Here is a 57,671-nt window from a genome sequence, read left to right as displayed (position 1 = left end):
AAATATCAAAAAATATCATCCCATTGCTCTATATAAGTCAATATATTTGATTTATAATGATAATTTGTCTCTAATTTATATTATATTATATTAGAACCTTAAATACCTCTAGATTTCCTTATTCCAAATCTCTCTCATTTTAAAAGAATAAAAACCATCAGCTTGCATATTAGAAGCAGAGAGATCTCTGTGGAGTAAAACTTTATAATAAAAATACTTTTTATGAATAGTCTTAAGTGAAGAAGGTTTAGCGCACATTGGAAACTGAAAAAGTATGCAATGATATGGTTATGCTCTTTCATAAGTATAAAGATTGGAAGCCCATAGTTTTTATTGATGGCTCCTTATCGTTATACCATTCACGGAAACCATTATGGAATAGGCTTGGAAAAGCTTGAAAGATATCTTTTTTAAAACAAGAGCATAAATTAACAACCCAGTGGCGTTCTATTCTGCCGTTCTATTCTTCGCAAGAGGCATACCCTTATTTTAAAAGGGCTTATTTAAAATCATTATATTTTTATCATGCCGAATAATTATCTTATTTTCAGTCATATTTATAAATGATTTTTCTAAAAATAAAGAGTAAAAAATGAAAAAAGAAAGGATATTAAATTATGTTTAAAGTTGCATTGTTCTTTCTTTTTCTTTTCCCTTTTATATCATACGCTCAAGAAACAAAGCAAAAAATAGATGATCCTTCTCTTACATTACCTTTTGTTGCCAATTATCTCTTAACAGAAGATCTTCTTTTAAAGCTGGAGAAAGTTGCAAAAGAATGTAAAAACTTATCTCCAGAGCCAGAAACAGCTAAAATCAAAAATGATCCTACTACTCATGATGATCATATTGAAGAATATATAGCTTACATTTCTAGTAAACCTAGACTTGTAAATATTTTGAGAAAAAATAATCTCACACCTAGAGATTTTATTATTGCTCACTTAGCACTTCAAGAAACATTAAATGTGCTTATAAATGAAAAAACTTTTCCTCATAAACAAAATGTTATATCTTCAAGCAATATTGAATTTGCTAAAAAACATATGTACAGAATGATCAAAATTTTAAGAGGCGGTTGTTAAAAACTCTTTTTAAACGAATTGATTAATTTTGTAAACGACGACAAATTTCATCTAATTGCTCTAATGAAGAGTAATGTATTTTTAAATCACCACCTTTTTTACCATGCCTAATCATAACTTTCATTCCGATTACATCTGCAAGTAATTTTTCTAAAGATTTTGTTTCTGCATCCTTTTCAACAGTGGTACGTTTTTTAGTCTTAGGATTAGCTTGCTCATAAGCAAGTATTTCTGTTTGACGTACAGAAAGCCCTTCACGGATAATTTTTTCAGCTAACTCTTGTGGATTATCAACGGTTATAAGACATCGTGCATGTCCCGCAGAAAGTTGTCCATCTGTTAAAAATTGTTGTACTTTTTCTGGAAGTTTTAACAAACGAAGCGTATTTGCAACATGACTACGACTTTTTCCGATAACTTGCGCTAAATCTACTTGTGTATAATCATGTTCATTTAAGAGCATCTCATATCCCTTTGCTTCTTCTATAGGATTAAGATCAGCCCGTTGAACATTTTCAATAATAGCCAATTCCAAAGCGGTTTTATCATCTACATCACGAACAATAACGGGTAATTGGGTTAAATTTGCACGTTGTGCTGCACGCCAACGCCGCTCACCTGCGATCAACTCAAACCGATGAGAATGATCTCTTAAAGGTCTTACAATAACGGGTTGAACCACCCCATGCTGACGAATTGATTGTGCCAAATTATCAAGTTCTGTTTCAGTAAAATGACGCCGTGGATTATGAGGATTACATGAAATAGACTCAAGAGGAACAAATCTTTCAGAAATGCTACCGGATTCTGTTGATTTATCAAAATTTGATGAACGCGCAAGATTGTTATTTAAATTCATATCTCCAATCAATGCTGCTAATCCACGTCCTAGTCTTTTTTTTGAAAGATCATCACTCATAATTTTTCTCTTTGAATATTTTTTATATTTCTAAGCAGCAGCGCGTGCTTTTTTTTCACGTTGAATCACCTCTGATGCTAAACGCAAATAAGCTTGGCTCCCAGCACATTTAAGATCATAAAGCAATACAGGTTTACCAAAAGAGGGCGCTTCTGATACTCTTACATTTCGTGGAATAATAGTGCGATAAACTTTATCTCCCATAAAAGAGCGTACATCTTCAACAACTTGATTTGAAAGATTATTACGTCCATCATACATTGTTAAAACGATACCTTGGATTTCTAAAGATGGATTAAGAACAGATCGCACTTGTTTTACTGTTTCAAGCAATTGACTTAAACCTTCAAGCGCTAAAAATTCACATTGCATAGGTACCAAAATAGAGTCTGCAGCCCCCATAGCATTCAATGTCAGAAGATTAAGTGATGGTGGACAATCAATTAAAATATAATTGAATTTTTTTTCCATCTCCGGATCATCATAAAGAGCTTTACGTAAGCGTCGTATACGATCTTGAGATGATGAAATTTCCATTTCTACACCTAAGAGATCAAGTGTAGAAGGAACAATATGAAGATTGGGGACAGCTGTTTTTAAAGCTGCTTGTGTAATTGAAACTCCTGAAACCAGAACATCATAAGACGATAAAGGACGGCTGTTACGATCAATTCCTAAGCCTGTACTTGCATTACCTTGTGGATCAACATCCATAATAAGAACATTTTCACCAATGGCAGCTAAAGCTGTTGCAAGATTAATTGCTGTGGTTGTTTTTCCGACTCCACCTTTTTGGTTTGCAATAGCGATAATTCTTGTTTCGCTCATTTTGCTTTACCCTCTAATATGATCGAATATGAGAAATTTCTAAAATAACAGAATTTTCATCAACTTTACTTTTATGTTTTAACAGATCAAAGTGCCAATTGGCAGAGGCATTTTTTATTTCTGTAGCGTAATCCCGACCTTTTTGCAAAAGAGCGACTGTTTTTTCTGTTAATAAAGGAAAAATAAGCTCTAATAGAGTATCAAGTGGCGCTAATCCCCGTGCTGTTATGATATCAGATATAGGGATTTTTTGATATACATCTTCAATTCTAGCGTGATAAACTGTTGCTGGAAGATTAAGTTGAGCAATAACTGTTCTCAAAAAAGCTATTTTTTTTCCATTACTTTCAACAAGATTAATATGTCCTGCTTTTTTTTCTTTCAGAAAGATAGCAATCACTATCGCAGGAAAACCTCCTCCTGATCCTAAATCACACCACTGCAAAGAATGACTATACAAAGGAAAAACTTGTGCTGAATCTAAGATATGACGTACCCATAGATCTGGTATTGTTGCAGCAGATATCAAATTAATGTGCGCATTCCACTGAAGGATTAAAGACTCAAACTGAATTAAATTTTCCATCGTTTCACGTGAAACAGAAGGAACAATATCTAATAGTTGCTGATATTTTTGTTCTGTAGAAAAATCCATTAAGCTGTTTTAGCCTTTTCACGTCGCTGACGTTGAATATATGTAATAATAAGTGATAACGCGGCGGGTGTCATACCATCAATTTTTTGTGCATCAGCAATTGAACGCGGCGACACTTCTTTAATTTTTGATTTAAGCTCATTTGAAAGACCTGAAATTGCCTGAACATCAAGAGATGAAGGGATTTCTAAACGTTCATCTCTCTGAAGAGAGGCAATATCTTGTGCCTGTTTATCCAAATAAACCGCATATTGTGCTTCAATTTCTAAAGATTCTACAGTTTTAGAATCAATTGTTTTTAATTGTGGCCAAAAATGTGAAAGACGCTCTAAAGTTACATGCGGATAAGCAAGAAAGTCATAAGCTGAACGACGAATTCCATCATGATTAACGTGTAATCCATGAGCAGAAGCTTCATTAGGTGTTAAAAAGAGATCTTTGCACATTGAGCGCGCTTGATCAAGCCGTTGTTGCTTTTTCTGATAATACTCCCAACGGATTTTACTGACAATACCCCATTCTTGTGCCAAAGGCGTTAAACGCGTATCAGCATTATCAGATCGTAAAGATAAACGAAATTCAGCACGTGAAGTAAACATTCTATAAGGTTCATAAACACCACGTGAAACCAAATCATCAACCATAACACCAATATAAGCGGTAGAACGACTTATGAGTATTTCATCTAATTTACCCACTTTTCGTGCCGCATTTAATCCAGCTAAAAGTCCCTGTGCTGCAGCTTCTTCATATCCTGTTGTACCATTAATTTGTCCTGCTAAAAACAATCCTGGTAAAGAGCGCAATTCTAAACTTCTTGTTAATTGCTGCGGATTAACAAAATCATACTCAATAGCATAACCGGGTTGCAAAACTGTAGCATTTTCCAACCCTTCAATGGTTTTCAATAGGGAAATTTGTACATCTTCTGGAAGAGAAGTGGAAAGACCATTTGGATAAACTGTATCATCATTTAAACCTTCTGGTTCTAGAAAAATCTGATGCCCATCACGTTCCCCAAATTTTATAATTTTATCTTCAACTGAGGGACAATAACGAGGTCCTAATCCTTCAATATTTCCAGAATATAAAGCAGAACGATGAATATTATCACGAATAATTTTATGTGTTTGTGTATTTGTACGTGTTATAGCACATTCAATTTGTGGTTGTTCAATTTTTTCTGTTAAAAGAGAAAAAGGCACAGGATCTTCATCGGCTTGTTGTTTTGGAAGACGATCCCAATCAATTGTTTTTTTACTCAAACGAGCAGGGGTACCCGTTTTTAATCGCCCAAGTTTTATAGCATATTTTTTCAAACGTTCAGCAAGTTGCACACTTGCTGGATCTCCCATACGGCCAGCAGCCCACGTTTTATCACCAATATGAATAAAGCCATTTAAAAATGTCCCTGTTGTTAAAACAACAGCACCGGAAAAAAATGTTCCTTGTTCTTTTAAAACAACACCTGATATACAATGGTCTTTAATAACCAAATCAATAACTTCATCTTCAATGAGCGTCAGATTTTCTTGTTCTTTTAAAAGTCTTTGAATAGCTTCTTTATAGAGTTGTCTATCTGCTTGTGTTCGTGGACCTCTTACTGCTGGTCCCTTGCGTCGATTAAGGAGTCTAAACTGAATTCCTGCAGCATCTGCTGCGCGTCCCATGAGGCCATCTAAAGCATCTATCTCACGAACCAAATGCCCTTTTCCAAGACCACCAATAGCAGGATTACAAGACATTGTTCCCAGTGCTGATATTTTATGTGTCACAAGCGCTGTTTTTGCTCCTACACGCGCTGAAGCCGAAGCTGCTTCACAGCCAGCATGACCACCACCAACAATAACAACGTCATACGATTGCATTTAATTCATTCCATAAAGAATAATAATAATTCCAAAGTTTCACGTGAAACAGGATATAAATTACATAATCTTTTAGATATGTCTATGAAATAATCAATGTTTCACGTGAATCATTATTTACCGACACAAAACTCTGAAAAAATAATATCAAGTAAATCTTCAACATCAATATCTCCCGTAATTCTTCCAAGAAAATCACTTGCACGACGAAGATGTTCTGCACGTAAACTAAGATCAAGAAAATGATAATTGAGAGAATTTTCAATCTCTCCAACAGCTTCCTTTAAGAGTTGAAGTTGCCTTTTACGCGCCGGGACAAGGTTCCCAACTTCAGAAGCACGATGATGACAAAATGATTCAAGTTCTTTGATAAAACAATCAAAATTTAACCCCGTTAATGCAGAAAATTGGATAGACAAACGTTGATCATTTTGTTCATAAAGATCAAGCTTATTGCCAACACGCCATATTTCAGCCGATGTTTCTGGTAAATTAACTTGCCTAGGATTTCCTATATCATAAACTAAAATAACCAAATCAGCTTCTCTAACATGTTGTTTAGCAACTTCTATTCCTAATTGTTCTATTTTATTTTCTGTTTTTCTAAAACCAGCAGTATCCGTTAAAAAAACAGGTAAACCACCAAGAATAAGCCTCATCTCTAAAGCATCACGCGTTGTGCCTGCTTCTTCCGTCACAATAGCAACAGATCTTCCAGCCAAACGATTCATAATGCTTGATTTTCCAGAATTTGGAGCCCCCGCAATAACAATTTTTAATCCATCACGTAAAATACTTGCACGTTCTCCTTCAGCAATATGTTCTCGAAGAGAAGTACAAAGATTTTCCACATCTTTCCAAATTTTATCAGATATTGCGTTGGGAATATCTGCTTCATCAACAAAATCAAGTTCTGCTTCAATAAAAGCACGCGCCTTCATAAGTTTATGGCGCCAATCACGATAGAGTTTTGTTAAATGCCCACTTGTCCCCATCACCGCTAAACGCCGTTGACTTTCCGTTTCTGCCTCTATTAAATCAGCAAGACCTTCTGCTTGAACAAGATCTAATTTTCCCTCCCTAAATGCACGACGTGAAAATTCACCGGCCTCTGCAATACGACATCCAGAAAATGTTGATAATTCATCAAGAAAACGATTAACAACCGCTTTTCCCCCATGTAAATGGAATTCTGCACAATCTTCTCCTGTAAAACTATGAGGAGCAGGAAAAAAAACAGTTAAAGCAGAATCTAAAAAGCTACCATCATGAGCAGTAAGATTTCCATAATGCATAAAGCGCGCTTTAGGTAAACAACCACAAAGCGTTTTAACTACATGCACAACATGGGGACCAGAAAGCCTAATGACTGCAACCCCTGAAGGTAACAATCCACTCGAAACAGCAAAGATTGTATCCACAGGTTCTATCCTAATAAAAACTTTAACGATTCTACGTATTCATTGAATCAAAAAATTCGCTATTGTTTTTTGTTTGCTTTAATTTATCAATCAAAAATTCAATCGCATCTGTTACATTCATAGGCGCTAAAATACGACGAAGAACAAAAATTTTATGCAAATCTTGTCGTGCAACCAAAAGCTCTTCTTTACGTGTTCCTGATTTTAAAATGTCCATAGCAGGGAAAATTCTCTTATCAGCAACTTTTCGATCAAGAACGATTTCCGAGTTACCAGTTCCTTTAAATTCTTCAAAAATAACCTCATCCATACGGCTTCCTGTATCAATCAAAGCCGTTGCAATAATGGTTAAAGATCCACCTTCCTCAATATTACGTGCAGCACCAAAAAAACGTTTTGGACGTTGTAAAGCATTTGCATCGACACCACCTGTCAAAACCTTACCGGAAGAAGGAACAACCGTATTATATGCACGCCCAAGACGCGTAATAGAATCCAGAAGAATAACAACATCACGTCCAGATTCAACGAGACGTTTAGCTTTTTCAATAACCATCTCTGCTACTTGTACGTGACGTATTGCTGGTTCATCAAAAGTAGAAGAAACAACCTCTCCCTTTACTGAACGCTGCATATCCGTAACTTCTTCTGGTCTCTCATCAATTAAAAGAACAATAAGATAACATTCAGGATGATTAGTGGTTATAGAATGAGCAATATTTTGAAGGAGAACTGTTTTTCCAGTCCGTGGCGGTGCAACAATTAACCCTCTTTGTCCTTTTCCTAATGGAGATATCAAATCAATCACCCGCGATGACATATCCTTTTCAGTAGGATCTTGTATTTCCATCTGGAAACGTTCATTTGAATAAAGAGGTGTAAGATTATCAAAGTGAATTTTATAACGAATTTTCTCAGGCTTTTCAAAATTAATTGTATTAATTTTAAGAAGAGCAAAATAACGCTCCCCTTCTTTTGGACTCCGTATAGGACCTTCAATGGTATCGCCTGTTTTTAAAGAAAATGACTGAATTTGTGATGGTGAAAGATAGATATCATCAGGTCCAGGAAGATAGTTAGCATCAGCAGATCGTAAAAATCCAAATCCGTCTTGCAAAACCTCAACAACACCTTCTCCTATAATTTCGACATCTTGTAGAGCAAGTTTTTTCAAAATCGCAAACATTAATTCTTGTTTGCGCATAAGTGAAGCATTTTCGACTTCTAACGTTTCAGCAAAAGAAACAAGTTCAACGGGATTTTTGCTTTTAAGTTCTTGTAGTTTCATTTTTTGCATGAAATATGCTCTTTTAACTAAGGAGAGAATTACCCTAAACAATTCATGGAAATTTTATAGAATGAAATATTCCTAAGAAAATAACGTTTTACACTCAATTTTTAAAATCCGCAAGTGTCATTTATATGAAATTTATTTGTGTAATATTAATAAATTATATGAAAAGTTCTAAAATTATAAAAATCCAAATAGTATTTTAATTATTATAATAGAGGTATGATTAAAACTGTAACATTTATGAAATATTATTCAAAGATATTTTTTAAAATTTATTAATAAATTTATATTTAAAGAGAGGATTCTTTTTATTTAAAGCTGTGTTTAGTGTGGATTATTATTTATCCTTCATTTATCCTCAATTTTATCCACAAAAGAGAAAAAAAAAGAATAAAAATAACACTGCCTTAAAGACATTATCCTTTCTTTTTTTTCATAAGAGATATTTGATTATCACAAGGGATTAATTTGTGCATAATAATGGAAGATTTTTCCTAAGTTTTGGTTTTATCAAAATTACTGAAGATATATACACATGTCTTAACAAGGAGTTAAAATTTTTGTGACAAAAGAAAAAAAATCCTTTCATTTACACATGCTTTCTGATGCAACAGGAGAAACATTAATTTCTGTTGGAAGAGCTGTGGCATCACAATATACAATGAGTGAAGCAACAGAGCATATCTATCCTATGATTCGTAACAAATTACAGTTACAAAAAGCTCTTGATGAAATACAACAAGAGCCAGGTATTGTTCTCTACACAATGATTGATGAAGAACTTAAGCTTCTTCTTCAAAAAAGATGCAAAAAAATAAAAGTTCCCTGTATTGATATATTGCATCCTGTTTTAAATGTTTTTCAGTCTTACCTTGGAATGCCGACCCATTTACGTGCGAGTGCACAACATGATCTTAATGCAGATTATTTTCGCCGTATTGAGGCATTGGATTTTACAATAGAACATGATGATGGACAATCTTCCAGTAGTTTATCTGAAGCGGATGTAATTCTTGTTGGAATATCAAGGACTTCTAAAACGCCAACAAGTATTTATTTAGCAAATCGCGGAATAAAAACGGCCAATGTTCCCCTTATTCCTAACATTGATTTGCCAGAATCCCTTTTAGAGGCAAAAAATTCTTTGATTGTTGGTCTAATTGCTTCAGCTGAAAGAATCTCACATATTCGCCAAAATAGAGATTTAGGGGAAGGTTTTGCTCTTGAGAGTTATACGAATCGTATTAATATAGGTGAAGAATTAATCTATGCAAAACGCATTTGCGAACGTTTTGGGTGGCCTATCATTGATGTCACAAGGCGCTCTATTGAAGAAACTGCTGCTGCAATATTTGAACTTTTATCACGATTTCGTGAAGGAAAATAAGAGAAAATTTTCATGAACGCAGATACGTTAATATTAGCATCTCTTAGTTCTTATCGTGCACAATTATTGAAAAAAGCAGGTTTAAATTTTTTTGTTGAAGGAGCTTCTTTTGATGAAAGAGAAGTAGAAAAAAAAGCAAAAGAAAAAACACCTAAAGAACTTAGCTGTTTTCTTGCGGGTGAAAAAGCAAAAAATGTTTCAGATCATTTTCCTGAGGCTTTCGTTATTGGTTGTGATCAAGTGCTTGATTTGGAGGGAAAAGTTTTTCATAAAGCAAAAAATATTAAGGAAGCTCATCAACGTTTGTGTGAATTATCAGGAAAAAAACATTCTCTTCATAGTGCGGTAGCTTTATTTAAAAATGGTCAAAAAATTTGGGTGGAAGCTTTTAGCGCACATATGTTCGTACGTCCATTATCATCAGAATTCATTGAACGTTATTTAGCGCGTGTCGGAAAAGATGTTTTAAATAGTGTAGGAGTCTATCAAATTGAAGGAGAAGGGATCCATCTCTTTGAAAAAATTGATGGAGATTTTTTTACCATTGTTGGTTTACCCTTACTGCCTCTGCTCGTAAAATTACGTCATTTGGGAATTATTGATGGTTGACTTAATAACAAGACAAACAAATTATCTCCGTGCTTTTGTTGTTGGTTTTCCAATTCATCATTCAAAATCGCCAAAAATTCACAATTTTTGGTTGGAACAATATGGTTTACAAGGAGAATATCTTGCACAAGAAGTAAGCTCTGAAGAATTCAGTCATTTTATGACTTCTTTACAAAAAATGGGATTTTGTGGAGGAAATGTTACTCTTCCTCATAAACAGGAAGCCTTTCGTTTAGCAGATTATAAAGATGAGAGAGCAACAATAATTGGTGCTGCCAATACACTTTGGTATGAAGGAGATAAACTTTGTGCCACAAATAGTGATGCTTATGGTTTTAGCGCTAATCTTGATGATTTTGCACCTGATTGGGGAGGGGAAACTGCTCTTGTCTTTGGAGCAGGTGGTGCAGCACGCGCTATTCTATATGCTTTAAAAAAACGCGGATTTGAACAGATTTATCTCGTTAACCGTACAAAAAAACGCGCTGATAACTTAGCAGATCATTTTGGAAAACCCATTAAAGTTTATGATTGGCATAAAATTCATGAAATACTTTATCAAGCTGATTTGATTGTTAATACAACTTCTATAGGTATAAAAAATCCAGAAGAAGAAAGTACTTCTTTTTTTTGTGATTTTCATAAAGCAAAAAAAACAGCATTGGTAACAGATATTGTTTACACACCATTGATAACCCCTTTTTTACAACAAGCAAAAGCTTGTGGTCTAAAGACTATTGATGGATTTGGGATGCTTTTACATCAGGCTGTTATAGGTTTTGAACGGTGGTTTGGAATAAGACCACAGGTAACCAAAGCGTTACGGACAGCTATTTTAGAGGATATGAGTAAAGAAAGAGAATGAAGGTCATAGGATTAACGGGATCAATTGCTATGGGAAAATCGACAGTTGCCGATTTTTTCAAGCAAGCGGGTATTTCTGTTTTTAGTGCTGATGAGGCGGTACAACAACTTTATAGAAGTGAGTCAGTTTTATCGCGCATAGAACGTATTTTTCCTAGTGTTATTGAAAACGGTGAAGTTAATCGTTTGAAACTTTCTGAAATTTTGATTGATGATAAGGAAAAATTACAAACACTAGAAGAAATAATTCATCCTTTGGTACAAGAAAAGGAAAGAGAATTTATTGATACAGCACGCAAAAAAGGGGAAAAATTAGTTGTTCTTGATATTCCTCTTCTGTTTGAAAAAAATGGTGAAAATCGTGTAGATAGCGTTATTGTTGTTTCTGCTCCACCAGAAATACAAAAAGAACGTGTAATGATTCGCCAAGGTATGAATGAGAAAAAATTTTCCTTTATCAATGCGAGACAAATGCCGGATGAAAAAAAAGAGAACGTGCTGACTTTATTATTGATACAGGGAAAGATTTAGAAAATACACGCCAACAAGTTTTTGATGTGATAAGAAAATTGCTAAAGAATTGAAATCATGCGGGAAATTATTTTTGATACAGAAACAACAGGTTTAGATAAAGAGAAAGATCGCATCATTGAAATTGGTTGTGTAGAAATGATTGATCGTTATCTTACGGGGCGCCAGTTTCACGTTTATTTAAATCCTGAAGGCGTTATTATTCCTGATGAAGTTGTGGCAATTCACGGATTAACCAATGAGCGCCTAAAAAACGAGAAAAGTTTTAGTGATATTGTTGATGAATTTTTAGAATTTATCAAAGGCGCAACGATGATCGCGCATAATGCAAGCTTTGATATCGGTTTTATTAATGCAGAATTAAAACGCGTCAATAAGCCTCTTATCAGTGTTGATAATATTCTTGATACATTGGCTATGGCACGGCGTAAATTCCCTATGGGACCTAATTCTCTTGATATTTTATGCAAACGCTTTGGAATTGATAACAGCCATCGTGTTCTTCATGGTGCTTTGCTTGATGCAGAGATTTTGGCCGATGTTTATATTGAACTGATTGGTGGAAAGCAGGGCGTATTGGGTTTTGATAATAGAAGGGGTGCTGATGAACATACCCAAAATGATAAAGATGCCCCTTATACAGTTAAATTACGTCCACAGATTCTGCCTTCAAGATTGAGTACACAAGAAAAAAAGTTGCACGCTGATTTTATCAATAAAATGGGTGAAAAAGCTTTGTGGAATAATTTCAAAGTTTATGAATAACACCCTTACCCTTTCTCTAAAAAAGTTACTTAAGATTAAAAATGAAAAATATAGATGTCAAAAAAAACGGTCGTTGTGGGGAGGGGAACACCACAACGACCCTGTCGCTACATCGTACCTCAGCTATCATAGGAGGAGCAAAATGAAAGCTATTAATCCTGTAACAGCAAAGAAAAGCTCTAGGTACGTAATATAATGTGTAACGACTTCACGTCTTATGGAAAGAAAAAATGGCTTTTTAGAGGCAAAATGAAAAAAATTAAAATAAAAGTGAAAAAAATATATAAGGGTAATGTGTTTTTTTAGCTGAAATGGAGAAATAAAATTGTCATGAAAGCAACAGATCATCTTTTGTTGGTTGACGGATCGGGCTATATTTTTCGTGCTTACTATGCTTTGCCGCCTTTAAAACGTAAAAAGGATGGCCTTCCTATAGGAGCCGTAGCTGGTTTTTGTAATATGTTATGGAAATTACTCTGTGATGCCCGCAATAAAGCAACAGGTATTATTCCAACACATTTTGCTGTTATTTTTGATTATTCTTCTGATACTTTTCGAAAACAAATTTATCCTCAATATAAAGCGAATCGCTCTGAACCTCCCGAAGATTTAATTCCTCAATTTGCGTTAATACGCCAAGCAACAAAGGCTTTTAATTTGCCTTGTATTGAAAAGGAAGGCTTTGAAGCAGATGATTTGATAGCAACCTATGCACAATTAGCAACAAAAGTTGGTGCAAAAACAACCATTATCTCTTCTGATAAAGATCTTATGCAACTCGTCAATCAGCATGTATCCTTGTATGATGGAATGAAAGACAAGCATATAGGTATTTCAGAAGTTATAGAAAAATGGGGTGTTCCCCCTGAAAAGATGATTGATTTACAAGCATTAATTGGAGATTCGACGGATAATATACCAGGCATTCCAGGCATTGGACCAAAAACTGCCGCTCAGTTGTTAAATCAGTTCGGTTCTCTTGATCTTTTATTACAACGTGTGACTGAAATTAAACAAACAAAACGGCGTGAAAACATACAAGCTTATAGTGAACAGGTTAAAATTTCTCGTGAACTTGTTAGGCTTAAAACAGATGTTCCTATAGATAGTGATTTAGATGATTTTATTTTGGAACCACAAGATGGACCACGCTTAATTGCTTTTTTAAAAGCAATGGAATTTTCAACATTAACGCGTCGCGTTGCAGAGGAAACATTATGCGATGCAGCTGTTATTGATGCACTTGATGTAAATGTTGAATGGGAAAAGCCTAATAACCAAGATGATTCTAATACCAAGCATATAGAGCAGAAATCTCATCATAATTTTTCTGAAAATTCTCCTCAAGTTTTTGCACAAAAACGTAAAGATCAAGCACTAACCCAAAAAATTACAAGAGAGACTTATACAACGATTCTTGATGAGGATATTTTAAAAGAGTGGTTATCACAAGCACAAGAGCAGGGTTTTTTCGCTTTTGATACTGAAACAACTTCTCTTGATCCGATGCAAGCAAAGCTTGTTGGTTTTTCACTCGCATTACAACCAGGAAAAGCAGCCTATATACCTCTTGAACATTTTGATGAAGGAGAAGAGGACCTTTTGAGCAGCGGGCGTATTGCCTCGCAGATTGAGACTCAAAAAGCTTTAGAACTTTTAAAGCCGCTATTAGAAGATTCAGCAGTGTTAAAAATTGGTCAGAATATAAAATATGATTGGTTGGTGATGAAGCAATACGACATTGTGATACGTTCTTTTGATGACACCATGCTTTTGTCTTATGCTTTGGATGCAGGAACTTTAACCCATAACATGGATGATCTATCTGAACGTTGGCTTGGGCATAAACCAATTGCCTATAAGGATTTAACGCATAACGGTAAAAAGATAACCTCTTTTGCACAAGTAGATTTAAAACAAGCAACCCTTTATGCGGCGGAAGATGCCGATATAACGCTACGCCTTTGGCAAGTTTTGAAACCACAACTTGTCGCTCGGGGAATGACAAAAATTTATGAGCGCCTTGATCGTCCACTTGTAGAAGTTCTTGCAAGAATGGAAGAACGTGGGATTCTTATTGATCGGCAGATTTTATTGCGACTTTCAGGAGAATTGGCACAAGCTGCTTTGATTTTAGAAGAAGAAATTTATCAATTAGCAGATGAAAAATTTAATATTGCTTCGCCAAAGCAATTAGGGGATATCCTTTTTGGCAAAATGGGATTGCCTGGAGGCGCTAAAACCAAGGGTGGACAATGGTCAACTTCTGCACAGACCTTAGAAGAGTTGTCAGCTGAAGGTCATGTTTTACCGCGTAAAATTATTGAGTGGCGTCAACTTGCAAAGCTAAAATCGACCTATGCTGATGCTTTGCCTTCTTATATTTTACCAAAAACAGGACGTGTTCATACGAATTATTCTTTGGCAATAACATCAACAGGGCGCCTATCATCATCAGAGCCAAATTTGCAAAATATTCCAGTAAGGACTGCTGAAGGACGTAAAATTCGAACAGCTTTTATTGCTCCCAAAGGACATGTTTTACTTTCTGCTGATTATAGTCAGATTGAATTACGCATTCTTGCACATATTGCGGATATAAAAGCATTAAAAGAAGCTTTTGCTAAAGGACATGACATTCACGCTATAACGGCGTCACAAATGTTTGGTGTTGCGATAGAGGGGATGCACTCAGATATACGACGGCGTGCAAAAGCAATTAATTTTGGTATTATTTATGGCATTTCAGCGTTTGGATTAGCCAATCAATTGGGAATTTCACGCCAAGAAGCAAGTCGTTATATTCAACTTTATTTTGAAAGATTTCCAGGCATTAAAGATTATATGGAAAAGACAAAAATTTTTGCGCGTGAGAATGGTTATGTAGAAACAATTTTTGGACGTCGTATCCATTATCCAGAAATAAGCGCAAAGAATGTAAAAATTCGTTCTCTTAATGAGAGGGCGGCTATTAATGCTCCAATTCAAGGTTCTGCAGCCGATATTATTCGCCGTGCTATGATACAGATGGAAGATGCTTTAAAAGAAGAAAATCTATCAGCAAAAATGTTGCTGCAAGTGCATGATGAACTTATTTTTGAAGTACCAGAAGAAGAAAACAAAAAAACCATGGCTGTTGTTAAAAATATCATGGAAAATGCTACAATGCCTGTTTTATCTTTATCTGTGCCTCTTGAAGTGAAAGTTATGGCGGCTCAAAATTGGGATGAGGCACATTAACTTTTTTCATTTATTTTTAAGGATGTTCATTGCATTGGCAAGATTAAGATAGGCTTTGATCGGCAAATGATCGGAGGCAATGCGTGCAAGTGGTGAATGGTGGTTTTCAAGATTTGTTACTAATTGGTGTGGAAAGGCAAAAACGCGATCAAGAGCTAAAAAAGGAAAGCGAGAGGGAAAGCTTGGTACAACTTCAAGTGTGTTACCAAAATAAGGATAAAAATGGTTTAAAGATGAGCCTTTTCCCATTCGCCATTCATTGAAATCTCCCATGAGAAGTGTAGGCATAAGGGAGCGTTTTTGCAAAATTGCAAGGAGCACTTTTGTTTGTTGTTTACGAGAATAACGTAATAAGCCAAAATGAGCCGCAATAATACGAAGAGGGCCTGCTTCCATTTCTAATTCTACGATAATAGCTCCACGTGGTTCAATACCAGGAAGAGTCACTTGCAAGGTGTCACGCACATATCCCTTTCGCAAAAAAAGAGCATTGCCATGCCAACCATGACCATGGGGTGACATAGTATCGAGAGGCACAGGGATCAAGCCAGTTTCAGCTTTTAGCAGCTGAAGATTAATCAAACCAATACGTTCTCCAAAACGTTTATCTGCTTCTTGAACGGCAAGGATATCAACTTGTAATTCAGTAATAACCCGGACAATTCGTTTAGGATTAAAAACTTTATCAACACCTATACATTTATGCACATTATAAGAAGCAACGGTCAGATCATAATGATGATTTGGGTTAAGGATATTTGATTGATGATGAGAACGGTTATAGACTGCCTTTAAAAAAGAGCTATGGAGCTTTTGTTGGACAAAGCCGGTAACCCGAGGGAATTTTTGTTTATAAGATATTTTTGTCATTTTGCGAAAAGAATAGTGCTTAAGAGACAAAGGATAAAAACTTATACTAAAAACAAAAGAACCTTGTCTCTCTTAGAAACAAGGTTCTCTCATTAAGTTATTATTTTTGTAATCAGTCACGGTTTGAGCCGAGAAACTGTAGTAAGAAGACAAACATATTAATGAAATCAAGATAAAGATTTAAAGCACCCATAATAACTTTACGCCCTTTGGTGTCGCTTGCATCTCCTTCATAATACATCAACTTAATGCTCTGAGTATCGTAAGCTGTTAAACCAGCAAAGATAAAAACACCAATCACGGAGATAGCAAATTGCAAAGCACTTGATCCAAGAAAAATGTTTACAATCATAGAAAGCAACAAACCAATCAATCCGATGAATAGGAATGAACCAATTGCTGTAAGATCACGCTTTGTTGTGTATCCATAAAGCGAAAGGGCTCCAAAAGTTGCAGCGGAAATAACAAAGGTTTGAACAACACTTTCTGTTGTATAACGCAAAACGATCGAAGACAGTGAAAGCCCAATGAGCGCAGCATAACCAAAAAAGAGGCTACGAGCAGCATTTGTGCTCAATGTATTAATCTTAAAACTGAGGAATAAAACCGCAACAAGAGGTGCAAACATAACAATATAAGCAAATGGCGATGTATAAAATGTTACGCCAAATGGTGTTAGATAAACACTGCTATTGATTTGAGCGGCTGCTTGGCTCATATCTGTTGTTGTTGCTAATGACACAATTACATAGGCAGCAGCAGCTGTAATAAGCAAACCAATGGCCATTGTATTGTAGACACCCAACATATAGTCGCGCAATCCCTGATCAATTGATGCATCGGCATGAGAAGCAGGCGCCGAACGTAAATCTTTAAAATTAGCCATAATATAAAATCCTTTAGCATATGTTCCGTCAGATATTGGTTTTTAAAAGTGTCTCTCTCCTTACAGAGAAAAGCTTTGTATAGGCCTTCATTTGGCAAATACAAAAAACCTTCAGAATCACTGGCGGAATTCCAGCATACTTTCCTTTATTATGGAGATTTATTAAAAAATTACAAGAGATTTATCGAAGCAAGAAGCTTACAAATTAGTAAGGAAATGGTTCATTTTAATGAAAAATATTTACGTTTTTTTGCCATATTTTTGCACAATAAAAAGATGAAACTGAAGTTTTTTATTATTCACAGGAATCTTAGTAATTCACACCCATAAAATATCTATCTTTACGGTGATGAGGGGAGCATCACGTAACATCACGCTATCTTCAACTTTCCAGATTATATCTGATCTGCCCAGCCAGAAGGCTTAATTGAATAATTTATATAACATATTGATATATAATAATATATTATTTTTTTATAAGGATAATAAATTTTTTGTCCTAAATACTCCGTCAAAAATATTGTGAGATTCTTTGATGACAAATCTATTTATATTAAATCAATCAAGATCATTTTCTTGCATGACACAAGCAGGATTTGGCATGTGGAAAAAGAAGTAAAAATATCCTTCAATATTCTTAAACCCATTTTGCGATGATGTTTGTGAATGATATGGCGTAAGAGGACCTTCCTCTTTATCCTTATGAAAGAGCAAGCTGCGCGCCTCCACCGTTATATTTATCAGCTTCCAATGTTACGGAACAATCCTTGGCACTTTAGACAATTCATAAGAGATAATTTTATAATATTGTTTTTATCCACACATAAACTTCACTTGTATCGTACAAGAGACATGGTTTTAATGGATTCAACATGAAAAACGGTAAACTACATTTATAATCGATAGGTTTATTTTAAAATACCTCGATTAAACAATATATAAAACAAATAAAGAAAATTTTGAAACACTTAAGAAAAGCACCGTAAAAAACGATATCTGTAAAAACTAAAAGAATATATGAAGGGCAATTGTTCCAAGCAAATAAATAGAACTTAAATGCTGTAAAATATTTTCATCTTAGGAGAGGAGAGAGGGTATATGGATAAAAAATATTGATTTCTATCCGAATTTATTTCTTTTACCGTGATCAAAGATGGAAATGTAAAGCTGAAAAGAAAAGTATGTAAACACAATGAGCCACAAGAACGATCTAAGAGAAATCAATTTGTAATTAAGCTTATGATGGTTAAAGATCTCTGTTTTTTTTAAAAAGGCGATTATCTCATTAATGAGAAGATGTATGGTTAGAATGACTTTTTTCTTTCATCCAAGTACGCAATTCTTCAATAAGGATGGCAATAACACCTAGTGTGATAAAACTATCTGCAAGATTGAAGATAGCAAAATAAAAAATATCATCGATATGAAAAAGTATATAATCAGTGACATGATGAAAGCGAATACGATCAATAAGATTACCTATTGCTCCCCCAATAATGAGAACAAGACCAAAGCGCGTTAAAGGTTTATGGTACTCAGTATTTTTCCATAACCATAGAAGAAAGATAATTACAATAACCGTGATGGCAATAATTCCCCAGTGAGGAAAGGAAGAAAGAAACGAAAATGCAATACCAGAATTGCGCACATGATAGAGGGAAAGGAAAGGAATAAGCGGGATTTCTGTTCCTAAAGGCATATTGTGCATAACCCAGTATTTGACCGCTTGATCAAGCCCTGTTGTAATTGCTAGGCCCAAGAAAAGAAAAGAAAGTGATTTACGGATCATATTTTTTCCTCGCATGGTTCCAAGGTTAAATAAGGGCGACGGATTTCATAGAGCATAACAGCTGTTGCGACTGCTAGATTAAGCGAATCAGCACGCCCGCTTTGTGGAATACGTGCAAGTTTATCACAGCGATTTGTGAGAATATCGGATAATCCCTGTTTTTCATTTCCCATTAAAAGGATAATAGGACTATTTTTCAAATCAAGTGCACGATAATCCAGAGATCCTTTGAGATGCGTGCCAACGATCGTGCCTTTAAAGTGAGCAGACCAGTTTAAAAAGGCACTTTCATCAAAACGATAAAGGGGGATAGAAAAAATAGATCCCATGGTTGCGCGAACTGTTTCAGGTGAGAAAGGGTCTGTTGTTTCTCCAATTAAAATAACACCTTTAGCACCTACGGCATCAGCCGTGCGAATAATGGTCCCAAGATTTCCAGGATCACGCACACGATCAAGCGCGATGTAGACATCTTTAGCCTGTCCTTTTATCATTTCAAGAGGTTGCCATTTTTGTTTAAAAATACCAATAACTGTTTGTGGATTATCGCGTCGAGTCAGTGATTCCATAACCTTGTGTGAGGCTTTGATAACAAAACCACCATTGGCTACAGCGCGTGCAGCAGTATTTTCGATAGTGGCATTACCAATTTCGCTTTTAGAAAAAATAAGCGTTTGTATTGTCCAACCGAGATTGAGAGCATCAATAACCAGTTTCAATCCCTCTGCCATGAAAAGGCCTTCACGATTACGGTTTTTCTTTTGGCTAAGTGCTTTGAGATCTTTTATGATGGGGTTGCTAAGAGAAGTAATTTCTTTCACTCTACCAGTTTTGGGTGTACACATATTCAAGCAATCCAACGGCTAAAAAGAGAAGTAGAAAGGGCACGCCCTGCAACTTCTTCACGCAAAATGAGTTCTCCTGATTCGACTGTACCCCCAAGGTTTACAAATGCATCGCGCATTAAAGCATGAAGTGCAAAAAAGGAAGCACGAATAGAATAAGCTGTAAGGACAACACAGATCGGTTTATCAGAGAGAAGTTTACGACAATTTGTAATCATGTCTGGTAAATGATCAAAAAGTTGCCAAACTTCGCCATGGGGGCCACGTCCATAAGCAGGGGGATCAAGAAGAATCATGTCATAGCTTTTCTTACGACGCAGTTCTCGCTCGACAAATTTTACAGCATCATCGCAAATCCAACGAATAGAATGATCTGGCAATCCTGCTCTTTTTTGATTAGCTTTTGCCCACACAATGGCTTTTTTAGAAGCATCAACGTGAGTAACGTTTGCACCCGCTCGTGCTCCAATCAAAGAGGCAACACCTGTATAGCCAAAAAGATTTAATAATTTGATAGGACGTGCGGCTTTAACAATTTGCTCTTCCATAGAGCGCCAATGGGCATCTTGTTCAGGAAAAACCCCCACATGACGAAAGGAAGTAAAGCGGCCTAGAAAAGACAGTCCATTCCAAGAAAGTGGCCATGTTTCATCAAGTGGCGCTTTAGGAAAATGCCAACGTCCCACGCCTTCTTCATCAAGGTTACCTGTGAAAATAGCATCAACATCAGCCCATTGTTTTTTTGATAAAGCAGGTTTCCATAATGCTTGACCTTCTGGTCGAACAATTCGATAATCTCCATAACGCTCTAATTTTTTTCCACACCCAGAATCAATGAGAGCATAACTTTCACTCGTACTCGTTTCTAAAATAAGAGGCAACTTTTCCTGCGGATATCTATTATTGTGGGAGGATTGAAAGAATTGAGCAGGCATATTTTGTATCACGATACATAAGGTATAAAGATTGCATTATAAAGCTCTTAAATGTTTCGTAAAAGTGAAAAAGAGCTAAAGTTCATTAGAGCACGTATAGAAAAAAATAAAAAGAGTACCTTTAACGCTATATTTGATATAAAATACTAAAGAGAAAAGGGGGCTGAAAAATACCATTACACCAGATTTGCGATAGACGTTTTCAATTTCTCTATCTCAGCTTTGCTTTTTTTGAGAGCTCTTTTGCATTTGTAATAGGACAACCAATTGATTAAACTTCCTAATGCAATACCAATAGCAAAGAAAATTAAGAGCCATACAAAGAGGGGAGCATGATAAGTAAAATTTCCAGAATCTGTTCGAAAAGGGTTAAGCGTTAACGAAACCATTTGACGATTAGCTACGATAAAGACAATTAAAAACGCTGTGAGAAACACACAGATACTTGTTAAAATAATACGTTTAATGATCATAAGTTTCTCACTGATTAAGACGGTCGCGTAAATCCTTGCCAGTTTTAAAAAAAGGAATCCATTTTTCTTCAACAGCAACAGCTTCCCCTGTTCGTGGATTCCGTCCATTTCGGGCTGAACGACTTTTTACGGAAAAAGCCCCAAATCCACGGAGCTCAACACGATTGCCATTTGCAAGTGCTGTCGAAATTTCTTCAAAAATAGCGTTTACAATATTCTCCACATCTCGTTGAAAAAGATGCGGGTTATGACGAGCAATAATTTGCACAAGCTCTGATTTAACCACAATAGCCTCACTTTCACACAAAAAACTTTTTTATAATTGTACACTTCATGCATATTACAATATATAAACGGATAAAAGCAAAATAAAACCAAGAAAAAACAAATTGCAAGAAACAAAATTTGAAAATATCTCTCATAAAGGTTATACAGACTAAAAATACGGAATATTTAAGAGATTAGGAGAGTATGTCCGTTAACAATCATTCTGAAGTCTTTTCAACGCCATCGTCTTTGAGAGATGTTTTTAAAAAAGCATCCCGTCATTCGCGTCGGATTAGCCTATTAAAAGTTTTTTTACCTCTCCTAGCGTTGGTTTCAGCGCTGGTTTTTTGCTGGTTTACGTTTTTTTTGGTTCCCATTACTTCTGATTCTATGCCTTTAAATAGTGAAGAGAATGAAGTGATGAATTTGACAATACTCAATCCAAAATTAGAAGGGTATACGCGTGCTCATGAACCTTATTGGCTTAAAGCAGAAAAGGCATTTCAAGATCGTACGCACTCTGGAATAATTGGGCTGCAAAATATTACAGCGAAAGCATCTATGGGGCAACAAAGACAAGTTTTTCTCGCAGCACAAGGGGGTGTTTATGATAACATTAACGGCTCTTTACAGTTAGATAAGCCTTTCACCATTACGACGGATGATGGGATGATGGCACAATTTATGTCGGCTAGTATTAATTTATCTGAGGGACTGTTAGAAACAGATCAACGTGTTAATATCCAGCAAACCGGTTTGCATCTTGCTGCCAACGCCTTACAAATTCGAGACAAAGGAAAAAACATTTATTTTCATGGTGGTGTGCATTTAGTACTTCAAAAGCAATGACGCAATATCAATACGAATCTTTAAGGGATATTTAAAAGAGAATTCATGTGTATACACAAACAGAAGAATTGAAATAATGAGACCACACAAAAGATGGATAGGTATAACGTTTGCTTTTAGCATAGGAATGTTAGGAGGAGGAAGCTTTTTAGGACATGCTGAAGGGGCCCACTTTGGAATAAGTCTATCAAACGACAAAGAACCGGTAGAACTTCACGCAGATTCTTTAGAAATACGTGATAAAGAAGGGATAGCACTTTTTAAGGGTGATGTTTCAGTGGTGCAAGGTCAACGTCTTTTACGGGCGGCAAAATTAGTTGTTTATTACGATAAAGCCTATAAGGAAAAGGATAGAAACAAGAAAGATACGAAGGCATCATCGGTTGCTTTGTTGGGTTCGTCGGGCATACAAAAAATGGAAGCTTTAGGAAAAGTCTATATAAAAATAGCGACGCAAGTTGCTACGGGGGATAAAGGCGTTTTTGATGGAAAATCAAACATGATGATCTTAACGGGGAATCATGTTGTGTTAACGGATGGTGACAATGTGGCAACGGGGTGCAAACTAACGGCAAATATGGAAAGTGGAAAGGCTTTTTTAGAAGGTTGTGAGACGTCTAAAAAAAAGGGACGTGTTTCTATTATTTTTAAACAAAATCAAAAGAATGGCCATTAAGATTTCATGTTTGGAATCAAAAGAAAAAAACAGACTGATCGTTATGATTTTGCAAGTGAAGCTTCAAAAAAGCGCTTAAAAGGAACTTTGATTGCTAGTCATTTGATTAAAGTTTATCGAGGAAGACCAACAGTTAATGGCGTTTCTTTTGGCATTCGTACGGGAGAAGCCGTTGGTATTTTAGGGCCCAATGGGGCAGGTAAAACAACTTGTTTTTATATGGTTACAGGCCTTATAAAATCTGATGGAGGATCTATTAAAATCGATGGATTTGATATTACGCATCTTCCGATGTATCGACGTGCGCGTTTAGGTATTGGGTATCTTCCCCAAGAAGCTTCAATTTTTCGTGGTCTTTCAGTAGAAAATAATATTAAAGCTGTTTTAGAGGTGGTTGAAAAAGATCGCCTTAAACAACGTGAAGAGTTAGATAGCCTTTTACATGAATTTAAAATTGATCATTTACGTAAAATGTCTGCACTTTCTCTATCGGGGGGTGAACGTCGACGACTTGAAATTGCACGCGCTTTAGCCTCTCGTCCCAATTTTATGTTACTTGATGAACCATTTGCAGGAATTGATCCTATTGCTGTTTTTGACATTCAACAACTTATTCGTCATTTAACACGACGTGGTATTGGTGTTTTAATAACGGATCATAATGTGCGCGAGACATTAGGGCTTGTCGACCGCGCTTATATCATCCACACAGGGAAAGTGTTGGTTCACGGTTCTCCTAATGATATTATAAACAACGTTGATGTTCGCAGAATTTATTTAGGAGATCAGTTTTCTCTTTGATTTTACAGCTTTCAAGAGTTTCTATTTAAATTTAACGGAACATTCTTACTGAAAATCTCCTTATTTATGCCAAAACTTGCTTTATGATTATGGTTTTTAAATATTTTATTGAGTGGTAAAAAATGCTTTATCACGATAGATAAGAATTTCTTATTTTATTGGTTTAGCTTACTTTATAATTGTATCATAGAAAAGATATCACTAGATTAACTTGATAATGAGTGATAAGCGGGGCTGTAAATAAATTGCGTGTATTATTGAAAGGTAAGAGATATTCATCATATTTTGCTCTGTCGAATCAAGTAACATATCAATGATACTGTTTCGAATATTTTGATAAAAGCACCAGTTATATATTGTATTGATTCAATAGCGATTGTCGTGTTTTATTGGTTTGTATGGCATATTTTAAAATAGGAGCGCGGTTATAGATATCAGGTTAAATCTATAAATCTTATTAAAATAATCATTAAACGTCTAAAAGCCTTTAGATTCTTGTTATAAGGCCGTGTTCGGGCTATACAATAATTATCAAAGTAAAGGTCACTTTTCCCTGCATGTTTCTCATTTTATTAAGAGTTCATTTTTAAATGAAAAAGATTGGTGGGGAATATAAATTAACTTTTGTGATAAGTTTAATAAATTTATGAATAATGACCTTTTCTAGTATCGTAAGGAAATTAATTTTATGAACAATTTCATTTCTTTGTTTTCTCATGCTGTTAATGAGGCGCTAAATACTATCTATTATTGTTTTAAAAGTGATATGAGATGTATTGAGCCATCACCCATTATAGCTTGAAAAGTATAACACATACAATGATGCACGGAAGTGAAAGAACGTTAAATATCTATACCGAATTTATTGGTAAGCGTTTGAGCTTGTAAAAGGGAAATTAAAGGATGAATTTGAGTGAGTTAATAGCACCGGAAGCAATTATTCCGGCTCTTAAGGCTAATTCGAAAAAACAAGTTCTGCAAATTTTAGCCGAAAAAGCTTCTCAGCTGACAGGTCTTAGTGAGCATGTAATTTTTGATATTGTTTTGCAACGGGAGAAGCTTGGTTCAACGGGGCTGGGTGGTGGTATTGCGATTCCTCACGGAAAATTACCTGATATTAATCGGATTATTGGTATATTTGCACGTCTTGAAAGTCCTGTTGATTTTGAAGCTCTCGATGACGAACCTATAGATCTCGTTTTTCTCCTTTTAGCACCTGAAAATGCTGGTGCAGATCACTTAAAAGCTTTATCACAGATTGCACGTGTTTTGCGTCACGCTGATGTTGTGCAAAAATTGCGCAATACACAAAATGCTAATGCTCTTTATACCTTATTGATTCAAACTTCAGAATCAAACGCAGCTTAAAAAAACTGTTAGTGTGTAAACAATAAAGGGTACACGTATAGAGTGTAAATCAATATAACTTATATCTTAAGGGGCTGATAAAAAGGTTATGTCATACAATTTTGAGAAATCGTTTCTAAGCGAACTTCTTTTTAGAGAGAAATAAATAACAATGAAGTCAGTGTCTTTTCTTATTGCCATATAGCATTCAAACATTATGTTCTTACATGTGTTTATTCTGTTATGCTGTAAAACAATGCCATGTGAGGTGTCGTGAGATAAGGTATGTAAATTTTCTTAATACATTAAGTGTTTTTAGAATATCTCGTAAATATTTTACAAGCAGGATTTGTTTGTTAGAGCTTTTAATTTAAGTAAATTCCCTGAGTGAGAAGAAAAGAGGAGAGCGCTCGACAAGATTCGAACTGTTTACAGGTCTAGATTGGGTTAAGAATCTTCGTCCTTTGAGGGCGAAGAAGAAATTAACAGAAAAATTTATTCGTAAGTTGAGTTTGAATGTTTAGAAATAATAATAAGGCTCAAGCAGAAATGCAGAAATAAAGAGATATACTATGTCTTTTTATGAGAGGGGGGAGATCGATCCTTTTTATTAAAGGTCGTTTAAATGTTGGTCGTTGTATAGGGCTCACACTAAAAAATAATTTTATACGGTACGAATGAAAATGATAGTTTTAGACTGGGTAAAAGCGTTTTATAGGAAGATTTATTCAACGACGTTTTAATTGAGTAAAATGCTGTTTAAAAAACGATAAGATGAAAATTATAGAGCTGCTGTAAGAAAAAGTTTTATATTTTTATTTATAAATTACCTAAAAATAAGCTGAAGAAATTAAACAAAAGAACGCTTGAGAAGATTTTGGTAACAGCAAGAAAGGTATTATCTTGTACACTAAAATAATATGGCTAAGCCCGTATAAGCAGCTAAAATCATTTTAGAAACTAATCATTGAAAATGAAATATATAAGGAAATGGAATCATAAAGAAACAAAATTGCACATTATTATTGAGGCAGAATCTGAACTCTTTATGTTTCATGATTAATATATTGATAATACTTGACTATTTTTTGCAAGATCATTTTAAAACTGTGGAAATGTGATGTCGAGACGATATTGAATACGAAGTATGAATGCACTATAATCAATAAAAGGTGGATTATTTTACGAAAATACATGTATTGAATGTGTAACATCGAGAAGTGATAGTGTGTGGGGCTGTGAAATTTTTTGAGGGAGTACGGGGTGTATTTTCGGTATTTTTCAGCAGATTGCTTGTGAGATGCTTGTGGTATAAAGAGCGTGGTTTATTTCTTAACAGAGTAGTGGTATATTTCCGTCTTGTTTTGAAGTTCTATTGCTTAAGGAGATCGTTTTTTATACAAAAACGAAATGGGTAGTGTGAAATCAAACACATGCTATTTTTTAATGTAATGATTGAATAAAAAGTTCATATTTTTGTAACGACTAAAAGGTCACAATGAAACGTAAAAATCTATTCTGATTGGTGTAAAAATATTTCGCTTATTGAAGGAATTAGGATAATTACACATGAATATTGAGGAGTTTTTATTAAACTTTTCTGATGAAGAGAATATTGTTATAAACTAAAGAAGTGAGCTAAATGAATATGTTTGAAAAAACTGTTATTGCTGCGTCTGTAATGGTTCTAATTACAGCAGGAGCAGCATGTGCACAAACGCCAAGCCGTTTAAATCAATTTGAAGCGTGGGGAGCCTATTCTTATAAATCGCCAAAAAATACGATTTGTTATGTGTTATCGGTTCCTTTGAAATCTCTTCCAACAACAGTTAATCATGGTGATAATTTTTTCTTAGTTACCAAACGTTCTCAATCACCTATTTCGTTTGAACCGCAGTTTATGGCTGGTTATACGCTTCAAGAAGGGTCAAGAGTAACGGTGACCATTGGAGGTAAGGACTTTGATTTTTTCACGAAAGATTCCTCAGCTTGGTTAGCGTCATCAGAGCTAGAAAAGCAGCTTGTTTCTGCTATGCGTGCTGGAAACAATATGACGGTAAAAGCGATATCAAAACGGGGAACGCATACCACCTATACTTATTCCTTAAAAGGGGTTACTGCTGCCTTAAATGCAGCTCAAAAGTGCCATTAAGGTTTTGATAATTTCTAAAATAGTGATGTGAATTGGAAAGCAATGGCCATTTCTTATGACCTTAGACCAGTTGGTTCATGTTTTGCGCAAAAAACAGATAATGTGGTGATAAAGGAGAGTTCTAAGCTCTCTTTAATTGGCTTATCGCAAGATGAAATGGTGCAAGCTTTAAAGACAGTTGGTATACCAGAACGTCAAACGCGTATGCGTGTACGTCAGCTTTGGCATTGGCTTTATGTACGCGGCGTTTCAAATTTTGATGAAATGCTGAATATTTCTAAAGTAATGCGGGAAACACTTGAACGTCATTTTTCCATTGCTCGTCCGGAAATTGTTGGAGAACAAATATCAAAAGATGGTACACGTAAATGGCTCTTGCGTTTTCCAGCACGTGGGGCTGGCAGGCCTGTTGAAGTTGAAACGGTTTATATTCCTGAAGAAGGACGTGGTACTTTATGCCTTTCATCGCAAGTTGGGTGTACGTTAACCTGCTCTTTTTGCCATACAGGAACGCAGATGCTTGTTCGCAATCTGACGGCAGAAGAAATTTTGGCACAATTATTGGTTGCACGTGATTGTTTAGGTGATTTTCCTGATAAAGATACTCCTGACGGGGCAATTGTTCCCGTTGAAGGGCGTAAAATTACCAATATTGTTATGATGGGAATGGGAGAGCCTCTTTATAATTTTGAAGCAGTCAAAAAAGCTTTATTGATTGCTTCTGATGGCGATGGTCTTTCTCTATCAAAACGCCGAATTACGCTTTCAACCAGTGGAGTTGTTCCTGGAATTATCCGAACCGGGGAAGAAATTGGTGTTATGTTAGCAATTTCACTCCACGCTGTAAATGATACACTGAGGGATATGCTTGTTCCCATCAATAAAAAATATCCGTTGGCTTTGTTAATGGATGCTTGCCGTAATTATCCCGGTTTGTCGAATGCAAAACGAATCACGTTTGAATATGTTATGCTGAAAGATATCAATGATAGTTTAGATGATGCGAAGCGATTGATTCAGTTATTGAAAGGGATTCCTGCTAAGATCAATTTAATCCCTTTTAATCCGTGGCCAGGGAGTAATTATCAATGTTCTGACTGGGAGCAAATCGAACGTTTTGCTGATGTTGTTAATCAAGCAGGCTATGCCTCTCCTATCCGGGTACCGCGTGGACGCGATATTTTAGCGGCATGTGGACAGCTTAAATCGGCTTCAGAGCGTTTACGGAAATCTGAACGTTTGAAACTTGAGAATGCCATTGATCATTCGTTAACGTAATTTTCAGCGTTATAATGATATAAAGCTTGTGCTTTTTTCTATGAATCAATTCAAAATCTCATGCGATAGTATATGTGAAATAAAACTGGATCAGTACGAGACGAATGTTCTAGCTTTTATAGGTTCAATAGGGAAAAAGATATTACATAGAGTCTTTTTGCGTAATTTCTGAAATGAGGAACGAGCCTAATTTAGAGGAAGGTCTCACGGGCCATATATTTCCACCTCGCTTCTACACTCTTTGACTTTGGCTTTATGACTTTTAAAAGCATTGACAATAATATATTCCAAAGAGTGGAAATGTACATTGCCTCGTGTTTTTGTTTATTACGTTCTTTAATAAGATTACGACACACTTACAAAATAGGGTGTCTAAAACACAAATATTATTGTGTTGTCTAATGACATATTTTTTTAAGTATTTCTGAAGATACTTATCTCATGACAATGCCTGTAAGGTGTAAAAAGCTTCTGTGAAACGTAGGGGGCTTCCACATCTTTACGTTCAATAGAGGTTTAAGTGGTTAAGTCTGTTTTATTTTTCATACCCTAATGTTGTAAAAGCTTTTGGTTTTTAAGACGCTTTATAAGAGATACTCTTTTTTAGTTGTTTTTATCCATATGACAATTTCATCTTTTCTTGTTAAGTCCATCTCTTGTGAAGTCCAAGAAAAAGCGATTATTTAATTCAACATAAACAGCTTTAAAATGAGAGAGTTTCACTATATTTAGAGTTTTTATTTAAATTAAAAACGATAAATTACACCTTATAAATCAATTTTTTGTAATGATAAGAAGATGAAGGGCAAAGCTGGTGAAAATACCTGCAATAAGCCAGTCGAGAAAGCGAAGATAAAGAGGGTTTTGTTTAAGGGTTTTGGTAAGTTTGTGTGCTGTAAAAACAACTGAAATTGTAATGGGAAAAGAAATAGGAATATAAGAAAGTCCTAAAAAGAGTAACTTTTGTGTTGCCATAGGATCATTCGCATCAATAAATTGTGGTAAGAATGTTGCGTTAAAGAGTATGACTTTAGGATTGAGAAGATTAATTCCAATACCAGCAAAATAGTTACGTTTAAAACTGTGAGATTTAGAAGATGTTGGTTCAAAAGAAAATGTCGGTTTTCTTCGTAATGCTTGGAAGGAAAACCATAAGAGATAAAAGGCGCCCGCAATTTTCAGAAGAACAAAAGTGTGTGGTGCAGCAAAGATAAGCGCTGATAAGCCAAGTGCTACAGCGGTAACTTGAATGGCAAACCCTGTTGCACTTCCCAAGGCACATATAATTCCCGCTTTTTTGCTTTGTGTAATGGTTCTCCCTACAGAAAGCATCATATCAGGTCCTGGAATAAGTGCTAAAATCAACGAAGCTAAAGCGAATTGTACAAGAATAGACCACTCCGGTAGAAATGACACGTAAATCTCCTATTATTTTAAGCAGTGTTCACTCTGTTATAATTTGAGGGCTCCTTATTTACGCTTTTTGAGTCTTTTTAATGTTGTTTAAAGAGTATTTTTATACTTTCTACATTGTTTTTATTTCTTGATAAAAAGCAGTTCGTATAGAACTTTAGAGTGAAAAAAGTGACAAAATATTAGAAAATTTGTTTTAGCTTTAAAAAAGGCGATGTGGTTTTAATCAATGGAAAAAATTTATCTCCTGCAACTTTACTTGCAGAATTAAGTCATTATGGACACAATAATGGTATTGGTCGATTAGATTTGGTAGAAAATCGCTTTGAGGGTATGAAATCGTGGGGTATTTATGAAATACTAAGAGGGATCGTCCTTTTAACGGCTGATAGAGCGATAGAATCTTTAACGCTAAATCGTATTCCAGCACATTTAAAAGATGAATTGATACCACGTTATGCAGAACGCATTTATTATGTATTATGGTTTTTGGTTTTCACCTGAACGTAAGATGTTGCAGGCAGAAATTAATTTATCCCAAGAATATATTAAAGATGAAGTCACATTAAAACTCTATAAAGGGAATGTGATTGTTGAAGGGAGTCAAAAGTCAACTTTATTCGAGTGAGTTGGCAACTTATCGAGGATAATCAAGGCGCTTGTGATCAAAAAGATGCGACGGGTTTTATTAAATTAAATGCTCTGCGTTTGTATGTACATTTGGCCATGCGTCATCAAGGTTATTAAATAAAAGAAATAAAAAATTTCACTGTGGCAAGTTTAATGTAGATTAGTGCTTTTGTATGAAATGCTTCATTTAAGCATTTTTATCTATTTTTCTGCAGTTTTTTCGTTCAGTATTAAAGACTTCGTTTTTATGCTTTATCCTATTGGTTTATAATGATCATTTAGCGTTATTTCTATTGAATAAAAACCTTCAATAGCGTATAATGCTCTTATTTCAAATATCTCTCATTTTGAATAAAAAAAATTTATTTGCTTACACGTTATAGGCGTGAGCTGATGTGAAGGTGAAACTGTATACATCTCAAGTGTCAAGGGGGGAAACAATATTTAGAGCTGGCAAAGTGCGGGATAATGCTGGCTTGCTGATCAACATAACATAATCAGCGATTCTCATGATAAAAGCAATGAAGGCTTTGATAATCAAAATGAGATAATTTTTGCTTTATAATATTGAATATTTTTTATTTTTATCAGAACGAAATATGTTTACAGCAAGGGAAGTTTTTGTGTTGTGGCTTAAGAATATAAAGAAATTTTCATCTTTTTGCTTGCTATTATTGACGAATAAATTCAAGAACCATACACCCTATTTTTAAAGAGTATAATTTTTAGGATAAATAATAATGCGTGATCCGTTTGATGCCCTTAACCTTACGCCTGAATTAAAAGATGCGGCTGCTCAATCGAGAGCTTGGCCATTTGAAGAAGCACGTAAGATTATCAAACGGTATGAAAAGGTGGGTTATCCAGAAAGTGTAATATTTGAAACGGGTTATGGACCTTCTGGTTTACCACATATTGGGACTTTTGGAGAGGTTGCACGTACAACCATGGTGCGTCATGCATTTCATATTCTCACAGAAAATAAAGTAAAAACAAAATTGCTTTGTTTTTCTGATGATATGGATGGTTTGCGCAAAGTTCCTGAGAATGTACCTGATCGTGAGAAGATGGAGCGTTATCTTGGTCAACCGTTAAGCCGTGTCCCTGATCCTTTTGGAGATGATTATCCTTCTTTTGGAGCAGCGAATAATGCGCGTTTACGAACTTTTCTTGATCGTTTTGGTTTTGATTATGAATTTGCAAGTGCTACGGATTATTACAGTTCTGGTCGTTTTGATGAAACACTTTTAAAAATTCTTGCCTGTTATGACAAAGTGATGGCGATTATTTTACCAACATTGGGTGAAGAACGACAAGCAACCTATTCACTCTTTTTGCCGATTTCTCCTTTTTCTGGAAAAGTATTACAGGTTCCGATGATTGCGCGGAATGTTGAAAAAGGAACAGTCACGTATATCGAGCCTGAAACAGGCGAAACCATAGAAACAGAGATCACAGGGGGCAAGGTTAAGTGCCAGTGGAAGGTTGATTGGGCTATGCGTTGGACAGCGCTTGGCATTGATTATGAAATGGCAGGAAAAGACCTTATCGATTCCACAAATCTTTCTTCTAAAATTTGTAAAGTATTGGGTGGAAAACCTCCAGAAGGATTTAACTATGAACTCTTTTTAGATGAAAAGGGTCAGAAAATTTCCAAATCCAAGGGAAATGGTTTAACCATTGATGAATGGCTTAATTATGCCCCGACAGAGAGTTTAGGGCTTTATATGTTTTCAAAGCCTAAAACAGCCAAACGGCTTTATTTTGATGTTATTCCCAAAGCCGTGGATGAATATTATGCACATCTTTCAGCCTATGGTCGTCAAAGTTGGCAAGAGCGTCTTAATAATCCTGTATGGCATATTCATAATGGCTCTCCACCAAAGGTTGATTTGCCGGTATCTTTTGCCATGCTTTTAAATTTGGTCAGTGCTTCAAATGCAGAGAATGCAGAGGTTCTATGGGGTTTTATTTCTCGTTATGCTCAAGGAGCCAATGCACAAACTTATCCAGAACTGGATCAATTGGTGCAATTTGCCATTAAATATTTTGATGTCTTTGTTAAACCCAATAAAAAATTTCGTCTACCAGATGACAGCGAACGTGCAACATTAGCACAAATTGATGAAAAGTTAGCCAATTTGCCTGAAACTTTTGATGGCAACATATTGCAAAATACGCTTCTTGATGTTGCACGGTTAACGGAACGCTACCAAGATCATAGCAAAAAAAGTCCCGAAGGGGGACCTGGTGTTTCCAATGTCTTTTTCCAAATGTTGTATGAAGTTCTTTTAGGACAAGAGCGAGGTCCTCGATGGGGATCATTTATAGCGCTTTATGGAATTGATGAAATGCGTGCATTGATTGCTGAAGCGCTTGCACGGCGGCATATGGAGGAATAATGGAACGAAGAGTGCAAGAAGTAAAGCGACGCCGTACATTTGCAATTATTGCTCACCCAGATGCTGGAAAAACAACATTGACAGAAAAGCTGTTATTGTTTGGTGGCGCTATTCAACTTGCAGGAGAGGTAAAAGCCAAAAAAGATCGTATTCAAACCCGTTCTGATTGGATGAATATTGAGCGTGATCGTGGTATTTCTGTTGTGACTTCGGTGATGACATTTGAATATGAAAATCATATTTTTAATCTCCTAGATACTCCAGGCCATGAAGATTTTGCAGATGATACCTATCGCACACTCACTGCGGTTGATAGTGCTGTCATGGTATTGGATGGGGCCCGCGGGATTGAGCCTAGAACACTAAAATTATTTGAAGTATGTCGGATGCGGGATATTCCTATTGTTACTTTTATCAATAAAATGGATCGTGAGGCACGTGATCCATTAGAGCTTTTAGACGAAATTGAAGAAAAGTTAGCGCTTGATACCGCACCCATAACTTGGCCGATTGGGACGGGTAAAGATTTTGTTGGCACTTATGATCTTCATCATAATCGCTTTCGTCAAAAAGACGATGAAATAACACAGCGGATCGTTTCAGACCCCAGTGAAATTGTCCATTTACTTCCAGAGTATCAACGTTCAACTTTTATTGAAGGGGTAGAAATCGCTCGAAGTGCTTGCAAAAACTTTGATCTTCAAGCTTTCCATGAAGGTCATATGACGCCAGTTTATTTTGGTTCGGCTTTACGAAATTTTGGTGTTCGTGATTTGATCAATGCACTCATTGATTTTGGTCAAAGTCCTCGTGATCAAAGTGCAGATCAACGCGAGATCATAGCAATAGAACCTAAAATGACGGGATTTGTTTTTAAAATTCAAGCGAATATGGATCCTAATCATCGTGATCGTATTGCATTTTTTCGGGTATGTTCGGGAACACTTGAACGTGGTATGAAAACAAAGTTGGTTCGAACAGGAAAACCAATAACACTTTCGGCCCCACAATTTTTCTTTGCACGTTCACGCCAAATTGCTGATCAAGCTTATGCGGGTGATATCGTGGGAATTCCTAATCATGGAACATTACGGATTGGTGATACTTTGACAGAAGGAGAAGATGTCCTCTTTAAGGGTGTACCTAATTTTGCACCAGAAATTTTGCGTCGTGTTTGTTTGGGTGATCCAATGAAAGCAAAAAAACTCAAAGAAGCTTTGCAACAAATGGCTGAAGAAGGGGTTGTGCAATTATTTATTCCTGATGATGGGTCTCCTTCTCTTATTGGGGTTATTGGTGCTTTGCAAATTGATGTTTTAAAAGAACGATTAAAAATAGAGTATTCTTTACCGGTGAATTTTGAGTCAGCGCGCTTTAATTTGTGCCGTTGGATTTCTGCGCAGAGCAAAGATGAGTTGCAAAAATTTCTCAGCAATCACCGTTCTGCTATTGCGTATGATTTAGAAGGTGATCCAGTTTTTTTAGCAGAGAACCACTTTTCATTGAATTATGAGGCAGAAAGAGCCCCTAAAATAAAATTTTCTGCTGTTAAAGATTATCAAGTGCGCTCTTAAAATAAAGAAAAAAATTTTATACAACGACTTGATTTATAATGATCATTTATCGCCTTTACCAGGGATGTAAGAATCTAAATATTATGAAGTTCTTTCATTTGGAAGCCTCTATTAAAACAATAACAACCATTTACTGGCAATACCGATGAATAGGATTGGTGTGTGTGTAAAAAAATTTGAAAAAAGAAATAAAATACCTCTTCTCCATACCCAAGAACTGTCCAAATATTGGATGAGAGGAAAAATAATGTTGCCGGTTTGCTGCTTTCTAAAGTAAAAATTGGTGGGGTGCGATGAATTTTGTCTCATACATGAAAGATTTTACGGTATGCTATGTATTATATTATTTACGATGTAGCATTCATTTATGCGGTAGGCTTGCGTGCGTAAGAGATGCTTCTTTTAAAAAACGTGTAACTTTGCAACAGGATGATGTGTTGTTTTGAACACCTATTTAAATAATGAAGTTTGCTTATTGTCTCATGTTTTGGTTTCTCATATTCTTTAAGGGGATTCCGCTTTTCACATAGAGCAAAGCACTATCGTATTGCACATTCACGGGCTTTAAAAAAAATTTCTCAATGTCTTCAAGTTCATTTTGCGATGGCGCTTGTGAAGGGTATAGCGATAAATCTATTGCGCAATCCCGTCTTAAGAGCAAGCCAACACCATCACACATTTGTGCTAGCTCTAATGTGCTAGCTCTAAAATGTTGCGAATTAACTTTTAGAACTTCTCAATGATTCATGAAAAGCCACGCCTTTCTTGTACCGTTTTACTCCACACGCTGATCTTACTTGATAATGTGCAAGGGGATGGTTTTGATTGTTTCAACATACACAGATTTAAAATAAAAGAATCTTAGGGTATTCAAGGTTATAATTCAAATTGAATATCGATAGATTATCATTATAAATCAATATATTAGCTAAAATACAACTCATTCTTCGTTGAAAAATATCAGGAAAATTTTGATATATTTTTTCATGATGGTTTAAGACATAGAATGTCTTTCGATGTTTTGTAAAAATCTAAGCTAAAAATATCCTGTATAAGGATAGTTTTTCAGTTTTTCCTTGTAATGAAAATTGTATACAGTCAAAATGATTCAAATAATCAATAAGATGCAATTTGTTATCTCAAATATGAGCTCGTATGACCTATAAACCGCGTGTTTTTTCTATTTCTTCTGGAACAGCTTTTTTGCCTCACTTTGTTGATGCGCTGCTCTCTGGTACTCTTATTGATAATTTTGCGCCCAATGGGGATATTCAAACCGCTCTTGCTGATAGCCTTATTTATGTTCCAACACGTCGTGCGGCTCGTGCTTTGCGTTTAGCTTTTGTTGAAAGAAGCGATACACAGTCAACCTTTTTGCCAACCATTCGTGCTTTAGGAGATGTTGACGAAGATAGTTTCCTGTTTGTTGAAAATCATACCAGCGCTCTCAATCCGCCTATTGGAGAAAGTGAACGCTTGCTGCTTTTAGCGCGCCTTATTCGTCCATGGCGTGAAAAATTGCCGGCGCATCTGCGTGCTATGTTTGGGACAGAAGATGTGCTGATTCCGGCGCATAGTGCCGATGCCATTTGGCTTGCGCAAGATTTAGCGCATTTGATGGATGAAATTGAAACAGAAGCAGCAGACTGGTCAAAACTTAAAGATATTGCGCCTGATACGGTTGCTGAATGGTGGCAAATAACGCTCGATTTTCTGACGATTGTTACACAAAATTGGCCACAAATCTTAACAGAAAGGCAACGAAATAATCCCGCTGAGTGGCGTAATAAAGCACTCACCATGCATGCAGAAACATTACAACGCGCCCAATCTGATAAACCGATTATTGCGGCTGGTGTATCGGGTTCTATTCCCGCCGTTTCTCGTCTTTTAAAGGTTATAGCCTCTCTACCAAAAGGGGCAGTTGTTCTTCCTGGCCTTGATTTCCATATGGATGAAGAACAATGGAATGCACTCAGCACAATGAATAAAGAAAAAACAGATTCTGATTTTTTTGATCATGCAGAAAATGTTTTTAGTCATCCTCAATATCATTTAAAAAAACTTCTCACTCTCATGGAGTGTCCACGTGACCATGTTTGCGAAATTGGTCAACAAAGTACAGTAAAGAAAAGACGAATGGCGCTTTTATCAGAAGCATTACGTCCCGCTTCTACAACCGATAAATGGATACAAATTGTCCGTGATGATTATGAGGAGATTTGCGCAGACTGGTCGTTTATTGAAGCTATCAATGAACGTGAAGAAGCTCTCGCTATCGCGGTTGCCTTACGCAAAGCTATTGAAGAACCCCAAAAAACTGCTGCTCTTATTACCAATGACCGTAATTTGGCACGCCGTGTTGCTGCGGAATTGCAGCGATTTGGTATTGAAGCAAATGATTCAGGGGGAATACCCCTTGCACAAACATTGCCTGTAACGCTCTTACGGCTTATTTTAGAAAATATATTACAACCTGATGATCCTATTGCTTTTCTTTCCCTTCTTAAACATCCATTAACAACACTCCAACAAAACCGTCATCGCTTACGCGAAATGGCGGAAAATTTTGAATTTTTTGTTCTTCGAGGGAATACAGGACGCATCAATCTTTGCGAATGTGATCAATTTCTTGAAAAATGGATTGAAACATATTTCCATGATTGTTCTGAAATCAATGCCCTTGATCAGCAGAAATGTGAAGAAGCACGTCTCCTTTGTCAGCTTTTAAAGAAAGCTTTTGAACCTTTAGCCTCTCTTCTGAAACAAGAGAAAGAATGCACCATCAATGAAGCTGCGATAGCAACGGTTGAGGTTTTTGAAAATTTTGGTCGCAATGAGGATAATTCTCTTGCTCATCTTTATCAACACGAAGCAGGACATGCTCTATCAAATTTTTTGCGTGAATTGGTCAGTGATCAATCAGGATTAACATTTCATCTTAGCGAATGGCCTGCTATGTTTTCTGCATTGATCGCAACGCGTTCCGTTACACCTTCACCTGGAGGACATCCACGTTTATTCATCTGGGGTACTTTGGAATCACGTTTGCAAACGGTTGATACCGTGGTTATTGGTGGTCTTAATGAAGGATCATGGCCGATATCAGCCAAAAATGATGCTTTTTTATCACGACCGATGAAAATGATGTTAACGCTGGAACCACCAGAGCAGCGTATTGGTCTTTCGGCGCATGATTTTCAATGGGCTATGGGAATGGATAAAGTGGTGATGACTCGCGCATTGCGCGTTAATCATACGCCTTCTATTCCTTCACGCTGGCTACAACGCATAGAAACCGTTGTAGGAAAACAGGTTTGGAAACAAATTCGTGCACGCGGTGAAATACTACGTCACTGGACTAAGATGCTTGATCATACAAGCATGATTTCTGATGTAGAACGTCCTTGCCCTATTCCTCCCCTTGAGATGCGACCGCGTCATTTTTCAGTTACTGAAATAGAAACATTGCGATATGATCCTTATGCTATTTATGCAAAAAAAATTCTACGGCTCAAACCCCTTAAAGCACTGATTCATGATCCTAGTGCTAGTGAGCGTGGAATACTTTATCACGCTATTCTTGCAAATTTTTGCACACAAATAGAAAATCCGAATGCTAAAAATGCATTAGATGTCCTGCTTTCTATTGGACGTAAAGAATTTGATAAATTCAATTTTCCACCCGATATTGAAACAGTTTGGTGGAACAGTTTTGAAAATCTTGCTCCATTTCTTATTCAATGGGAACAAAGTTTAGGACCGCGAAAGCGCTATGCTGAAGTGGTCTCACAAAAAATTCCTATAGGCACAACAGGGGTAACCCTTTCAGGACGGGCTGATCGACTTGATGTGTTGCCAGACAAAACGGTTGAAATTCTAGATTTTAAAACCGGAACTCCCCCTTCATCAAAAAAGGTTCGTGAATTATTATTTCCGCAATTGGCTTTAGAAACAGCTTTGCTGATGGAAGGGGCATTTCCAGATTTTCAAGATCTTGTCCCTTCAAATTTATTTTACATTCCCTTGAACGGAAAAGGTGAAATTAAATCCCAATCTATTCTTGTAACGGAAAAAGACAAAAAAACATATCTTAGTGCCGTTAATCTTGGTGAAATTGCCTGGAAAAATCTTATTGCGCTGATAACGTATTATCAAAATCCACAACAAGGCTATCTCTCACATGCTGTTCCCATGGAAAAACGGTATGAAGGTGACTACGACCATTTAGCACGGTTGTGGGAATGGTCAATTGGTTTTCATGAAGAAGAGTAATCATGACTTTTTTTTCTATTCCTCAAGCCGCTCTTGATGCACAAGCAACGGCAACACATCCCCAGAAAAACGTGTGGGTTTCTGCAAATGCAGGATCTGGAAAAACGCACGTTTTAAGTGAACGTGTTATTCGTTTGCTTTTAAACGGTACGCCTCCAGCACGTATTTTATGCCTTACTTATACAAGAGCTGCTGCTGCTGTTATGCAATCACGAATTTTTCGCACGCTTTCCAGTTGGAATGAACTGGATGATGCACAGCTGCAAGAAACCTTGACACGGTTTGAAAATAAACCCGTCAATGCGCAAAAATTAACGTATGCGCGACAACTCTTCGCGCGTGCGCTTGAAACACCTGGTGGCTTAAAAATTCAAACGATTCATGCTTTTTGTGAATCTCTTTTGCATCAATTTATGTTGGAAGCCAATATTGCACAGCATTTTGAAATTCCCGATGATGTCAGTCACAAAAAATTACGACAAGAATCCCGTCGCCAACTTTTGGCACGTCGTGATGTACAGCCTGCTTTACAACAGTTACTTAAAGTTATTAGCGAACATACTTTTAACAAACTTCTCTATGAAGCAGCTGAAAAGCAACATAAAATTTCTAACTTTTTATCTTCTCTTTTATCTGAAAATGGAGAAGAAAAGTTTCGTGCGCTTTTTAACTTAGCGCCCGGTGAAACAAACCAATTTTTGCTGGAACAAATTCAACAAATTGCGCGTCTTCCTCTTTATGCGCTTAAGCATTGTGAAACCAACGGCAGCCAAAATCTGAAAGATATAGTGGAAAAATTTTTCCAATTAGAAAAAGCGCGTGATGAGACCAATATTCTCAATATTATCTCTGATATTTATTTGACCACAGAGGGTAAACCACGTAATTTTCCACATTTATTTCGTAAAAAGTCAGATGAAATTTTTCCTTTTATTCAACAAATGCTTGAAGATAAACAAAGCAAAATTTCTGTTCTTTTAGAAAAATACCAATGCGCAAAAGTTGCTACCCTCAACATGGCTGCTTTTCAGCTGTGTGCCGTTTATCTCGAAATCTATGCGAATCTAAAAAAAGCCAATGGCTTCTTAGATTTTGACGACATTATCGAGCGTACACTTCATTTGTTACAGCGCAAAGGTGCAAGCCAATGGGTACATTATAAACTTGATCAAGGGCTTGATCATATTCTGCTTGATGAAGCACAAGATACAAACCCAGAGCAATGGCAAATTATTCAACTTTTGGCACAAGAATTTTTTTCAGGGTATAGCCAACGAACAAATATACGAACTCTTTTTGCTGTTGGAGATGAAAAGCAATCTATTTATTCTTTTCAAGGAGCTGCTCCAGAAAATTTTGCTGCAAATGGACGAATCATTCAAAAAAAAGTGCAGCAAACAAAACAGCAATTTGAAAAAATACAATTGCATTATTCTTTTCGTTCTACAGCAGATGTTCTTAAAAGCGTTGATCTGGTTTTTGAAACACCAGAAAATTATAAAGGACTTTCGGCAGAAAATACAAAGACGGTGCATGAAGCCATTCGTGTGCACAGTCCGGGTGAAGTTGTTATATGGGATGCCATTTCCAAAGAAACAAGCGAATTTCCGCATGATTGGTATGCTGCTGTTGATCATTTAGATACTCCTGAAGTCCGTTTAGCAGAAAAAATTGCTGAAACGATTGCCGATTGGCTACAAAAAGGCGAAATGCTTCCAGCAAAGGGACGCTTAATACGGGCAAGTGATATTATGATCTTGGTCCGTAAACGTGGTAAATTTGTCTCAGCTCTTTCCCGTGCTCTTAAACAGCTTAATATTCCTGTAGCAGGGGTTGATCGTTTAGAACTCACCAAACATATTAGTATTCGTGATTTAATGGCGCTTGCGCGTTTTGTTTTGCAGCCACAAGATGATCTTTCTCTTGCTTGCGTATTAAAAAGCCCCCTTTTTGCTTTGAGTGAAGAGGAACTCTATCAGCTTGCCGTACACCGAACCGGCTCTCTTTGGCAAAGTTTATGTGAGCATGCATCATCGAAAGCGTCTTTTAAAGATGCTTTTGAAAAGTTAAGCCATTATCGCACTTTAGTGGATCAAATACCGGTTTTTGAGTTTTATAGCCATATTTTAAATAATGATAAGGGAAGACAAAAAATTCTGTCTCGTTTAGGATCTGAAGCCAATGATGTGCTCGATGCTTTTATGGATTATACGCTTAACATTCAAAAAACAAGCTTACCAGGATTACAAGCTTTTTTAGAAACATTAAGTGTAAGCGAACCAGAAATTAAACGTGAATTTGAACAAAACAATGAAGAAATTCGCATCATGACTGTTCATGCCGCAAAAGGACTAGAGGCTGCTGTTGTGTTTTTAGTTGATCCTGGTAGTGCGATTTGGCATCCTCAGCATGCGCCTCATTTGCTTAACGTTCCTTTAAACAAGGCACAAGAGGACGAACAACAAGCTTTTATTTGGCGCCCCAATGAAAAGTTTGATACAAAACTCTCTAAACGAGCAATTTCACATTTAAAAGAACGTGCAGAAGAAGAATATAGACGCCTTCTTTACGTAGGAATGACACGCGCTGAAGATCGTTTATTTGTTTGTGGATATAATAAAAGTCAGAAAAGTCCCTCTGATACATGGCTCCAATTGGTAAAAAAAGCCCTTGAACCCCATGCGGTTGCTATAAAAGGCCCTGCGGAAGATATTGCAGCTTGGCGTTATTGCATTACGTCTTCTTCTGCTGCTTCTATAAACCAAGAAGTTCCTTTTGCTGAAAGTCAAGCTTTACCCCCTTTGCCTACTTTTTTCTCTCATAAAGCACCAGCAGAACCAGCACTCCCAAAACCGTTAAAACCCTCTGTTGCAAGCCTTTCCATTGAAGCTGATGCAGAACTTTCCTCAAACCCAAAACAGCTTTTCACTTCACCTGTTTTAGGGGAAATAAACAGCAACAGAGCTTTTTTTATTGAATATGGTTATCTCATTCACCGATTATTACAATATTTACCTGACTGCCCTCCAGAAAAGCGTCAAGAGTATGCTCAAAACTATCTCAATATCAAAGCCTCTCATTGGGAGGAGAGCCAAAGAAAAGATGCTCTTCGTCATATTTGGAAAATGTTAGATCATGTTGATCTCAAGCCTCTTTTCTCTGAGCATTCACGTGCTGAGGTTCCCTTAATGGGTATTGTAAAAATTCGTGGAAAAGAACAAGCAATTTCTGGTCAAATTGACCGTCTCTACATCACGCAAAACAGCATTATCTTTGCTGATTTTAAAACAGGAATCCCACCAGAAAATGAAGACGCTATTGCGCCTCATCATTGGTTACAAATGGCTCTTTATCGAAAATTGTTGCAAGCTATTCATCCCAATAAAGATGTCCAAGCACTACTTATCTATAGTAAAGAAGCGAAAATTTTTAAACTTCCTCCGGAAAAACTCGAAGCATTTCTTAATGAAGTTGCTTTATAAATTATTTCTTCTCGTCGAAGTAGTTTTACGCTTTTGTATTTTCATAAAACTGCTCAAATAAACACGCTTCACAATTTTTGGTGCCAAAAAACTCTTTAATAATTTATCTTTGCAATAACTTGATATGAATTGTTATCATACCAATCTATAAAAAATAACGATAAAGGATAAATTAATGACGTGTATAAAAGTTGATAAGGATAGTTTCGAAAGTGAAGTTTTAACTTCTTCTACGCCTGTTGTGGTTGATTTTTGGGCAGAATGGTGTGGTCCATGCAAAATGATTGCTCCAATTTTGGATGAAATTTCAACGGAAATGCAAAATCAAGTTAAAATTGCTAAAGTAAATATTGATGAAAATCCGGAGCTGGCTACCCAATATGGCGTGCGTTCTATCCCTACATTATTAATGTTTAAGAATGGAAATGTCTCATCAAATATGGTTGGTGCTACCTCTAAAGGGCGTCTTTCTGAGTGGATAAAAGATGCGCTTAGTTAATGCCATATATAGGCAACAATAAAGGAGAGTAACTTTATCTCTCCTTTTGATTTTTTAGATATTCTTTCTGCAATATACTATAATAGCCATTCAATTAAATCAAAAACTTAAAGCATTTATTTTAATGCTTTTAAGAAGCCCTACAGTTATGCATAATTCAATATTCAATAAATCATTTTTTATTAAAAGATTGTCCTGTATAAACAATGTAGAAAATCCCTTTTTTTATGCGCACTAAGAATATTCGGTGAAAGGGTATTTTTTATTCTTAGATAAAGCTACGGAGATAGGGGGCAACACATAAAAAAATAAAGATCAATCGAGCAATAAAGAGACTTTTGGGGAGTCCTTGGCAAGCATAGAAAAAGATTTTAAGCAAAGATTTTATAAATTTCTTTTCTGAAATTTGCAGTTTTTAAGTCGAAAGAAGCAAGAAATTCATTATAGGTGCGTTAATACTCTTCTGAGAAAGTTAACACTTTGATCTAAAATTCTCTTACACGTTTCTTTCAAATCAAAAGAGTTTTTTCACAATCTTCAAAAAATATAAAAAACCCATTCTCTAAGAAAAACGTATTCATTCCTATCAATTAACGGAATTCTTTTGCATGTTGTGCCATTTTTATAAAAGAGTCAGTGTTGTGTCTCATCTTTATGGTTGGTGCATCCATGGGCTTCTTTATATTATGCATCATTTCAAATTTCATAGGTCTGTTAAGGCGTTACCAACTAAAAAATGATGATGTCTATGGGCATGTGGATATTTTTTTATGTGCGAATTGCAAAAGAGCGTTGCAAACGTTCAATAGAATGTGGTGCTGCTCTCAGTGTCACATGACGCCCCTGTTCTTTATATTTTAAGGTGAGTGCAAAAGTAGCAAGCTCCAAAAGATCTGCACTTCTTTCTGGCCATTCAACAAGTAAAATGCTTTTTTCACGTGCTTCATCAAGCCCTAATTCATCAATTTCTTCTGCCATAGAAAGGCGATAAAGATCAGCATGAATAATTTCAAACTGTGGAAGTTGATAGCTTTGCACAAGAGTAAAAGTAGGGCTTGGAACATCCATAGTTTTATTGTTTGCAAGCGTTTGGATGATTGTCCGTGCAATGGTTGATTTTCCAGTTCCAAGATCTCCTTGCAGCGTCACAAGATCTCCCCGCTTTAAAGAAAAGGCTAAATTTTGTGCAAAAATCTTTGTTGCCTCTTCATTTTCAAAAAAAAAATTAAAATTCATTAAGACTTCCATGAGATGGGTAAAAAATTTTTTCTATAATAAAAGTTGAAATTAAAAAGTCTTCTCTTCTTTTAGGAGTGGAAAAAAACACTTAACAGTTGTTCCTTTTCCAGAACCAGTAATAATTTCAACATGCCCACCGTGTAGTTCAACGAAACTTTTCACGAGTGAAAGACCAAGTCCAGCTCCCGCACGCCCACCATGGTGTGCATGGGAAGAAAAACGTTTAAAAATACGATCAAGGATGTCTTCAGGGATGTCAGAGCCCTCATTATGAACGCTAAAAACAATGTTATCCTCTTGTTCATCGACACAAAACTCAATAGTGCTCGCTTCTGTTGCAAAATTTATAGCATTACTTAGGACATTCACAAAAATTTGATGTAAGCGTTTTTCATCAGCAGAAATAGAATTTAAGGAGGGAGAAATTTGCTGTAAAAGCGTAATATGGCGTCCATTAAGGCGATCTTCTACACGGGTTACTGCTTGTATCATTGCATCGGCAATATTAACTGATTTTATGTCTAACTCCATGATACCTGCATCAAGGGTAGCAAGATCAAGAATATCATTAACAATATTTAAAAGAGTTCCTGATTCTGAATGAATATGCCCAAGATATTCTTGTTGACGTTCATTGATAGAACCGAAAATTTGATCCCGTAAAATATCGGAAAATCCAATAATATTGGTGAGAGGTGTCCGCAATTCATAAGAAACATGTTGGACAAATTCATTGCGCAAACGATCAGCACTTTCTAGGGCTTCATTTTTTTCTTGAAGAGCACGTGCAACATGGACAGTGTCTGTAACATTCACAAAAGTAAGCATTGTTTGTCCATCGGGCAGAGGGACCAAAGTATAGTCAATAATCGTATCATTTTTAAGATCGATACGACCTGAATATGTTTCACGTTTTTCAGCAAAACCAGTAATGAATTTAGTAAATTGATCCCATTCTTTCCCCAATGTTAAAGCTGAACAATGGTTTTGTAACTGTGTAATGTGAGTCCCTTCTACCAGTAAATTATAAGGCAGAGACCACAATTTCGACAGGGCAGGATTCGATAAACGAAGGCGTCCATCAGTACCAAAAACAACGACACCTTCAGAAAGCTTATCAAGTGTTTCACCTTGTATTTTAATGAGTGTATTATAACGACGTTCAAGATCAATTTTTTCTGTAAGATTTTCATAAAGCCACGTGACCCCTCCTTGTGGATGAGGGGTTGAGATAACACGTACCGTACGTCCATCTGGAAGATTCCAAATTTGTTGGTTTGATTCTGTTTGCTGATAGGCTTTAAAAAGTTCTTCTTTCCACGCGCGCCAATCAGGGTGTTCTGCAATGAGTCCTTTTTCACGTAAACGTTCAAGAAACAACGTATGACTTGGTTCACTTTCTAAAAAGGAACTTTCCAAGGGCCATAAAACTTTAAAAGCATGATTGCAGAATTTTAACTTTTGGTTTGTATCAAAAATAGCTACAGCTGTTGAGATTTGGTCAAGGGTTTCGCAATGACTTTGAAGAACATATTTTAATTCATGAGCAAGATTTTCATAGGCGCTGTCATCACGTGCAAAAGCGGCCATCCCTTCGGCTGTTGTGAGACGTGTGAGGTGAAAACGATGCCGTTCTCCATCAATGACGGTGTGAACATGTTCTTGAAAAATTGTTTCTGTTTCATCTGTTTTGCATTGTGTATTTTCATTGAAAAGATCCCCCACTTCATCACTGCCTTCATGAAAGTCTGTCATTTCTCTAAAAGCGCGATTGATAAAACAAACTTTTCCTTCACAATCTTTTATCCATACAGGCTCTTGAATAAGATCAAGAAGATTACGCTGCATTCTCAGTTCAGTAAGAAGACGGGCAATATCTTTTTGTAAACGAGCATTTTCGCTTTGCTGTTTTGAGATGTCTTGAAAACGAGCAATGGCGACTGTTCCTGCGATAACTCCTGTAACATGTAGCAGCACATTATTTGTGGTGGTGATAGAAAGTTCAAAAGGGTGACATTGAGAGCGCAGTTGAGTCAATGCATAATCAAGTTCTCGCAGAGAGTTTTCTTCAACCCAGAGCTCAAAGCGCTGAAAATTTTGCTGATCAATGCCTATTTTTTGCAATGTGGAAAGGGCACCAACGACACGAGGTAAGGTTGTTGGATTTTCCCAAATAAGAAGGAGTTGCTCGGTTTCCTCTAAAAGCCATTCATAATATTTAAGTTTTTCAGAAAAATCTGCCTGAATTATCTTCAAAGGTTTCTGTGCAGCTTTTTTGGTCTGCATAATAACAGCTATGCACGTGAGAAATGAAGCACAAGAAATTCCTCCACACAGCGCTAAAAGCAGCCATGGACCATTTGGCAACGTGAAGGAAAATGGTAAATAACCTTCCAACGACTGCGCAACAGCGCGTGTGGGAGACAAAAAGACAAAAAGACAAAATATAGACGTATAGATTCGAATCATTTTTTGAGCTTTTTCTTTGGGGGTATGGTCACCAAAGCTGAGCACGACATCTTTCCCTTTTTAAAACCCAAGGAAGCATTTTAATAACGGTAATGGTTTGGTTTATAAGGCCCTTGCGGTGTAACTCCAATATAAGCGGCTTGTTCTTCTGATAAAACAGTTAATTTTATTCCTAACCGATCAAGATGGAGACGTGCAACTTTTTCATCAAGATGTTTAGGCAAAACAGTGACTTCATTTGCATAGTGTTTGGCACGCGTAAAAAGTTCAATTTGCGCTAAAACTTGATTGGTAAACGAGGCTGACATGACAAAAGAAGGATGCCCCGTTGCATTACCGAGGTTTAATAAACGTCCTTCAGAGAGTAAAATGATGCGTTTTCCATCGGGAAAGGTGATCATGTCAACTTGAGGTTTAATATTTATCCATGGCAAATTTCTAAGAGCTGCAACTTGGATTTCATTATCAAAATGACCAATATTGCCAAGAATACACATATCCTTTACTTGTCGCATATGGTCTAAACGAACAACATCTTTATTGCCTGTTGTTGTGATGATAATATCAGCACTGGAGGCAGCATCATCCAAATTAACAACTTCATAGCCATCCATCGCTGCTTGAAGAGCACAAATAGGATCAATTTCTGTTATTTTAACACGCGCTCCAGCACCCGAAAGAGATGCTGCTGAACCTTTTCCCACGTCGCCATAACCACAGACAATGGCTGTTTTCCCAGCGATCATCACGTCTGTCCCACGTCGAATGCCATCGACCAATGACTCTTTACATCCATATTTATTATCAAACTTTGATTTCGTGACGCTATCATTAACATTAATAGCAGGAAAAGGCAGAAGTCCTTGCTTTTGTAATTGATAAAGACGGTTGACACCTGTTGTGGTTTCTTCGCTGACACCTTTAATTGCTGCGCACTGCCGTGTAAAAAAACCTGGCGTTGCATCCATACGCTTTTGGATTTGTTTGAAAAAAATTTCTTCTTCTTCCGTTTTTGGATGCGAGAGGATATCTTTATTTTGTTCGGCACGACTTCCCATTAAAATATAGTTTGTGGCATCAGCGCCATCATCTAAAATCATATTGGAAGGATTACCATCAGGCCATTGGAAAATTGCATCTATATAAGTCCAATATTCTTCCAATGTTTCACCCTTAACAGCAAATACAGGAATACCAGCTGCGGCAATAGCGGCAGCTGCATGATCTTGCGTAGAAAAAATATTGCTAGAGCTCCACCGTATATCCGCACCAATCGCTTTTAATGTTTCAATTAAAACAGCTGTTTGAATTGTCATATGCAATGAGCCAGAAATACGCGCACCGCGCAAAGGTTGACTGGTGGAAAACTCCTTACGACAAGCCATCAAGCCAGGCATTTCAGTTTCAGCAATATCAAGTTCTTTACGGCCATAAGCGGCAAGGGCAATATCTTTGACAACAAAATCTTGAGCTGTCATGCTTCATTCCTTTTAAATCAGTGTTTTGAAGAACGGTAGGAGAAATTAAAAAAAAATGCAAGACAAGAAAGAAGACTTCTTTGATGTGAAAAATTTATGTGAAAAAGCTCTTTAAAAATCTCCAGAATAACACCTTTTAAAGAATAAAAACGACACATGACTCCACAGTTTTTATATTGATTTTTTTATGGGCTAATCAAAGATAGTATATTTACTCACTTATATGGTTGTTTAAAAAAAGCATTATTACCTTGTTTCATTGCATGATTAAGCTTTTTAGCAAAACAATATAAGGCAAAAGCCACTATGTTTTTATTTTTATATTTATGGATAGATAATCCGGATTTAGTTCTTATGGATTCCCATGTTGCATCTTCTCTTGCCGGAAGATGATTTATAAGAAGTATTTTTTCCTATTTTCAATGATTTTTATCAAAAGAGCGTAATATACAAGGAAACACTTTTTTCAAGACTGAACGGAGTGTTAAAAGTGAAAAAACATTAATCTATTGAACACTCTAATTTTAAAGTAGCCAGCAACAAGCTATGAATTAAAAATCAAACAATTAACTCAGTTCAGGAGAATTTATTTTAGACAGTCAAGTTCTGGGAAAATTGACCATGCGGACGAAATCTCCAGAGATAATTTGGCAAGAATGCAGCTATTGCTTTAGGCGTAATGCCCACACCTTCTAAAGTATATCCATTTTCAATAGCTTCTTGAGAAACAATATTATCCATTTGCAAAAAGCGTATTTGATTGGCTGTTACAAGTGTTGGTATAAAAGGCAATTTACCAATGGTTCCCAAAATTCTTCCAATCAATAAACCAACAGAAAGAGGCATGGATAGAATTGTTTTTTTACGGTGAATAATTTTGAGTATCGTTTCAAGAGCATTTTGGAAGGTGATAATCTGGGGACCACCAAGATCATAATTTTTTCCCCAAGAAACCTGTCCATCTAAAGCGTGCGCGATAAACTCAGCAACGTCACCAACATACACGGGTTGTAATTTACTTTGTCCTCCTCCAAAAAGAGGCATAATGGGTAAAAAACGTGAAAAATCTGCCAAGGTGTTAAAAAAACAATCTTCTGGTCCAAAGATAATAGACGGACGGATAACAATTGCTTGAGGACACTTGTTATGAACGATTTGCTCACCCATAAATTTAACACGTGCATAAAGACATGAAGCGTTCTCGTTGGCTACAAGTGTTGACATATAGATGAGTGGAATACCAGCTTCTGCTGTTAATTCAGCAACATTGTGAGTACCATCAATTTGTGTGTTTTTAAAATTCGATTGATTGGCTTGTTTTAAACTACCAGGCAAAAACACTGCAGCATCAGCTCCACGCAATGCACGTGCAACAGAGGCACGATGCTTGATATCTGTTTTCAGCATTTGGGTTTGTCCTACTTCTCCTATTTGGAGCATGTAATAAGCCTTTTGTGGACAACGAACAGCGATACGAACACGATATCCCCGTTTAGTCAAAGTCTCAACAACATGGCGCCCTACAAAACCAGATCCACCAAAAACAGTAATAAGTTTAGGATGTTGATAAAGTGCACGATCAAACTGCATAGTTAAAAAGTCTATCTTTCAAAGCTTTAAAAATAGCTCACTTCTAACATGGTGGTGTTTTATTGTCACGTAAAATATCGCCTGCAAGATAAAGAGATCCTCCAATAAGGAGAATAGCCTCTTTATATTCCATCTTAATTTTATGCAAAGCACCTTGTAAGTGTGTTTGAGGGGATGCACAGATTCCTGCTTTTTGGGCCGATTCAGCTAAGTTTACGGGACAGACACTGGCGTTATTGTGAATAAGTGGTATCGTATACACTTTATCGACAAGGTTTGCTAAAGGACGAAAATAACCGACAGCATCTTTGGTATTAAGCATGCCAGCAATCATAATAATAGGACGATTTGTTTTTTTTCTCCATTGCATAAGTTCTGAAGCAATAGCTTTTCCAGCAGCAGGGTTGTGACCACCATCGAGCCATAAATCAATATTAGGGGATAATTGATCAACCAAATATCCATGGGTTAAATGTTGCATCCGTGCGGGCCAATAAATATTTTTTAAAGCGTCATTGATGACTTGTTCTGAAAGTTGAAAACCTGCTTGATAGACTGTTTCAAGAGCAGCACCAGCATTGGCAACTTGGTGATCTCCAATGAGGTTAGGAAGGGAAAGATCCATGAGACCTTGATTGTTTTGAAAAACCATACATCCATGTTCTTTATAGCTTTGATAATCTTGATCAAAGAGAGAATAAGGTGCTTTATTTTTATCGGCAAGGGATATTAAAGTAGCAAGCGTTTCTTCATAATTTTGCTTACCGATAACCACGGGAACATTTGGTTTTATAATTCCCCCTTTTTGAAAAGCGATTTGAGAAATTGTATCGCCAAGAAAGTTCTCATGATCATAATCAATGGGCATAATAAGCGATACAGCTGGTTTGTTAATGACATTTGTAGCATCAAAACGTCCTCCCAACCCAACTTCTAAAATAACAACATCAGCTGGATGTAACCTAAACAGCATAAAGGCAGCGGCTGTAAAAATTTCAAAAATAGTAATCGGTTCTTGACGATTGACGGTTATAATTTCACGGATTGTTTCAGCCAATAGGCTTTCTGTAACAAGTTTACCCCCTCCTCTTTGGCCTAACCGGCAGCGTTCATTCCAGTTTACAAGATGAGGTGAGCTGTACATATGAACACAGTAGCCAGCACTTTCTAAAAGAGCACGGCAAATTGCTGAGGCAGATCCTTTGCCATTTGTTCCAGCAATATGAATAATAGGAGCAAGTTTTAAATGTGGATTACCAAGACGCTCTAAAAGGTGAAGAATACGGCCTAAAGAAAGATCAAATTTTTTTGGATAATTCTTTAGTAAATCATCCACCATCCTTTGCACTTGACTGTTTGGCATAAATTTAAGCTGCTTTTGTTGTCGAAAGCGATGATTGAGAGTCTGTGGGGGATGGGGTGGAAGGGTTAATAACAGCAGGATGTTTCATCATTAAGCGTAAAAGGCGTGCAATGGTTGTTTTCATTTCTAAGCGCGATACAACCATGTCAATCATACCATGTTCGAGTAGATATTCACTACTTTGAAATCCTTCTGGTAGAGTTTCACGTATAGTTTGTTGAATCACACGTGGACCAGCAAAACCAATCATAGCGCCAGGTTCAGCAATGTGAATATCGCCAAGCATAGCGTAAGAAGCAGTAACACCACCGGTGGTTGGATTGGTCAGAACAACAATATAGGGAAGTTTTGCTTCTTTCAGCATTTCAATCGCTACGGTTGTACGAGGCATTTGCATTAGTGAGAGTGTTCCTTCTTGCATGCGTGCACCACCAGAAGCAGCAAAAAGAACCAACGGACGCTTTTCCGCAATGGCAGTATCAAAAGCTTTGATAATAGCTTCTCCTGAAGCCATACCGAGAGACCCACCCATAAAGGCGAAATCTTGAACGGTTGCAATAATGGGTAAGCCTTCAATCGTACCACGTGCACTTAAAATATTGTCATCAACACCAAGTTTAGCACGATAATCTTTTAAGCGGTCAATATAGCGTTTTTCATCGCGAAACTTTAAAGGATCTGTGACAACTTTTGGATTTTCAAGAGCTGTATAGACACCATCATCAAAAAAATTCATGAGACGATTTTTGGCACTGATACGCATATGATGTCCAGAATTGGGAGCCACAAATTGATTAGATTCCAGATCTTTATGGAAGATCATTTCACCAGTGGTAGGATCTTTAATCCATAGATTTTCTGGAATTTCACGGCGTCCCAATATAGAGTTAATTTTAGGACGAACATAATTTGTAATCCAGTTCATCTTTATAGCCTTCCTTTAAATATTATACATCTTTTGCATGATTTGAAAAAATATAGAATTTAGGCAGTCACATTTTCTTTTTTGGTCGAACGTACAAATTTATTTAATACTTTTATCCGTGCACGTATAGCTTTAGCCTCATTGTTTATTTTATTTTTAATATTTCCAATACCATAAAAATCATATGCACGAAGAGTATTCCCTATAAAAAATTTCTTAGAATTTTTAAGAACTTACATGTTTTTATTCTTTGACTTTGATATTAAAACTCACCTCTTGCGCTGGTTAACAAACAGCCCATTTTCTTTTAATAAAAATGCTTCTCCAATTAATCATTAATATCAACAGCCCTAAAGCAAAGAAATCGTATAATACAAAACCTTAATAAGGTCACAAACCTATTAAAGATAATGAATATGATAACGTTATGTTAGCGAAACGCGAACACCAGAGCAAGATTTTTTTCAACCGGTTTGCTTAAAGCGCGTGCGTTTCATATAAAATAAAGCACCCAAAAAATATCATTTTTATTGTACATTAACGCATTGCTAGATTTAACAGTCTTACATATTCCCAAAATTCTCTCATGATTAGTTCCTATGAAGAGTATACACTCTCTATGAAAGGTATAAAATCCATAAGCTCTTCTATTTTTACTGAAATAGAAGGTACAATATCTGCATACCCTTTTCTAGTTTCCAATGTGACAACAATTCTTGCGTTTGAGAATATTAGTGAGTGGTATTGTATGCTTTTTTAAAAGGCTTTTATCCACACACCACTCCGTTTATGATATTTCAACAAACGATTGCAATTGATCCAATATGATGAGAGTTAAAATGAGAAGTTCTTATGATATTTAGGTTTTTTACTCATGTTAAATAAATTATCATTATAAATTAATGTCTTGAATTAAAAAAGATTAAGCTTAAAATTTTAATAGTATGCTTTTTTAGCGGGCAAGTTTTGTTAGGTTTAAAGTTCAAGAAACCTTATTTTTGAGTGATGCGTTCTATGTTTTTTGGGAAAGCATTTTGTGTAAATGTGTCATAAAAGCAGCTGCAAAAAGCGGTGTGGCCAAATTAAGAATGGGAATCGAAACAAAAACCGCGATCAACAATCCAGCGCCAAAAACCGTTGTATAATGGGTATGTAAAAATGCGCGCGCATTTTGTTCTGTTCGAAAACGATAAGCTGCAAACAAGAAATACTCATGCCCAAGCAAATAACCATTAATAACATAAAAAGCAATCAAATTAACACCTGGTATGAAGAATAAAATAAAAGCAATTCCATTACCAAGAAGGCTTAAAATAACAAATTTAAAGGAAAGAACAAGAGAACACCCAAATGGCATAGCTTGACCAAGAGGCTCATTTGGATAGTCTTGCCTTTCGATGATCTCAGCAGCAGAGTCAATGAAAAAACTACCAATCATAGCTGTGATGGGGGCAATAAAAAAAGCCAATAAAAGAGCCAAACCAAGATTAAAGATGATAAGCATGCTAAATCCCAACCACCCGGCCCAACTCGGGAGTCCAGGAAGAAACTGAGCAATCCAAGGCCAAAAGTAAGACACAAAAATTTGGTGCACACATAACCATAAAATGGCCAGCACGAAAAAAGTAACCCCTAATGCTTTCAGTATCATAATACTATATTGCGAGGTCACAAGGCGTTGTAAAGCACGATAGGCAGCAGTAAGAATCATAGATTAATAAATTAAGGAAAGAAGAATAAAAAACAAGAAATACATTGATATTGTTTTGCAAAAGAAGAGAATTTTTCACCTTTATATATGATTAAAATGTAAGATAAATTTTTCTTATAGAATAGATAAAATAAGCAATCAAAATAAAGAAATGACCAGAATTGCTTAGCTTAAAATAAAACTTGAATAAATAGAAGTTTTTAATTTTAAAAGCTGGATAATAAAAGCTCATTAAAGAATTTTTCATAAAAATGGTGCATTGGAGAGAATAATTTTTTAGATCATCGCACCATTGATTTATGAAGAGAATTGATCATCTTCAATATAAAGAACGCTATATTATCATTATAAATTAATGTGTTAGCTAGTCTAGTCGAGTCGAGATGGATAGACATCTTCTATATATTCAAAAGTTCAGTTCTTATTTTATGAAATGTCTTAGCGTTTTAAAATTTATTATTTGAAATGGGATTTTTTTCTTCATGAAGAGTAGGCATCTGGGGGGCAAAAAATGATACAATCATGTTTGCCAATTTTTGCGCTATGTTATTTTTACTCATAAGAGGCCATTTTTCGACTTTTCCTTTACTTATGAGATAAATTTGATTTGTATCAGCCCCCATGACACTTGTGCCATCTGGTTGAAGAGAAATATCATTAGCCAAAATAAAATCAGCACCTTTTTCGCTATATTTTTTTTGCGCATTCGTAATGATATCACATGTTTCAGCAGCAAAACCAATGACCAATGGGGGGCGGTTTGGAGCACGCCCAATTGTTGCCAAAATATCAGGATTTTCGACCATATGGAGGGATGGTGGTGTTTTATGAGCATTCTTTTTAATTTTATGTAAAGATTGCGTTTTACTGCGCCAATCACAAACAGCGGCAACAAAGATAGCACCATCCGCAGGCAATGTTTCTTGAACGGTCTGTAGCATCTGTTGTGCTGTCTCAACATGAATGGTTTTGACTTCTTGTGGGTCTGCAAGATGAACAGGTCCACAAATAAGTGTTACTTTTGCACCCAAATGCGCAAGAGCGGTTGCAATGGCGTGACCTTGTTTACCAGAAGACCGATTAGCAATGTAGCGCACGGGATCAATTGGTTCATGGGTAGGGCCAGAGGTAACGATGAAATGGCGGCCAGAGAGAGGTTTTTCATGCACATTCAAAAGAGCCTCTATGGCAGCGACAATGGTTAAGGGTTCACTCATGCGTCCATAGCCTGTCTCGTCACGTTCAGCCATATTTCCGCTTTCTGGTCCGATAATATGAACGCCATCTGCACGTAATTGTGCAACATTGCGAACAGTAGCTGGATGTGCCCACATGGCTGGATTCATAGCGGGAGCAATTAAGAGTGGACAGCGTGCTGCTAAAAGGATGCAATCGGTGAGATCATCTCCTATACCATGGGCTATTTTTGCGATGCGATTGGCTGTAGCGGGGGCTAAAATAATGAGGTCAGCATTACGTGCTAGTCGGATATGCCCAATATCATGTTCTTCTTCGCGTGAAAATAAATCAGTATATACCCTATCACCGTTGAGAGCTTCAGCGGCTAAAGGCGTAATAAATTTTTGCGCTGCTTTTGTCATTACAACGTTTAAGTGTGCTCCACGTTCTTTTAAACGACGAATGAGATCAAGCGCTTTATAGGCAGCAATACTACCACCAATAATAAGAAGGAGTGATTTTGATTGCAATGATTGCAGTTCAATGTCACTTGCTTGAGAAGAGGGTATCGTTGGAGTGATAGGATTGCTGAGGAGGCGGCGCGCTTCTTCTTCCATAGAAATGCCATTTTGCGCGGCACGTATACGCAAAGCTTCCTTAACTTCAGGCGAGAGGTTACGAATAGTAAGACTAGCCATAAAATACCTCCAAGAAATAAAATGATTGCAATGATTTCATTGTTGATATTTTTAGCATATTAGGAAGATTAGAAAAGATGAAAAAAGTAAAAAGTGAAAAAAACGCAACAAAGTGCAATGATAAAAAGGCTATAACGACCATAACGGTTTTGACGACTTTGTTCGCTAGCCAGTTTTTTGAGGGTCGCAGGAGAAAGATTAACCCCTGTTTTTCTCATTTGATTGAAATCTTCTTCTATACGTTGAAAATTTTGTACCAATTGCGGTGTTTTGCGTGCCAGCGAAAGAAGAGTTTGCGCTCCTTCACTAAAGTCTTTTGCTACACCTACGGGTCCTAAATTTTTACTAATCCACTCTCTGACAACGGGTTCAGAAGCTTTCCACATATTAAAATTGGGGTCTAATGTGCGGGCAACACCTTCCACGACAACCATTGTTTTTTGCAGCAATAAAAGTTCAGGTCGTGTTTGCATGTCAAACAATTCAGTGACTTCAAACAACAAGGTGAGCAACTTAGCCATGGAAATACTTTGTGCTGATTGTCCGTGAATAGGTTCACCAATCGCGCGATTAGCTTGCGCAAAGCTTTCAATATTATGGTGTGAAGGGACATAACCTGCTTCAAAGTGAGCGCGTGCTACCCGATGGTAATCGCGGGTAATAAAGCCGTAAAGAATTTCAGCAAGGAAATGCTTTTCTTTTTTTCCAAGCCTTCCTGTAATGCCTAGATCAACAGCAACAATACATCCATTTGAGTCTACAAATAAATTACCAGGATGCATATCGGCATGAAAAAAACCATCACGCAATGTGTGGCGTAGAAAGGATTGAATAAGCGTGATAGCAAGTGCTTGTAAATCAAATCCTGCTTCTTTAAGTTTGGAAATTTCAGATATTCTTATACCATCAATCCATTCCATGGTGAGAACATTACGTCCTGTTCTTTCCCAATCAATTTTTGGCACCCGAAAGCCTGTATCCTGTTGAATATTTTCAGCCATTTCAGATATAGCTGCTGCTTCTAAGCGTAGATCCATTTCAAGACGTGTTGTTTGTGCTAAAGTATCTACCACACGAACAGGGCGCAATCTTCGAGAGGCAGGGATGTAGCGTTCTTGTAAATGCGCAATAAGATAGAATCCTCTAAGATCTTTAGAAAAACGCGCTCTAATATTGGGACGGATGACTTTTACGGCACATTTTTTCTGATGACCGCTTTCATCATTATATTCAGCCGGATGAACTTGAGCGATAGAAGCAGCGGCAATAGGGGGATAAAAATTGATGAATAAATCATCAATAGAGCGACCAAGAGAACTTTCAATTTGAGCAATAGCGGCAGTACAAGAAAATGTTTGGACGCGATCTTGTAGTTGAGACAAATCCTCTGCAACATCTCGTCCGACAATATCAGGTCTTGTGGCAAGAAATTGACCAAGTTTTATATAAGAAGGTCCAAGCTTATTGATAGCATGCGAAATATTTTCAGATCGTTGTTTTTTTTTCGTTTTACGTCGCGCTAATGCACCCGCTATGCGATGACATAATGCAGGAAATCCTCGTAGATCATCATGGGGGAGAGCACTTAAAACACCTTCACGCGCTAAAACCCATCCCGCACGCATCAATTGAAAATAGGGAGAAATTTGCACCATTTTTAAATTTTCCAACCTGAATGCAGCGCTGCAATTGCACCGGTGAGATTGCGGTAAGATACGCGTGAAAATCCCGCCTGTTTGATCATATGGGAAAAATCATCTTGTTTGGGAAATTTGCGAATAGATTCAACCAAATAACGATAGGCATCGCCATCATTTGCAATAAATTGACCCAGCTTAGGGATAGCATGGAAAGACCAAAGATCATAAACTTTATCAAGCAAGGGCATTTCAACATTTGAAAATTCTAAACATAGGAAACGTCCACCGGGCTTTAAAACACGAAAAGCTTCTCTAAGGGCTTGATCAATATGAGGAACATTGCGAATTCCAAAAGCAATCGTGTAAGCGTCAAAGCTTTGATCTTTAAAGGGAAGATGTTCTGCATTGGCTTCAACAAAATCAATCAGAGGGGCAAGACCATTTTTTTGTGCACGCTTTTTTCCAACGCT

At 36.5% G+C, this 57,671-nt stretch carries 41 protein-coding genes and 2 pseudogenes (1 of these 43 only partly in view); 19 read left to right on the top strand and 24 right to left on the bottom strand.

Features of this window, described 5'->3' with window-relative positions:
* Positions 1-617 precede the first annotated feature (617 nt).
* Positions 618-1,085, top strand: coding sequence for a hypothetical protein (locus AC6ER8_RS00415; protein ID WP_497078415.1), 468 nt, complete (start codon positions 618-620; stop codon positions 1,083-1,085).
* A 22-nt stretch (positions 1,086-1,107) separates the two neighbouring features.
* On the opposite strand, the gene AC6ER8_RS00410 is transcribed toward AC6ER8_RS00415, so the two are convergent.
* From AC6ER8_RS00410 to rho, 6 genes are all read right to left on the bottom strand, one after another.
* Positions 1,108-2,004 (bottom strand): ParB/RepB/Spo0J family partition protein, encoded by an 897-nt coding sequence (locus AC6ER8_RS00410; RefSeq protein WP_497078413.1) that lies wholly within the window; start codon positions 2,002-2,004, stop codon positions 1,108-1,110.
* Between the two features lie 30 nt (positions 2,005-2,034).
* Positions 2,035-2,832 carry a ParA family protein gene (locus tag AC6ER8_RS00405; protein ID WP_497075089.1) on the bottom strand — a complete coding sequence of 266 codons (798 nt, stop codon included), beginning with the start codon at positions 2,830-2,832 and terminating at the stop codon, positions 2,035-2,037.
* 13 nt (positions 2,833-2,845) lie between these two features.
* A complete protein-coding gene (gene rsmG, locus AC6ER8_RS00400) occupies positions 2,846-3,487 on the bottom strand; it encodes a 16S rRNA (guanine(527)-N(7))-methyltransferase RsmG (RefSeq protein ID WP_497078411.1) in 642 nt (213 codons plus the stop codon).
* Entirely contained in the window at positions 3,487-5,355 is a 1,869-nt protein-coding gene (gene mnmG / locus AC6ER8_RS00395; RefSeq protein WP_497078409.1) for a tRNA uridine-5-carboxymethylaminomethyl(34) synthesis enzyme MnmG, read from the bottom strand. The genes rsmG and mnmG overlap by 1 nt, the downstream gene beginning before the upstream one ends.
* 113 nt (positions 5,356-5,468) lie before the next feature.
* Positions 5,469-6,776 (bottom strand): tRNA uridine-5-carboxymethylaminomethyl(34) synthesis GTPase MnmE, encoded by a 1,308-nt coding sequence (gene mnmE / locus AC6ER8_RS00390; protein WP_497078407.1) that lies wholly within the window; start codon positions 6,774-6,776, stop codon positions 5,469-5,471.
* Between the two features lie 31 nt (positions 6,777-6,807).
* Positions 6,808-8,073: a transcription termination factor Rho gene (gene rho, locus AC6ER8_RS00385; protein ID WP_497078405.1), complete on the bottom strand. Its 1,266-nt coding sequence runs from the start codon at positions 8,071-8,073 to the stop codon at positions 6,808-6,810.
* 559 nt (positions 8,074-8,632) lie between these two features.
* On the opposite strand from rho, the gene AC6ER8_RS00380 reads away from it, so the two are divergent.
* The 6 genes and pseudogenes from AC6ER8_RS00380 (at position 8,633) to polA (ending at position 15,466) form a co-directional block, all read left to right on the top strand.
* Positions 8,633-9,457 (top strand): pyruvate, water dikinase regulatory protein, encoded by an 825-nt coding sequence (locus AC6ER8_RS00380; protein ID WP_497078403.1) that lies wholly within the window; start codon positions 8,633-8,635, stop codon positions 9,455-9,457.
* 12 nt (positions 9,458-9,469) lie between these two features.
* A complete protein-coding gene (locus AC6ER8_RS00375) occupies positions 9,470-10,066 on the top strand; it encodes a Maf family nucleotide pyrophosphatase (RefSeq protein ID WP_497078401.1) in 597 nt (198 codons plus the stop codon).
* Positions 10,059-10,931 carry a shikimate dehydrogenase gene (locus tag AC6ER8_RS00370; RefSeq protein ID WP_497078399.1) on the top strand — a complete coding sequence of 291 codons (873 nt, stop codon included), beginning with the start codon at positions 10,059-10,061 and terminating at the stop codon, positions 10,929-10,931. Before AC6ER8_RS00375 ends, AC6ER8_RS00370 begins: the two co-directional genes overlap by 8 nt.
* Positions 10,928-11,514 (top strand): annotated as a pseudogene (coaE, locus tag AC6ER8_RS00365) (dephospho-CoA kinase). The gene AC6ER8_RS00370 and the pseudogene coaE overlap by 4 nt, the downstream one beginning before the upstream one ends.
* Before the next feature lie 4 nt (positions 11,515-11,518).
* The gene (gene dnaQ / locus AC6ER8_RS00360; protein ID WP_497078397.1) at positions 11,519-12,226 is read left to right on the top strand and encodes a DNA polymerase III subunit epsilon; all 708 of its coding nucleotides are present in this window, start codon (positions 11,519-11,521) and stop codon (positions 12,224-12,226) included.
* Positions 12,227-12,556: 330 nt separating this feature from the next.
* Positions 12,557-15,466, top strand: a complete 2,910-nt coding sequence (gene polA / locus AC6ER8_RS00355; protein WP_497078395.1) for a DNA polymerase I — start codon at positions 12,557-12,559, stop codon at positions 15,464-15,466.
* Between the two features lie 6 nt (positions 15,467-15,472).
* On the opposite strand, the gene AC6ER8_RS00350 is transcribed toward polA, so the two are convergent.
* The 7 genes from AC6ER8_RS00350 to ihfB all read right to left on the bottom strand — a co-directional run bounded on the left by AC6ER8_RS00350 (position 15,473) and on the right by ihfB (position 21,550).
* Positions 15,473-16,336 carry an endonuclease/exonuclease/phosphatase family protein gene (locus tag AC6ER8_RS00350; protein ID WP_497078393.1) on the bottom strand — a complete coding sequence of 288 codons (864 nt, stop codon included), beginning with the start codon at positions 16,334-16,336 and terminating at the stop codon, positions 15,473-15,475.
* Between the two features lie 112 nt (positions 16,337-16,448).
* The gene (locus AC6ER8_RS00345) at positions 16,449-17,222 is read right to left on the bottom strand and encodes a Bax inhibitor-1/YccA family protein (protein WP_497078391.1); all 774 of its coding nucleotides are present in this window, start codon (positions 17,220-17,222) and stop codon (positions 16,449-16,451) included.
* A 1,285-nt stretch (positions 17,223-18,507) separates the two neighbouring features.
* A complete protein-coding gene (gene lspA / locus AC6ER8_RS00340; protein WP_497078389.1) occupies positions 18,508-19,011 on the bottom strand; it encodes a signal peptidase II in 504 nt (167 codons plus the stop codon).
* On the bottom strand, positions 19,008-19,856 hold the full coding sequence (locus AC6ER8_RS00335; RefSeq protein ID WP_497078387.1) for a TrmH family RNA methyltransferase: 849 nt from the start codon (positions 19,854-19,856) through the stop codon (positions 19,008-19,010). The genes lspA and AC6ER8_RS00335 overlap by 4 nt, the downstream gene beginning before the upstream one ends.
* 2 nt (positions 19,857-19,858) lie before the next feature.
* Entirely contained in the window at positions 19,859-20,791 is a 933-nt protein-coding gene (locus AC6ER8_RS00330; protein ID WP_497078386.1) for a class I SAM-dependent methyltransferase, read from the bottom strand.
* Positions 20,792-20,967: 176 nt separating this feature from the next.
* Positions 20,968-21,264 carry a LapA family protein gene (locus tag AC6ER8_RS00325; RefSeq protein ID WP_497078384.1) on the bottom strand — a complete coding sequence of 99 codons (297 nt, stop codon included), beginning with the start codon at positions 21,262-21,264 and terminating at the stop codon, positions 20,968-20,970.
* A 7-nt stretch (positions 21,265-21,271) separates the two neighbouring features.
* Positions 21,272-21,550, bottom strand: a complete 279-nt coding sequence (ihfB, locus tag AC6ER8_RS00320) for an integration host factor subunit beta (protein ID WP_142416588.1) — start codon at positions 21,548-21,550, stop codon at positions 21,272-21,274.
* A gap of 185 nt (positions 21,551-21,735) precedes the next feature.
* Here ihfB and lptC point away from each other — a divergent pair, with 185 nt between their 5' ends.
* From lptC to rlmN, 6 genes are all read left to right on the top strand, one after another.
* Positions 21,736-22,380, top strand: coding sequence for an LPS export ABC transporter periplasmic protein LptC (gene lptC, locus AC6ER8_RS00315; RefSeq protein ID WP_497078382.1), 645 nt, complete (start codon positions 21,736-21,738; stop codon positions 22,378-22,380).
* A gap of 76 nt (positions 22,381-22,456) precedes the next feature.
* The gene (locus tag AC6ER8_RS00310) at positions 22,457-23,056 is read left to right on the top strand and encodes an LptA/OstA family protein (RefSeq protein WP_497078380.1); all 600 of its coding nucleotides are present in this window, start codon (positions 22,457-22,459) and stop codon (positions 23,054-23,056) included.
* A 6-nt stretch (positions 23,057-23,062) separates the two neighbouring features.
* Complete coding sequence (gene lptB / locus AC6ER8_RS00305) at positions 23,063-23,857, top strand: LPS export ABC transporter ATP-binding protein (protein WP_497078378.1); 795 nt, start codon at positions 23,063-23,065, stop codon at positions 23,855-23,857.
* 903 nt (positions 23,858-24,760) lie between these two features.
* A complete protein-coding gene (gene ptsN / locus AC6ER8_RS00300) occupies positions 24,761-25,225 on the top strand; it encodes a PTS IIA-like nitrogen regulatory protein PtsN (RefSeq protein WP_497078377.1) in 465 nt (154 codons plus the stop codon).
* A 1,627-nt stretch (positions 25,226-26,852) separates the two neighbouring features.
* Entirely contained in the window at positions 26,853-27,356 is a 504-nt protein-coding gene (locus tag AC6ER8_RS00295; RefSeq protein ID WP_497079683.1) for an invasion associated locus B family protein, read from the top strand.
* Between the two features lie 42 nt (positions 27,357-27,398).
* Complete coding sequence (rlmN, locus tag AC6ER8_RS00290; RefSeq protein ID WP_497078375.1) at positions 27,399-28,634, top strand: dual-specificity RNA methyltransferase RlmN; 1,236 nt, start codon at positions 27,399-27,401, stop codon at positions 28,632-28,634.
* A 774-nt stretch (positions 28,635-29,408) separates the two neighbouring features.
* Here rlmN and AC6ER8_RS00285 read toward each other — a convergent pair.
* Entirely contained in the window at positions 29,409-30,050 is a 642-nt protein-coding gene (locus AC6ER8_RS00285; protein WP_497078373.1) for a LysE family translocator, read from the bottom strand.
* 186 nt (positions 30,051-30,236) lie between these two features.
* Between AC6ER8_RS00285 and AC6ER8_RS00280 the strand changes: the two are divergent.
* From AC6ER8_RS00280 to trxA, 6 genes and pseudogenes are all read left to right on the top strand, one after another.
* Positions 30,237-30,794, top strand: a pseudogene (locus AC6ER8_RS00280) (adenine nucleotide alpha hydrolase family protein); the annotation flags it as partial.
* Positions 30,795-31,414: 620 nt separating this feature from the next.
* Positions 31,415-33,079 (top strand): lysine--tRNA ligase, encoded by a 1,665-nt coding sequence (locus tag AC6ER8_RS00275; protein ID WP_497079682.1) that lies wholly within the window; start codon positions 31,415-31,417, stop codon positions 33,077-33,079.
* Positions 33,079-34,653 (top strand): peptide chain release factor 3, encoded by a 1,575-nt coding sequence (locus AC6ER8_RS00270; RefSeq protein ID WP_497078371.1) that lies wholly within the window; start codon positions 33,079-33,081, stop codon positions 34,651-34,653. Before AC6ER8_RS00275 ends, AC6ER8_RS00270 begins: the two co-directional genes overlap by 1 nt.
* A 1,155-nt stretch (positions 34,654-35,808) precedes the next feature.
* Complete coding sequence (gene addB, locus AC6ER8_RS00265; RefSeq protein WP_497078369.1) at positions 35,809-38,928, top strand: double-strand break repair protein AddB; 3,120 nt, start codon at positions 35,809-35,811, stop codon at positions 38,926-38,928.
* A gap of 2 nt (positions 38,929-38,930) precedes the next feature.
* Positions 38,931-42,410 carry a double-strand break repair helicase AddA gene (gene addA / locus AC6ER8_RS00260; protein ID WP_497078368.1) on the top strand — a complete coding sequence of 1,160 codons (3,480 nt, stop codon included), beginning with the start codon at positions 38,931-38,933 and terminating at the stop codon, positions 42,408-42,410.
* Between the two features lie 175 nt (positions 42,411-42,585).
* On the top strand, positions 42,586-42,909 hold the full coding sequence (trxA, locus tag AC6ER8_RS00255) for a thioredoxin (RefSeq protein WP_497078366.1): 324 nt from the start codon (positions 42,586-42,588) through the stop codon (positions 42,907-42,909).
* A 768-nt stretch (positions 42,910-43,677) separates the two neighbouring features.
* Here trxA and tsaE read toward each other — a convergent pair.
* The 10 genes from tsaE to ubiE form a co-directional block, all read right to left on the bottom strand.
* Positions 43,678-44,145: a tRNA (adenosine(37)-N6)-threonylcarbamoyltransferase complex ATPase subunit type 1 TsaE gene (tsaE, locus tag AC6ER8_RS00250; protein ID WP_497078364.1), complete on the bottom strand. Its 468-nt coding sequence runs from the start codon at positions 44,143-44,145 to the stop codon at positions 43,678-43,680.
* A 51-nt stretch (positions 44,146-44,196) separates the two neighbouring features.
* A complete protein-coding gene (locus AC6ER8_RS00245; RefSeq protein WP_497078362.1) occupies positions 44,197-46,662 on the bottom strand; it encodes a PAS domain-containing sensor histidine kinase in 2,466 nt (821 codons plus the stop codon).
* Between the two features lie 35 nt (positions 46,663-46,697).
* Complete coding sequence (gene ahcY, locus AC6ER8_RS00240; protein WP_497078360.1) at positions 46,698-48,095, bottom strand: adenosylhomocysteinase; 1,398 nt, start codon at positions 48,093-48,095, stop codon at positions 46,698-46,700.
* A 591-nt stretch (positions 48,096-48,686) separates the two neighbouring features.
* Positions 48,687-49,685 carry a complex I NDUFA9 subunit family protein gene (locus AC6ER8_RS00235; RefSeq protein WP_497078358.1) on the bottom strand — a complete coding sequence of 333 codons (999 nt, stop codon included), beginning with the start codon at positions 49,683-49,685 and terminating at the stop codon, positions 48,687-48,689.
* A gap of 43 nt (positions 49,686-49,728) precedes the next feature.
* Positions 49,729-51,048 carry a bifunctional folylpolyglutamate synthase/dihydrofolate synthase gene (locus AC6ER8_RS00230; RefSeq protein ID WP_497078356.1) on the bottom strand — a complete coding sequence of 440 codons (1,320 nt, stop codon included), beginning with the start codon at positions 51,046-51,048 and terminating at the stop codon, positions 49,729-49,731.
* Between the two features lie 4 nt (positions 51,049-51,052).
* Entirely contained in the window at positions 51,053-51,973 is a 921-nt protein-coding gene (gene accD, locus AC6ER8_RS00225) for an acetyl-CoA carboxylase, carboxyltransferase subunit beta (protein WP_497078354.1), read from the bottom strand.
* A gap of 1,012 nt (positions 51,974-52,985) precedes the next feature.
* On the bottom strand, positions 52,986-53,684 hold the full coding sequence (locus tag AC6ER8_RS00220; RefSeq protein WP_497078352.1) for a sulfate transporter family protein: 699 nt from the start codon (positions 53,682-53,684) through the stop codon (positions 52,986-52,988).
* 446 nt (positions 53,685-54,130) lie between these two features.
* Positions 54,131-55,561 carry a bifunctional phosphopantothenoylcysteine decarboxylase/phosphopantothenate--cysteine ligase CoaBC gene (gene coaBC / locus AC6ER8_RS00215; RefSeq protein WP_497078350.1) on the bottom strand — a complete coding sequence of 477 codons (1,431 nt, stop codon included), beginning with the start codon at positions 55,559-55,561 and terminating at the stop codon, positions 54,131-54,133.
* A 68-nt stretch (positions 55,562-55,629) separates the two neighbouring features.
* Positions 55,630-57,216, bottom strand: a complete 1,587-nt coding sequence (gene ubiB / locus AC6ER8_RS00210; RefSeq protein ID WP_497078348.1) for a 2-polyprenylphenol 6-hydroxylase — start codon at positions 57,214-57,216, stop codon at positions 55,630-55,632.
* A gap of 2 nt (positions 57,217-57,218) precedes the next feature.
* On the bottom strand, positions 57,219-57,671 hold the 3' portion of the coding sequence (gene ubiE / locus AC6ER8_RS00205; protein ID WP_497078347.1) for a bifunctional demethylmenaquinone methyltransferase/2-methoxy-6-polyprenyl-1,4-benzoquinol methylase UbiE. It continues 330 nt past the right edge of the window; only the last 453 of its 783 coding nucleotides appear in the window; the start codon falls outside the window, past its right edge; its stop codon occupies positions 57,219-57,221.

Source organism: Bartonella sp. SL320, from assembly GCF_059687635.1.
This window is presented reverse-complemented; position numbering and strand designations above follow the sequence as displayed.

Coding starts and splice junctions, on each gene's coding strand:
- AC6ER8_RS00415 (WP_497078415.1), top strand. CDS start 618: ATGTTTAAAGTTGCATTGTTCTTTCTTTTTCTTTTCCCTTTTATATCA.
- AC6ER8_RS00410 (WP_497078413.1), bottom strand. CDS start 2,004: ATGAGTGATGATCTTTCAAAAAAAAGACTAGGACGTGGATTAGCAGCA.
- AC6ER8_RS00405 (WP_497075089.1), bottom strand. CDS start 2,832: ATGAGCGAAACAAGAATTATCGCTATTGCAAACCAAAAAGGTGGAGTC.
- rsmG (WP_497078411.1), bottom strand. CDS start 3,487: ATGGATTTTTCTACAGAACAAAAATATCAGCAACTATTAGATATTGTT.
- mnmG (WP_497078409.1), bottom strand. CDS start 5,355: ATGCAATCGTATGACGTTGTTATTGTTGGTGGTGGTCATGCTGGCTGT.
- rho (WP_497078405.1), bottom strand. CDS start 8,073: ATGCAAAAAATGAAACTACAAGAACTTAAAAGCAAAAATCCCGTTGAA.
- AC6ER8_RS00375 (WP_497078401.1), top strand. CDS start 9,470: ATGAACGCAGATACGTTAATATTAGCATCTCTTAGTTCTTATCGTGCA.
- AC6ER8_RS00370 (WP_497078399.1), top strand. CDS start 10,059: ATGGTTGACTTAATAACAAGACAAACAAATTATCTCCGTGCTTTTGTT.
- dnaQ (WP_497078397.1), top strand. CDS start 11,519: ATGCGGGAAATTATTTTTGATACAGAAACAACAGGTTTAGATAAAGAG.
- polA (WP_497078395.1), top strand. CDS start 12,557: ATGAAAGCAACAGATCATCTTTTGTTGGTTGACGGATCGGGCTATATT.
- AC6ER8_RS00350 (WP_497078393.1), bottom strand. CDS start 16,336: ATGACAAAAATATCTTATAAACAAAAATTCCCTCGGGTTACCGGCTTT.
- AC6ER8_RS00345 (WP_497078391.1), bottom strand. CDS start 17,222: ATGGCTAATTTTAAAGATTTACGTTCGGCGCCTGCTTCTCATGCCGAT.
- lspA (WP_497078389.1), bottom strand. CDS start 19,011: ATGATCCGTAAATCACTTTCTTTTCTTTTCTTGGGCCTAGCAATTACA.
- AC6ER8_RS00335 (WP_497078387.1), bottom strand. CDS start 19,856: ATGTGTACACCCAAAACTGGTAGAGTGAAAGAAATTACTTCTCTTAGC.
- AC6ER8_RS00330 (WP_497078386.1), bottom strand. CDS start 20,791: ATGCCTGCTCAATTCTTTCAATCCTCCCACAATAATAGATATCCGCAG.
- AC6ER8_RS00325 (WP_497078384.1), bottom strand. CDS start 21,264: ATGATCATTAAACGTATTATTTTAACAAGTATCTGTGTGTTTCTCACA.
- lptC (WP_497078382.1), top strand. CDS start 21,736: ATGTCCGTTAACAATCATTCTGAAGTCTTTTCAACGCCATCGTCTTTG.
- AC6ER8_RS00310 (WP_497078380.1), top strand. CDS start 22,457: ATGAGACCACACAAAAGATGGATAGGTATAACGTTTGCTTTTAGCATA.
- lptB (WP_497078378.1), top strand. CDS start 23,063: ATGTTTGGAATCAAAAGAAAAAAACAGACTGATCGTTATGATTTTGCA.
- ptsN (WP_497078377.1), top strand. CDS start 24,761: ATGAATTTGAGTGAGTTAATAGCACCGGAAGCAATTATTCCGGCTCTT.
- AC6ER8_RS00295 (WP_497079683.1), top strand. CDS start 26,853: ATGTTTGAAAAAACTGTTATTGCTGCGTCTGTAATGGTTCTAATTACA.
- rlmN (WP_497078375.1), top strand. CDS start 27,399: ATGGCCATTTCTTATGACCTTAGACCAGTTGGTTCATGTTTTGCGCAA.
- AC6ER8_RS00270 (WP_497078371.1), top strand. CDS start 33,079: ATGGAACGAAGAGTGCAAGAAGTAAAGCGACGCCGTACATTTGCAATT.
- addB (WP_497078369.1), top strand. CDS start 35,809: ATGACCTATAAACCGCGTGTTTTTTCTATTTCTTCTGGAACAGCTTTT.
- addA (WP_497078368.1), top strand. CDS start 38,931: ATGACTTTTTTTTCTATTCCTCAAGCCGCTCTTGATGCACAAGCAACG.
- trxA (WP_497078366.1), top strand. CDS start 42,586: ATGACGTGTATAAAAGTTGATAAGGATAGTTTCGAAAGTGAAGTTTTA.
- tsaE (WP_497078364.1), bottom strand. CDS start 44,145: ATGAATTTTAATTTTTTTTTTGAAAATGAAGAGGCAACAAAGATTTTT.
- ahcY (WP_497078360.1), bottom strand. CDS start 48,095: ATGACAGCTCAAGATTTTGTTGTCAAAGATATTGCCCTTGCCGCTTAT.
- AC6ER8_RS00235 (WP_497078358.1), bottom strand. CDS start 49,685: ATGCAGTTTGATCGTGCACTTTATCAACATCCTAAACTTATTACTGTT.
- AC6ER8_RS00230 (WP_497078356.1), bottom strand. CDS start 51,048: ATGCCAAACAGTCAAGTGCAAAGGATGGTGGATGATTTACTAAAGAAT.
- accD (WP_497078354.1), bottom strand. CDS start 51,973: ATGAACTGGATTACAAATTATGTTCGTCCTAAAATTAACTCTATATTG.
- AC6ER8_RS00220 (WP_497078352.1), bottom strand. CDS start 53,684: ATGATTCTTACTGCTGCCTATCGTGCTTTACAACGCCTTGTGACCTCG.
- coaBC (WP_497078350.1), bottom strand. CDS start 55,561: ATGGCTAGTCTTACTATTCGTAACCTCTCGCCTGAAGTTAAGGAAGCT.
- ubiB (WP_497078348.1), bottom strand. CDS start 57,216: ATGGTGCAAATTTCTCCCTATTTTCAATTGATGCGTGCGGGATGGGTT.